The organism is Sulfitobacter noctilucae (assembly GCF_000622365.1).
Taxonomy (GTDB): domain Bacteria; phylum Pseudomonadota; class Alphaproteobacteria; order Rhodobacterales; family Rhodobacteraceae; genus Sulfitobacter; species Sulfitobacter noctilucae.
In genome coordinates, this window is record NZ_JASC01000007.1 from 1 (window position 1) to 56,160 (window position 56,160).

Annotated in this window: 61 protein-coding genes; 28 read left to right on the plus strand and 33 right to left on the minus strand. The window is 55.2% G+C overall.

Annotated features, from left to right (window positions below; all coding sequences use genetic code 11):
• The 4 genes from Z945_RS0105680 to lspA form a co-directional block, all read left to right on the plus strand.
• Positions 1–499, plus strand: a 499-nt coding sequence (locus tag Z945_RS0105680; RefSeq protein WP_025051147.1) for a M23 family metallopeptidase, incomplete at its 5' end; no start/stop codon positions are given.
• Between the two features lie 3 nt (positions 500–502).
• On the plus strand, positions 503–952 hold the full coding sequence (locus Z945_RS0105685; protein ID WP_025051148.1) for a DUF411 domain-containing protein: 450 nt from the start codon (positions 503–505) through the stop codon (positions 950–952).
• A 26-nt stretch (positions 953–978) separates the two neighbouring features.
• Positions 979–1,761, plus strand: coding sequence for a ZIP family metal transporter (locus Z945_RS0105690; RefSeq protein ID WP_025051149.1), 783 nt, complete (start codon positions 979–981; stop codon positions 1,759–1,761).
• Positions 1,762–1,786: 25 nt separating this feature from the next.
• Positions 1,787–2,239, plus strand: a complete 453-nt coding sequence (lspA, locus tag Z945_RS0105695; RefSeq protein WP_025051150.1) for a signal peptidase II — start codon at positions 1,787–1,789, stop codon at positions 2,237–2,239.
• On the opposite strand, the gene Z945_RS0105700 is transcribed toward lspA, so the two are convergent.
• Positions 2,230–2,739 carry a L,D-transpeptidase family protein gene (locus Z945_RS0105700; protein ID WP_037970676.1) on the minus strand — a complete coding sequence of 170 codons (510 nt, stop codon included), beginning with the start codon at positions 2,737–2,739 and terminating at the stop codon, positions 2,230–2,232. The genes lspA and Z945_RS0105700 overlap by 10 nt on opposite strands.
• A 66-nt stretch (positions 2,740–2,805) precedes the next feature.
• Complete coding sequence (locus Z945_RS0105705) at positions 2,806–5,136, minus strand: heavy metal translocating P-type ATPase (RefSeq protein WP_025051152.1); 2,331 nt, start codon at positions 5,134–5,136, stop codon at positions 2,806–2,808.
• A 248-nt stretch (positions 5,137–5,384) separates the two neighbouring features.
• On the opposite strand from Z945_RS0105705, the gene Z945_RS20820 reads away from it, so the two are divergent.
• Entirely contained in the window at positions 5,385–5,654 is a 270-nt protein-coding gene (locus Z945_RS20820; RefSeq protein ID WP_081780957.1) for a hypothetical protein, read from the plus strand.
• A 39-nt stretch (positions 5,655–5,693) separates the two neighbouring features.
• Here Z945_RS20820 and Z945_RS0105710 read toward each other — a convergent pair whose 3' ends face one another.
• The gene (locus Z945_RS0105710) at positions 5,694–6,356 is read right to left on the minus strand and encodes a L,D-transpeptidase (RefSeq protein WP_025051153.1); all 663 of its coding nucleotides are present in this window, start codon (positions 6,354–6,356) and stop codon (positions 5,694–5,696) included.
• 521 nt (positions 6,357–6,877) lie between these two features.
• Between Z945_RS0105710 and Z945_RS19400 the strand changes: the two genes are divergently transcribed.
• Positions 6,878–7,471: a hypothetical protein gene (locus Z945_RS19400; RefSeq protein WP_052862614.1), complete on the plus strand. Its 594-nt coding sequence runs from the start codon at positions 6,878–6,880 to the stop codon at positions 7,469–7,471.
• A gap of 855 nt (positions 7,472–8,326) precedes the next feature.
• Positions 8,327–9,520 carry a replication initiation protein RepC gene (gene repC, locus Z945_RS0105720; RefSeq protein WP_025051155.1) on the plus strand — a complete coding sequence of 398 codons (1,194 nt, stop codon included), beginning with the start codon at positions 8,327–8,329 and terminating at the stop codon, positions 9,518–9,520.
• Positions 9,521–9,648: 128 nt separating this feature from the next.
• Here the strand turns inward: repC and Z945_RS0105725 are convergent, their stop codons facing one another.
• Together Z945_RS0105725 and Z945_RS0105730 are read right to left on the minus strand one after the other, a co-directional pair.
• Positions 9,649–10,269, minus strand: coding sequence for an RES family NAD+ phosphorylase (locus Z945_RS0105725; RefSeq protein ID WP_025051156.1), 621 nt, complete (start codon positions 10,267–10,269; stop codon positions 9,649–9,651).
• 17 nt (positions 10,270–10,286) lie between these two features.
• Positions 10,287–11,105 (minus strand): hypothetical protein, encoded by an 819-nt coding sequence (locus tag Z945_RS0105730; RefSeq protein WP_025051157.1) that lies wholly within the window; start codon positions 11,103–11,105, stop codon positions 10,287–10,289.
• Between the two features lie 230 nt (positions 11,106–11,335).
• Between Z945_RS0105730 and Z945_RS0105735 the strand changes: the two genes are divergently transcribed.
• The 3 genes from Z945_RS0105735 (at position 11,336) to Z945_RS20590 (ending at position 15,455) form a co-directional block, all read left to right on the plus strand.
• A complete protein-coding gene (locus Z945_RS0105735; RefSeq protein ID WP_025051158.1) occupies positions 11,336–12,322 on the plus strand; it encodes an AAA family ATPase in 987 nt (328 codons plus the stop codon).
• Between the two features lie 8 nt (positions 12,323–12,330).
• Positions 12,331–14,673, plus strand: coding sequence for a S8 family peptidase (locus Z945_RS20280; RefSeq protein WP_037970678.1), 2,343 nt, complete (start codon positions 12,331–12,333; stop codon positions 14,671–14,673).
• Positions 14,674–15,296: 623 nt separating this feature from the next.
• Complete coding sequence (locus tag Z945_RS20590) at positions 15,297–15,455, plus strand: hypothetical protein (RefSeq protein WP_161634077.1); 159 nt, start codon at positions 15,297–15,299, stop codon at positions 15,453–15,455.
• Between the two features lie 104 nt (positions 15,456–15,559).
• Here Z945_RS20590 and Z945_RS0105755 read toward each other — a convergent pair whose 3' ends face one another.
• Positions 15,560–15,820 carry a hypothetical protein gene (locus Z945_RS0105755; RefSeq protein WP_025051160.1) on the minus strand — a complete coding sequence of 87 codons (261 nt, stop codon included), beginning with the start codon at positions 15,818–15,820 and terminating at the stop codon, positions 15,560–15,562.
• Between the two features lie 242 nt (positions 15,821–16,062).
• Here Z945_RS0105755 and Z945_RS0105760 point away from each other — a divergent pair, with 242 nt between their 5' ends.
• Positions 16,063–16,689 carry a hypothetical protein gene (locus tag Z945_RS0105760; protein WP_025051161.1) on the plus strand — a complete coding sequence of 209 codons (627 nt, stop codon included), beginning with the start codon at positions 16,063–16,065 and terminating at the stop codon, positions 16,687–16,689.
• Between the two features lie 13 nt (positions 16,690–16,702).
• Here the strand turns inward: Z945_RS0105760 and Z945_RS0105765 are convergent, their stop codons facing one another.
• The 4 genes from Z945_RS0105765 to Z945_RS0105780 all read right to left on the minus strand — a co-directional run bounded on the left by Z945_RS0105765 (position 16,703) and on the right by Z945_RS0105780 (position 22,118).
• On the minus strand, positions 16,703–18,985 hold the full coding sequence (locus tag Z945_RS0105765; protein WP_025051162.1) for a ThiF family adenylyltransferase: 2,283 nt from the start codon (positions 18,983–18,985) through the stop codon (positions 16,703–16,705).
• Between the two features lie 3 nt (positions 18,986–18,988).
• Positions 18,989–20,104 carry a ComEC/Rec2 family competence protein gene (locus tag Z945_RS0105770; RefSeq protein WP_025051163.1) on the minus strand — a complete coding sequence of 372 codons (1,116 nt, stop codon included), beginning with the start codon at positions 20,102–20,104 and terminating at the stop codon, positions 18,989–18,991.
• A 168-nt stretch (positions 20,105–20,272) separates the two neighbouring features.
• Positions 20,273–21,328 carry a replication initiator protein A gene (locus Z945_RS0105775; RefSeq protein WP_081780958.1) on the minus strand — a complete coding sequence of 352 codons (1,056 nt, stop codon included), beginning with the start codon at positions 21,326–21,328 and terminating at the stop codon, positions 20,273–20,275.
• A gap of 589 nt (positions 21,329–21,917) precedes the next feature.
• Positions 21,918–22,118: a hypothetical protein gene (locus tag Z945_RS0105780; RefSeq protein ID WP_025051165.1), complete on the minus strand. Its 201-nt coding sequence runs from the start codon at positions 22,116–22,118 to the stop codon at positions 21,918–21,920.
• A gap of 608 nt (positions 22,119–22,726) precedes the next feature.
• On the opposite strand from Z945_RS0105780, the gene Z945_RS0105785 reads away from it, so the two are divergent.
• From Z945_RS0105785 to Z945_RS0105810, 5 genes are all read left to right on the plus strand, one after another.
• Positions 22,727–23,086: a DUF3768 domain-containing protein gene (locus Z945_RS0105785; RefSeq protein ID WP_025051166.1), complete on the plus strand. Its 360-nt coding sequence runs from the start codon at positions 22,727–22,729 to the stop codon at positions 23,084–23,086.
• Positions 23,087–23,369: 283 nt separating this feature from the next.
• On the plus strand, positions 23,370–25,220 hold the full coding sequence (locus Z945_RS0105795) for a ParB/RepB/Spo0J family partition protein (RefSeq protein ID WP_025051167.1): 1,851 nt from the start codon (positions 23,370–23,372) through the stop codon (positions 25,218–25,220).
• A gap of 53 nt (positions 25,221–25,273) precedes the next feature.
• Positions 25,274–25,567 carry a hypothetical protein gene (locus tag Z945_RS0105800; protein WP_025051168.1) on the plus strand — a complete coding sequence of 98 codons (294 nt, stop codon included), beginning with the start codon at positions 25,274–25,276 and terminating at the stop codon, positions 25,565–25,567.
• A 59-nt stretch (positions 25,568–25,626) separates the two neighbouring features.
• The gene (locus Z945_RS19410; protein WP_025051169.1) at positions 25,627–26,259 is read left to right on the plus strand and encodes a hypothetical protein; all 633 of its coding nucleotides are present in this window, start codon (positions 25,627–25,629) and stop codon (positions 26,257–26,259) included.
• The gene (locus Z945_RS0105810) at positions 26,252–26,479 is read left to right on the plus strand and encodes a hypothetical protein (protein ID WP_025051170.1); all 228 of its coding nucleotides are present in this window, start codon (positions 26,252–26,254) and stop codon (positions 26,477–26,479) included. Before Z945_RS19410 ends, Z945_RS0105810 begins: the two co-directional genes overlap by 8 nt.
• 186 nt (positions 26,480–26,665) lie before the next feature.
• Here Z945_RS0105810 and Z945_RS20825 read toward each other — a convergent pair whose 3' ends face one another.
• Positions 26,666–26,890, minus strand: coding sequence for a GDCCVxC domain-containing (seleno)protein (locus Z945_RS20825; protein ID WP_081780959.1), 225 nt, complete (start codon positions 26,888–26,890; stop codon positions 26,666–26,668).
• Positions 26,866–27,219: a mercury resistance system transport protein MerF gene (gene merF, locus Z945_RS20830; RefSeq protein WP_241434467.1), complete on the minus strand. Its 354-nt coding sequence runs from the start codon at positions 27,217–27,219 to the stop codon at positions 26,866–26,868. The genes Z945_RS20825 and merF overlap by 25 nt, the downstream gene beginning before the upstream one ends.
• 281 nt (positions 27,220–27,500) lie before the next feature.
• On the opposite strand from merF, the gene Z945_RS0105820 reads away from it, so the two are divergent.
• Positions 27,501–27,911, plus strand: coding sequence for a MerR family transcriptional regulator (locus Z945_RS0105820; protein WP_025051171.1), 411 nt, complete (start codon positions 27,501–27,503; stop codon positions 27,909–27,911).
• A 102-nt stretch (positions 27,912–28,013) separates the two neighbouring features.
• On the opposite strand, the gene Z945_RS19420 is transcribed toward Z945_RS0105820, so the two are convergent.
• The gene (locus tag Z945_RS19420; RefSeq protein WP_161634078.1) at positions 28,014–28,418 is read right to left on the minus strand and encodes a thermonuclease family protein; all 405 of its coding nucleotides are present in this window, start codon (positions 28,416–28,418) and stop codon (positions 28,014–28,016) included.
• 614 nt (positions 28,419–29,032) lie between these two features.
• On the opposite strand from Z945_RS19420, the gene Z945_RS0105830 reads away from it, so the two are divergent.
• From Z945_RS0105830 to Z945_RS20015, 6 genes are all read left to right on the plus strand, one after another.
• Entirely contained in the window at positions 29,033–29,353 is a 321-nt protein-coding gene (locus Z945_RS0105830) for a DUF736 domain-containing protein (RefSeq protein ID WP_025051173.1), read from the plus strand.
• A 153-nt stretch (positions 29,354–29,506) separates the two neighbouring features.
• Positions 29,507–29,632 carry a hypothetical protein gene (locus Z945_RS20935; protein WP_277618914.1) on the plus strand — a complete coding sequence of 42 codons (126 nt, stop codon included), beginning with the start codon at positions 29,507–29,509 and terminating at the stop codon, positions 29,630–29,632.
• Positions 29,633–29,706: 74 nt separating this feature from the next.
• On the plus strand, positions 29,707–30,663 hold the full coding sequence (locus Z945_RS0105840) for a hypothetical protein (protein ID WP_025051175.1): 957 nt from the start codon (positions 29,707–29,709) through the stop codon (positions 30,661–30,663).
• Between the two features lie 770 nt (positions 30,664–31,433).
• Complete coding sequence (locus Z945_RS0105850) at positions 31,434–31,841, plus strand: hypothetical protein (protein WP_025051177.1); 408 nt, start codon at positions 31,434–31,436, stop codon at positions 31,839–31,841.
• Positions 31,842–31,844: 3 nt separating this feature from the next.
• Positions 31,845–32,441 carry a hypothetical protein gene (locus Z945_RS0105855; RefSeq protein ID WP_025051178.1) on the plus strand — a complete coding sequence of 199 codons (597 nt, stop codon included), beginning with the start codon at positions 31,845–31,847 and terminating at the stop codon, positions 32,439–32,441.
• 161 nt (positions 32,442–32,602) lie between these two features.
• Positions 32,603–33,190, plus strand: a complete 588-nt coding sequence (locus tag Z945_RS20015; protein WP_161634079.1) for an N-6 DNA methylase — start codon at positions 32,603–32,605, stop codon at positions 33,188–33,190.
• Between the two features lie 480 nt (positions 33,191–33,670).
• Here the strand turns inward: Z945_RS20015 and Z945_RS20595 are convergent, their stop codons facing one another.
• The gene (locus tag Z945_RS20595) at positions 33,671–33,814 is read right to left on the minus strand and encodes a hypothetical protein (RefSeq protein WP_161634080.1); all 144 of its coding nucleotides are present in this window, start codon (positions 33,812–33,814) and stop codon (positions 33,671–33,673) included.
• A gap of 119 nt (positions 33,815–33,933) precedes the next feature.
• Between Z945_RS20595 and Z945_RS0105865 the strand changes: the two genes are divergently transcribed.
• Entirely contained in the window at positions 33,934–34,833 is a 900-nt protein-coding gene (locus tag Z945_RS0105865) for an ArdC family protein (protein WP_025051180.1), read from the plus strand.
• A 241-nt stretch (positions 34,834–35,074) separates the two neighbouring features.
• On the opposite strand, the gene Z945_RS0105875 is transcribed toward Z945_RS0105865, so the two are convergent.
• The 5 genes from Z945_RS0105875 to Z945_RS0105900 form a co-directional block, all read right to left on the minus strand.
• Positions 35,075–35,284 (minus strand): hypothetical protein, encoded by a 210-nt coding sequence (locus Z945_RS0105875; protein ID WP_025051182.1) that lies wholly within the window; start codon positions 35,282–35,284, stop codon positions 35,075–35,077.
• Positions 35,285–35,337: 53 nt separating this feature from the next.
• Positions 35,338–35,556 carry a hypothetical protein gene (locus Z945_RS0105880; RefSeq protein WP_025051183.1) on the minus strand — a complete coding sequence of 73 codons (219 nt, stop codon included), beginning with the start codon at positions 35,554–35,556 and terminating at the stop codon, positions 35,338–35,340.
• Positions 35,549–35,710, minus strand: coding sequence for a hypothetical protein (locus Z945_RS20600; RefSeq protein ID WP_161634081.1), 162 nt, complete (start codon positions 35,708–35,710; stop codon positions 35,549–35,551). The genes Z945_RS0105880 and Z945_RS20600 overlap by 8 nt, the downstream gene beginning before the upstream one ends.
• A 401-nt stretch (positions 35,711–36,111) precedes the next feature.
• The gene (locus tag Z945_RS20460; protein WP_152541079.1) at positions 36,112–36,768 is read right to left on the minus strand and encodes a hypothetical protein; all 657 of its coding nucleotides are present in this window, start codon (positions 36,766–36,768) and stop codon (positions 36,112–36,114) included.
• The gene (locus tag Z945_RS0105900; protein WP_081780961.1) at positions 36,768–37,481 is read right to left on the minus strand and encodes an AAA family ATPase; all 714 of its coding nucleotides are present in this window, start codon (positions 37,479–37,481) and stop codon (positions 36,768–36,770) included. The genes Z945_RS20460 and Z945_RS0105900 overlap by 1 nt, the downstream gene beginning before the upstream one ends.
• Positions 37,482–38,126: 645 nt before the next feature.
• Here Z945_RS0105900 and Z945_RS0105905 point away from each other — a divergent pair.
• Genes Z945_RS0105905 through Z945_RS0105915 form a run of 3 tightly spaced genes read left to right on the plus strand, consistent with a single transcriptional unit; the run spans position 38,127 to position 43,675 of the window.
• Positions 38,127–38,702 carry a helix-turn-helix domain containing protein gene (locus Z945_RS0105905; RefSeq protein ID WP_025051186.1) on the plus strand — a complete coding sequence of 192 codons (576 nt, stop codon included), beginning with the start codon at positions 38,127–38,129 and terminating at the stop codon, positions 38,700–38,702.
• On the plus strand, positions 38,689–41,595 hold the full coding sequence (locus Z945_RS19430; RefSeq protein ID WP_025051187.1) for a relaxase/mobilization nuclease domain-containing protein: 2,907 nt from the start codon (positions 38,689–38,691) through the stop codon (positions 41,593–41,595). Before Z945_RS0105905 ends, Z945_RS19430 begins: the two co-directional genes overlap by 14 nt.
• Positions 41,588–43,675 (plus strand): type IV secretory system conjugative DNA transfer family protein, encoded by a 2,088-nt coding sequence (locus tag Z945_RS0105915; protein WP_025051188.1) that lies wholly within the window; start codon positions 41,588–41,590, stop codon positions 43,673–43,675. Before Z945_RS19430 ends, Z945_RS0105915 begins: the two co-directional genes overlap by 8 nt.
• Before the next feature lie 361 nt (positions 43,676–44,036).
• On the opposite strand, the gene Z945_RS0105925 is transcribed toward Z945_RS0105915, so the two are convergent.
• From Z945_RS0105925 to Z945_RS0105995, 14 genes are all read right to left on the minus strand, one after another.
• Positions 44,037–45,131 carry a TrbL/VirB6 family protein gene (locus Z945_RS0105925; RefSeq protein WP_025051190.1) on the minus strand — a complete coding sequence of 365 codons (1,095 nt, stop codon included), beginning with the start codon at positions 45,129–45,131 and terminating at the stop codon, positions 44,037–44,039.
• Positions 45,132–45,145: 14 nt separating this feature from the next.
• Positions 45,146–45,547, minus strand: coding sequence for a hypothetical protein (locus tag Z945_RS0105930; protein ID WP_025051191.1), 402 nt, complete (start codon positions 45,545–45,547; stop codon positions 45,146–45,148).
• Positions 45,544–45,756, minus strand: a complete 213-nt coding sequence (locus Z945_RS0105935) for a hypothetical protein (protein ID WP_025051192.1) — start codon at positions 45,754–45,756, stop codon at positions 45,544–45,546. The genes Z945_RS0105930 and Z945_RS0105935 overlap by 4 nt, the downstream gene beginning before the upstream one ends.
• Positions 45,753–46,742, minus strand: coding sequence for an ATPase, T2SS/T4P/T4SS family (locus Z945_RS0105940; protein WP_025051193.1), 990 nt, complete (start codon positions 46,740–46,742; stop codon positions 45,753–45,755). The genes Z945_RS0105935 and Z945_RS0105940 overlap by 4 nt, the downstream gene beginning before the upstream one ends.
• Before the next feature lie 4 nt (positions 46,743–46,746).
• Positions 46,747–48,144: a TraB/TrbI/VirB10 family type IV secretion system protein gene (locus Z945_RS0105945; RefSeq protein WP_025051194.1), complete on the minus strand. Its 1,398-nt coding sequence runs from the start codon at positions 48,142–48,144 to the stop codon at positions 46,747–46,749.
• The gene (locus tag Z945_RS0105950) at positions 48,141–48,839 is read right to left on the minus strand and encodes a TrbG/VirB9 family P-type conjugative transfer protein (RefSeq protein ID WP_025051195.1); all 699 of its coding nucleotides are present in this window, start codon (positions 48,837–48,839) and stop codon (positions 48,141–48,143) included. The genes Z945_RS0105945 and Z945_RS0105950 overlap by 4 nt, the downstream gene beginning before the upstream one ends.
• Position 48,840: 1 nt before the next feature.
• Positions 48,841–49,494 carry a VirB8 family type IV secretion system protein gene (locus Z945_RS0105955; RefSeq protein WP_025051196.1) on the minus strand — a complete coding sequence of 218 codons (654 nt, stop codon included), beginning with the start codon at positions 49,492–49,494 and terminating at the stop codon, positions 48,841–48,843.
• A 17-nt stretch (positions 49,495–49,511) separates the two neighbouring features.
• Complete coding sequence (locus Z945_RS0105960; protein WP_241434470.1) at positions 49,512–50,258, minus strand: type IV secretion system protein; 747 nt, start codon at positions 50,256–50,258, stop codon at positions 49,512–49,514.
• Positions 50,259–50,356: 98 nt separating this feature from the next.
• Positions 50,357–51,451, minus strand: coding sequence for a transglycosylase SLT domain-containing protein (locus Z945_RS0105965; protein WP_025051198.1), 1,095 nt, complete (start codon positions 51,449–51,451; stop codon positions 50,357–50,359).
• A gap of 225 nt (positions 51,452–51,676) precedes the next feature.
• Positions 51,677–54,037 carry a VirB4 family type IV secretion/conjugal transfer ATPase gene (locus Z945_RS0105975; RefSeq protein WP_025051199.1) on the minus strand — a complete coding sequence of 787 codons (2,361 nt, stop codon included), beginning with the start codon at positions 54,035–54,037 and terminating at the stop codon, positions 51,677–51,679.
• Positions 54,027–54,305, minus strand: a complete 279-nt coding sequence (locus tag Z945_RS0105980; RefSeq protein WP_025051200.1) for a VirB3 family type IV secretion system protein — start codon at positions 54,303–54,305, stop codon at positions 54,027–54,029. The genes Z945_RS0105975 and Z945_RS0105980 overlap by 11 nt, the downstream gene beginning before the upstream one ends.
• 11 nt (positions 54,306–54,316) lie before the next feature.
• Entirely contained in the window at positions 54,317–54,601 is a 285-nt protein-coding gene (locus Z945_RS0105985) for a TrbC/VirB2 family type IV secretion system protein (protein ID WP_025051201.1), read from the minus strand.
• A complete protein-coding gene (locus tag Z945_RS0105990) occupies positions 54,598–55,242 on the minus strand; it encodes a lytic transglycosylase domain-containing protein (RefSeq protein WP_025051202.1) in 645 nt (214 codons plus the stop codon). The genes Z945_RS0105985 and Z945_RS0105990 overlap by 4 nt, the downstream gene beginning before the upstream one ends.
• Positions 55,243–55,285: 43 nt before the next feature.
• Positions 55,286–55,642 carry a hypothetical protein gene (locus Z945_RS0105995; RefSeq protein ID WP_025051203.1) on the minus strand — a complete coding sequence of 119 codons (357 nt, stop codon included), beginning with the start codon at positions 55,640–55,642 and terminating at the stop codon, positions 55,286–55,288.
• 178 nt (positions 55,643–55,820) lie between these two features.
• Here Z945_RS0105995 and Z945_RS19435 point away from each other — a divergent pair, with 178 nt between their 5' ends.
• Positions 55,821–56,108, plus strand: coding sequence for a hypothetical protein (locus Z945_RS19435; RefSeq protein WP_037970687.1), 288 nt, complete (start codon positions 55,821–55,823; stop codon positions 56,106–56,108).
• The last annotated feature ends 52 nt before the right edge of the window (positions 56,109–56,160 follow it).

The window sequence follows — 56,160 nt, forward strand, 5'->3', positions numbered from 1 at the left end:
GGTAAAGGGCGCACGCTTAAGTTCGGTTTACGGCAATCGCAGGCATCCTGTGTTTGGAGACGTGCGCATGCACACAGGGGTAGATTTCGCGGCTCCGCATGGGACGCCGGTTTATGCAACTGCGCCAGGCCGCATCTCCTTTATCGGGCGACGCGGTGGTTACGGTCGCGTAATCGAGATAGCCCATGGCTCGGACACCCTAACGCGCTATGCGCATCTGAGTTCTGTGCCTGAAGGTCTCGCAGTCGGGGATCGGGTTGCCGCTGGTGACAGTATCGGCCGCGTTGGTGCTACAGGAACTGCGACCGGTCCAAATCTGCACTATGAAGTGCGCGTGGATGGGCGACCGACGGATCCGATGTCGGAAGAACGGCTTGCCGAAGCGGCAAGCGAAGCAGGGACCGACACCGGCGTTTTGGTGCGCCTCCAAGACAGCCGCGCACAGTTTTCAATATTGCAAGATCAAGGCGACGCTACCGTGACGTCAGAAAGGCTCTAGATCGTGAGACAACTTACACTCGCAACTGCTTTCTTACTCGGTGTCGTTACACAGGCGTTGGCCCAAGCGACGCCAATCAATGTCAAAAAGACGAATGGCTGCGGGTGCTGCCTTGCATGGATGGAGCACCTTGAAGAGAACGGTTTTGCCCCTTCCGGTGAGGACATGTTTGCCAGACTTCTCGTCCGCTTCAAACTAGACAACGGTGTCCCGCAACGCATGGTGTCTTGTCACACGGGCCTCATCGAGGGGTACGTGATCGAGGGCCATGTGCCAGCGGCTGATATTCGCAGATTATTGAGCGAAAGTCCGGACGCTGTCGGCCTCGCTGTCCCGGGAATGCCGCTCGGCTCTCCCGGTATGGATCAAAGCCGTTGGCGTGATGCCTATGACGTATTTCTCATAAACAACGATGGATCGACGGAAGTGTTTTCCAGCTATCCCGGCAACTGAAACGATTAATTACGAAAGAATCAAAATTGGACACTATCTCCCCCATCATGCTCGGGTTTCTGGGCAGTCTGGCCGCTGGATCACTGACAGCCGTTGGCGCCATACCCGTGCTCTTTGGGCGGATTCCTTCACGCGCAACGCGTGACCTGTCACTTGGATTTGCGGCGGGAGTGATGCTGGCAGCGTCATTCTTTTCTTTGATCATTCCCGCACTTGATGCGGCTGAGTTGCGGTATGTGAGCGAGGCAGCTCCGGCAGCCATTGTTTGCGTGGCCATTCTTCTCGGAATGGGTGCAGTAGCATTGATGAACGAGAAACTGCCACATGAGCATTTCAGCTCTGGTCGTGAAGGACCTGAAGCAGCGTCGCTGCGACGCGTCTGGTTGTTCATCATTGCCATCACGATCCACAATTTCCCCGAAGGACTCGCGGTCGGCGTCGGCTTTGGTGCGGAAGGCATTTCTGGTGGTTTGCCGCTTGCCATCGGCATTGGCTTGCAAAACGCCCCAGAAGGTTTGGCCGTGGCGGTATCTCTTCTCGGCGAAGGATATTCCAAAGGCCGCGCGTGGGGCATTGCCGCGCTAACGGGTATGGTAGAGCCTATCGGTGGATTGCTTGGTGCGGGAATTATCACTTTTTCACAGCCACTTCTTCCTTGGGGCCTCGCGTTTGCCGCTGGTGCCATGCTTTATGTCATCAGCCATGAAATCATCCCCGAAACGCACCGAAGTGGCCACCAGAACAAGGCCACGCTTGGCCTTGCGATCGGCTTAGTCATCATGCTGTTTTTGGACGTCTGGCTTGGTTGAGGCGGTGAAGATGATACGGACCAATATGGTCGGAATCTTAAGTGCCTTAGTCGCACTTCTGGCAGATCAGGTCACAAAGATAATCGTGATAGGGAACGGTTCGGCGCTCGCCCAGGGGATTGAGGTCTTTCCCGGGTTTGACCTCGTTTTTGTTCGAAATGATGGCGTGAGCTTTGGGATGCTTGCGGGTGTCCCGTGGTGGGGACTGACGCTACTTGCGTTTAGCATATGCTGCTGGTTGGTGGTGTTGCTATTGCGAACGAACAGTCAGCATGAGGCCCTTGCTTACGGGGTGATCATCGGTGGTGCGCTTGGAAATGTCATGGACCGCATACGGTTTCGGGCGGTGACAGACTTTTTGGATTTTTACATCGGGGACCTACATTGGCCAGCGTTCAATCTGGCGGATGTCTTTGTCGTCAGTGGTGTCGCAATTCTGCTTTTGGCCCCGATTTTGCAATCACTCCGTCAAGCGTAAATGTCGATGGGCGTGCCGTCGCGCACCATCGCGTAGACGTCTTCGATTTGCCGATCTGTTACCGAGATACACCCAGCTGTCCAATCGCGCTTGTCCAACGGGTCAATTCCCTGTCGCGGACCGCCATGAATGAAGATATCGCCTCCCGGGGATAGGCCCCGCGCTGCGGCAAAAGCACGATCTGCGTCATTCGGATAAGAGATGCCGATGGACAGGTGAAATAGACTGTCAGGATTTCGACGGTCGATAGTGTAAGCACCCTCGGGCGTGCGCCCATCCCCTTCAAACTGCTTGTGTCCTGTTGGCGCGAAGCCAAGCCCGACCGGATAGGTGCGCAACACACCCTCTACGCCATCGAGTACCAACAGTCTTTCCGACTTGTAGAGGCGAAGTCGTGTGACCTCTGGCCCACTATATGAGCGGAATTTGTTCGCACACCCGGAAAGAAAAGCGGCCATGCCGCTCAAACAAAAGATCCGTCTCGAAAATTTTTCAATCATTACTGCTCAGTGCCCCTTTGTTCGAGGTCTGCTACAATATGTTGTTACCGTATCAAAAGTGCTCGATCAATGTTCGTGCGCCAACGCCTTATTCGCAATTTTGCCCCCCATCCGCTCCCCGGCAGGCTCGTCTCGCGCCTGTAGCAACCTCAAAGCATTGGCCACGACAAGCAGTGACACCCCGACGTCAGCGGCGATTGCACCCCACATTGAAGCCATGCCAAAGGCGGTTGCCACAACGAAGACGGCCTTGGTCGCAAGCGATAGACCGATGTTCTGCTTAATGATTGACATGGTCCGGCGGGAATGACCGATCAGCCATGGCACTTTGCCGATGTCGTCAGTCATGAGCGCGATGTCAGCCGTCTCAATAGCCGCATCCGATCCGACCGCCCCCATGGCGATGCCGTAATGCGCGCGCGCCATTGCAGGAGCGTCGTTAACGCCATCCCCTATCATCGCGACGGTGGCGTATTGCGCGACCAATTCCTCGATTGCAGTAACCTTGTCTTCGGGCAGGAGTTCGGCGCGCACTTCGTCTATACCCACTTCGGTAGCCACAGCCTTTGCCGTTGCCGCATTATCGCCGGTTAGCATGACGATCTTCTTGATTCCTTGTGCGTGCAGGCGGGCTACAATGCTCTTTGCGTCGGGCCGGATCCTATCCCGCAGTTCCAGAACACCGTTAACCCCATGGTCGTCGCCGATGGCCACAAGCGTGTTGCCCGCTCCTTCAATGCGATCACGCAATTCTGCTGAGATTGCCCTGCCGAAACCTTTCTCCTCGGCGAAGCGGTCAGATCCCAGCCAGATAACCTGACCCTGCAACTCTCCCTCAAGCCCGCGACCTGGGACTGTGCGGGTGTTGTCAGCGGCTACAAAGGAGAGGCTGTCTTGCTTGGCACGGCTGAGTATTGCCCGGGCAAGCGGGTGTGACGATCGCGCTTCCAGCGCAGCTGCTCGCATCAAGAGATCGCGCTCCGATGTTTCGCTAATGGGGTAGACCTTAGCGACTTCAGGTTCCCCCATAGTGATCGTGCCGGTCTTATCCATTGCCAGCGCAGTCGTGCGCCCGGGCGCCTCTACATAGGCACCGCCTTTGATCAGCACGCCGTTACGCGCCGATGCGGCAAGGGCCGCAACGATGGAGACCGGTGTTGAGATAACGAGTGCGCAAGGACAGGCTATCACCAGTAGAACCAGCGCGTTGTAGAACCAGAAACCCCAATCGCCGCCCGCGACAAGCGGGGGGACCAAAGCAATGATAATAGCGCCTGCCATAACAACCGGCGTGTAAACACGGGCGAACTTTGTCACCCATTGCTCTACTTCTGCCCGGCGCGAATGAGCATCGCCCACCATGCGAATAATCTTGGACAAGACTGTGTCGGAGGCGGCTTTCGTTGCCTGCACAGTTAAAGTGCCCTCACCATTGATCGTGCCAGCATACACATCATCGCCAGCTTCCTTTGGTACAAGAGCACTTTCGCCCGTAATGGGGGCCTGATCTACGGCCCCTGCCCCTTCGACAACTTCCCCGTCGAGTGGAATACGATCCCCACCGCGCACGATGAATTTCGCACCAACAGCCACAGCCGCTGCTGGAACGTCGTCCTCAGAGCCATCGTCATAGAGTATCCGGGCTGTCGGAGGTGCGAGATCGAGAAGCGCTGAGACAGCATTGCGCGCCCGCCCAACGCTCCAGCTTTCAAGATACAGCGAGAGTGAGAAGAAGAAGGCCACCGTTGCGGCCTCAAAGAATTCCCCAAGCGCGATGGCACCAGCCACAGCCACTACCATCAACAGGTTCATGTCCGGCGAAAACCGGCGCGCAGAGGACCACGCCTTGGGGGCAACCAACCAAACGCCGAATAGTATTGCGCCAGCAAAAAGAGCGACTTCGACCGGAGGCATCGCGGACTCGCGATGACCAGCGAAAATACCAATGGCACCACCGATCCCAGTCTCGACGATGTGGTACAAAAAGCCTGCGCCCCAAAGTCCACCACTCAACGCAGTGAAGAGCTTTTGAGTTTTCAAATGCGCGGCCTGATCCGCGCTGGCGTCTTCGGCATCCCAGAGTTTTGCTGTCATTCCGGTGGTCGCAACGGCATCAATGATCTGATCCGAAGACGGGTTTTTCCCGCCTTCCAAAACGGTCATTCGCGCATTGATTACGTCAAAGGCCAGATACTCCGCGCCGCCGACCTCCGGTCCCACGACCCGGTTCAGAATTGAAACTTCCTCAGCACAATCCAAACCGCTGACGTGAAAACTTCTACCATCTGAGACCTGTACCTGTGTTGGCTCAACGGTTTTCCCGCTGCAGCAACTCCCAGACCTAACCTGTGAATCAGGTGAGTGCTGGTGAGCGTCGTGAACACCGTCATGTGCCATGGATTATCCTCGGATTCGCTGTTGTGCGAAAGGCATACGCCCTACAGCAACTAGAGGTTCAAGAGAAAAAATCCGGGCATGAGACAGGAAAGTTCGACATCACTCGATTGTGCCCGGTTTGAGCTGAAACCATTGACTTTTGGCAACTTTTCTCAGGAAGTCTCATACGCGCATTGCAGCATTTATCGTCAGATGCGAAATAGGCCCAAGAGACACCAAAATAATCTAAAAATCAGGACTGGCAGTTTATGTATACGCGAAGCGCAATTCTTCTTTCTATCGGTTTGGCGCTTGGGGCCTGTTCAGAATCTCTCTCGAACTCACAAGGTTCGGCATCACTTCCGCCGGTCCCGGAACAAGTTGTAGCACTTGCTGCACCGAACCAAGACATCACAACCGCACGCCTGCGCCCAGAAGACAATTGCTATTGGTACATGCATTCCGGTCCCGTGGAGACGACACTTTTGCCGCTCAGAACTGCTCGCGGCAATCCGATTTGCATCCAACCGGCGGCGTAGCTCTTCAGCTTCTAAGCAGAAGTTATCCTTAATTCAGGCTTAGCTGCGTGTTGTCACGCTCTCTTCCGCAGAATACAAAAACGCGGTGGAGCCAATCTCGACCCTGGGATAAAGCTCGTTGATATGCGCCATGACCATTCGGACACATCCCGAACTGGCACGTCCGCCAATTGACCTGGCTTGCGGTGTGCCGTGGATGCGTAAATATGTGTCCCGCTGACCTATAAAGAGATAGAGTGCGCGTGATCCAAGCGCGTTCCTTGGTCCTGGCTCCTGACCATTTTCAAACTCGGCGTATTCGGGATTGCGCTCGATCATCGAGGCGGTTGGCGTCCAGTGCGGCCATTCAACCTTGCGGCGGATCGTATATGTCCCCGGCTCATAGAGGTTGCCACGGGCAATTGCGACGCCATAACGCATCGCCGTGCCACCGTTTTCGATGTGGTAAAGGTATCGTGCCACTGCATCGACGTGAATGTCACCGGGCGTCAAACCAGCATTGGCTTCGACCCGTCGGGGCAGGAACCGAGGCTGCACGCCCCAGGGATTGGAAGTCTCAAGGTCGAAATTCGCGGGCGTTACTTGCGCATCCCAAGCCGCCTTTTGCGACGCAGTGGGCCAAGTATTGGCAAAGACAGGGTTTGAAATGGGCGCTGAAAACAGGGCCGCGCCGGTCGCGATGAAATGCCGTCTTGTCAACATATTAAACTCGTCTCCGTGGTAGTAATCATGAGGCAGGCACAAAGGCACCTTTAGGAACTAGATTGTACAACCTACACCTACTAGAGGTTCAAGGCAAAAATACCGGCACACGAGTATGTGTATGGAGCCCAGTTCACTGTGCAAAATTCGATAACCCCGCCGCATCGGCAGAGCAGGCGTGCGACACGTCACCTATCTTCAAATAAAGAAATTGCCAATACCGTATTAATTTGCCAATAATGCAGTATTGTATCGCGCTTTTCACCGTGCTCACCCAAGGAGGCCACATGATGAAAACACTCAGAAATACAGCATTAACCGTGGCAGCGTTGGCAGCAGCAACCTTCGCCGCCACACCGCAACGCGCCGAGGCTCAGTCATACCAGATCGACTGCGCAATCCTACTTTGTCTCTCAGGCGGTTGGCCCGCATCTGTGCCATGCGCCAGAGCGCGAGCCGAATTTATCCGCCGCATCACTCCCTGGCCCGTTGAGCCGCCGCTACAGATCTGGCGGTGCCCCATGGGTGCAGCTTACACGGTTGACCCCGACACACTGACCAGCGAGCGGATATATGAAATCCTTCTCGAATTGAATCAGTCCGCACCGCTGCAATCCTTCCCCATTGATGACGCGAGCAACCCGATCACCGGGCTTGATGGTCGGATGGCCGCTGCGCCCGCTCCGACCTTTCAAGCGCCACCACTCACGGACGCAATGGAGCCGCAACCCGCAGTCGTTCGGCTGACTGGTGGCAATGCGGCTCCACTGCCCGAGGGCTTCACGATGCGACTTGTGCAAGATCGAGCGGATATCGACATCAGTGGGTCCGAGTTCAACTTTGTTCGCTCGATCCGTGTCTTCGATGCCACCTACGTGCGGCAGCATGAATCCGGTCGCGACGGTGATTGCAACCGAACACAGAATATTCGGCTAGGCACCTATGGAACCCAAGGCGACTTTCGCTGGACCAGAAGCTCCGTTGCCGCCCTGCCCGATGCCCATGTGGGCACAGCAGGGTTCGGCAGCACCTGTCCGAGAATTTTCCATCGGTCGGTGTTCGTTGAGTGGCGCGACTACGAGGGCAACTACGGCTTCGAGCAGGTGAACTACTAGATGTGGTGACTCACACGCGCGACAAAACCGTATTTACGGCGGGCACCTATAAATAGTATGCCTGTGGGACAAAATAAGAATCGAAAGGGGGCGGCAAGCGAGCAGCTAAAAAAGCAAACCCCCGCAAGGCGGCAACCTAGCGGGGGGTTTGATAAGACCTAGGGACGGCAATCCCGAAGAGGCTCTGTAACTCAAGTCCGGTTTTATCACCCAAGACATCGATACGGCAAGCAAAAAACGCATTTGTGCGATCGCTGCCTTTGCATCTCGGCCTAACTCTTGATGAAACCACAAGAATTAGCCCCAGACGCAAGACCTAGACAAACCTCTGCCGCAGAGGTCGAGGTGTTGTATGCTGAGACAAGACTGAAACAGATTCGAAGGAGGTTCGAGACATCCAGAAAGCGAAACCCCCGCAAGGCGGAGGCCTTAACGGGGGGGGGTCAAGAACCAGGAAGCGCCAACTTCCCAAACAATCCGATATCTGATTGCGGTTTTAGCACCTCCCAAACAGTTCGATCAAGAAAAAACGCATTCGTGCGAACAGGTGAAGTGCATCTTGGATTGGCCCACCGAAACCACGTTGGACCAACCCTGGGTGCAAACCCAAACAACCCGGCAGCATCTTTCTGCCGATACTTCGAAGGAGAAACTGAACCCTAGAAAAGCAAAACCCCGCAAGGCGGTGACCTTCCGGGGAGCTATGATCACAGAGCGCCAACTCTGACATCGCAATCTACACGATAGATCATAGTCCCCTTGAATCATGCAGGCAAGAAAAAACGCATTTATGCGAACAGAGAAGATTTGCCTGCCGCCGCCTTGTCAATCGAGCAGAGACAAGGAGTGACAACAATGAGGACAGAACCTCACCCCGCCCTTCCACAGGGCTATTCCCGGCGTGACGTGATCGCGCTGATTGCTGACGTGGGCCGTGACATCGGCCTCAGCACCCGACTGACAGATATTCTCACGCGTATGGTTGGCAGCACCGATCAGGACGCTTGGGTCGATCCAGAAAAAGAACCCATTTTCTATGGGCGCCAGGAGACCTTCGCGCAACGCTTGAGGATCTCGACCCGCCAATTGCGGTCGCACGAGAAGACCTTGCAGAAGCACGGGCTCATTCAGCGTCGCACGCTTGCCAACGGCAGTCGTTACGGCAGTGCCGGCCTCGGTCTTGTCCTGACACCGCTCATCGAGCGTTTCACGGAGTTCCTGGACATCCGAGAAGCAAGGAAGGCCCAGTTTGAGCGCATGAAACAGCTCAAGGCCATGCGAAGTGTACGTCTCGCAACCTTCCGCGACGAGCTTGCCCGGCTCTCAGAGAACGATCAATTCTCGGACGATATCCAAGCGATGATCCATGAGCGAGCCACCTGGCCCCGCACAGACACGCTTCTCTCACTGGGCGAAGCGAAGCTCTCGCAGCACCTCGAAGAGGCCACTGATCTGTGCACAAGACTTATGGATTGGATAGAAAACCATAGTGATTCCTCCTGTGAACCGGAAGAAACCTTCCGGTCCTATATACAAGAAGACATTCACCAGATTCATTCTGAAGAGTGTAACGCAAGCGAGAATAAGCGGAGCGCGGGCAAGCCCGCGCACTCTGATTCAAATCTGTCGGAACCTAACGGCCCCGACAATTACAAAGAAAAAGAGTTTCAGGCGGAAACCGAAGCACTTCAAGGACTTTTCTCGGGATACTACGGACTGTCGCACGCTGTCTCTTTGGCAAGCGCCGAATTCCAAATGGAAATGGAAGCGCGAAGTGGCGAGCGACCGGAATACGCGCTTGTTGAGGCAGCGGCTGCCAGGGTTCCACATCTTGGGATCAATATCACAGCTTGGGCTGCGGCCTGCGATAGGATGGGACGGACCAAAGCTGCCATCTGCATCCTCTTACTTGATGCGAACCGCGATCACCCGACCAGCCCGGTCCATAATCCCGGAGGTGCGCTGCGCGGCATGATCAAAGCACACAACCGCGGCAAGTTGAACATCATCGGCAGCTTGATCGGTTTGCATCGGAGGCGTGGGCTGTGATCCCTGACGGCATCAAATCCGCTGCTTTTGGCCAAAATCTGGGCCTCTCTCGTCGCGCTGGTGACCGAAAGCATGTGTTGCGGGCAATCAGATCGGCGTCAGAACTCCTGATTTGGCCTCGGATTGGCTTATTTCGAGATGAACCAGCTGCCCCGGCCGCCAGCACTTTCCAAATCGTCAAGCGCCGTCGGATCTGTGCGTACGCAGCGGGACGATATCACCGCGAGCTCCTCGCTTTGCAATCGGTCACCAAAGAGCAGCATCGCATGAGCGCCGCTGTCCTGAACCGACGACCAGATGAGCCCATCCGCCGTTGGATTGTCTCGCCAGCATTGGAAGGCAAGGACTCGGCAGAAATCGTAGACGTCCTTATGCGGCGCAAATACCTCGGCTTGGTTGAGGTTCCAAGCCTTCAACTCTGGCGTAAACAGCGGCACCAACTGCAAGGATCGTTGGAGCTGAACGATGCTGATCATGCGATCATCAAGCAATTGCCTTGGCACAGCTTGGTACTTGTCTGGGATCCCCCGAAAGACCGTTTCAAAAGCCGCTCCGTCAAGGGTTGTGGCCGCATAAGACGTCGGGATGCAGTCGCCATTTTCGGCATGCAGATGCGTGAATCGTGTCGCATCGCCCATGCAGGGATTGAAGCTGTTCCCGTCGAACCGCTCATCATGCACACGATAGAGACGTGTGTCTTCCAGGCAAACATGGAGCTTGTTAGCAATCGTGGTCTTCGGCAGGTCCATTCTCGTGCAGGCTTTCTTTATCCTGCCACAAGTTCGCCGGCGACGCGTGCCGTCTCGACGACCCGGTCATCCCCTGCCCTCACCGCTTCCGCCGGTGTCTTCCCGTCAAGCGTTTCCTTGGGACTGACAAACCAAAATGCACGCTGCCACGCTGTGAACGATGCCGGCAAGGCACCCAGAACGGGTTCCATCAGTGCCAATGGCTGACCATCGGCATCAAACTGAAACCTCGGGTAAGCATTCTTACCCTGGACCAAAATGCCGAGGATCCGCCCCTTTTGCCGCCATGTGTTTACTGTTTGCGACGTGTTCGTGCCTTTCAAACCCGCCAACTTATGCACGCCAGTGCTATCGAGAACCGGGAAATCGTGTAGAAACTCTGCCCGAAGCTCGGCATTCTTTGCATCGATCCTCGCCTCAATAGGTTCAAACGGATGGACATCTATCATCACATCCAAGAGCGATTGGATACGATCTTCGCTCAGCTCAGCTGCCCGTTCAGATAGTTTCATCGGAAGGTCAGGCATCACCGACAGGAAGTGAATCCAACTGTCAAATCCGCCACTCTCGTGCAACTTTTGCTGCGCGGCATATTTGCAGACGACGCCGTCGCTGAACAAAAGCACGTGGTCCTTCATCTCGTGGCTTGGTACAATTACATAATGTGCACCAGGTTCATGCCAAAGAGTGCGGCTTGCATCATGGGCTGCAGCGTTACGCCACGCTTGGATGGCCTGGAAAAGTGCCTTGCGCAAAGCATCATCATGTTCGATGGCCGGGAGTGGACGCACCCTGCCTCCGTCCATGACTGCGAAATGTGGCTCGCTCTTCACCATGCAGTTTCTCCATCACAAGTCGAACCGGACCACCATATAGCACATATAGTGTTTGTGGCTATATGTAATATATGTCGGTTAATCTGAGATGAAAGCCCTGGCCGTCTCCAACACAACCATGTAGCACCGCGTGCAAGATGCCACAGACCCCATAACGTACCGGTAAAATCGCGATATTTGGTGGTCGGATCAGCTCAACCACGCTACACTCAGTCCCAGGAGGTCGCCGAATGGCACGTGGTGAATTGATGAAAAAACTATTGCTCAACTACGGACGCGACGATGAGTTTCGCGCCGTCGTAGAACAGATCATCAAAGAAGAAGAAAACAAGAACAACCGCGTGCTTGCCAAAGGGTTGCGCAAAGCTCTGGACGGTTTGTCCAGCGACGTTGGGCCCAAAGAGCTCAGCCGATTGGTGCCCTTCCCAGATGACGCCAACGAGTTCATCCAGCGGGTTGAGCCGCGCTTTAGCCCCGAAGACATCCAGCTCAACATCGAAAACGTGAGCCTGTTCACAGGCCTGATCGATGAGTATCGCAAGAGTGACATGATCAAACGGAACGGCTTGCCAGTGCGATCCAAGCTCCTTTTTTGCGGTCCGCCAGGTACTGGAAAAACTCTCTGCGCCGAGATCTTTGCAGGACAGCTGGGGCTACCCTTTTTTCACGTCAAGCTGGACCGTCTGATCTCTTCGTTCCTAGGTGAGACCGCGACTAACATCCGCAAGACCTTCGAATTCGCCAGACGTCAGCCGTGTGTCCTCTTCTTTGACGAGTTCGACGCTCTTGCCAGCTCGCGCGCAGAAGGAAACGACCACAGCGAGTTGCGACGCGTCGTCAATTCCCTGCTCATCTTCATCGATCAGATCCAACCCAGCGGTTTTCTTATTGCGGCCACGAACCTCGATGACCAACTTGACCCTGCAATTTGGCGGCGGTTTGACGAAGTTGTCTGGTTTGACCATCCCGATGAAACCATGACCCGGAAGTACCTCGTCAATGCGATGAAGAACGCCAAGTTGGACTTCGATATCGAAGATATGGTCCAGAGCACAACTGACTACTCCTACGCAGAGCTCGAAAAAATCTGCAATCAGGCCAAAAAGCTTGCGGTGCTGGCCCGCCGCAAAACGATTTCAAAAAAGCATTTTAGGGAAGCCATTCGATATGCCGATCGACGTCGCATGCGCATCCGGAAACTAACCCGTAAAGCGTGAGATGATCTTTGCCCCAACATCAGCACCTGCCTTTGGTGCGCCTTCCTGAAAGTTTTGACCGTCGCAAGCATGGCATGGTGCCCGCCGCTCCTGGCCGCGGCGGCGGGCATGGTGGACGTGTTCGTCAAGAAATTGATCGTGCCGTTCAGGAGCAACGCGCGCAACAACGCCCGCCGCGTTTTGTAGACCCCGCGCTCATCCTGCGCGTCGAAATGAGTGGGGCAACGATGGAGGAGGATTGGGAAGGTCTTGGACTGACAGTTCTGTCAACAGATGATGACAATACTCTTGTTCTTTTCGCGTCCACTGACGATCTGCAGGACTTTCGCTACCGGCTGAACGAATACGAGGGGCCTATTCCCAACGGACAGCTCAATCGGCGATATGCCGGATTTATCGACCGGATTGGCGATATCGCAACCGTCGCTCCACGCGACAGGATTGGTGTTCGCGCGCGTGAAGACGGGTTCGTCGAGGCAGGAGATTTTCAGGATGATACCGAATATGTCGTCGACATTGAGCTCTGGGAATTTGGTCCGCCACAAGCCCGCCGCAACTTCGGCGAAGAGATCGTGGGTTGGGTCGAAGAACAGAATGGTGAGCTTTACGACCTTTACTCCGGTCCATCGATCACGCTTCTGCGTGTGCGGGCTCGAGGCCAAACAATCCGTCCTATCCTTGCGATCCCCCAAGTTGCTTTTGTCGATTTTCCACCGCAACCGGACATCGTTGCTGAAGCCCCTGAGGACTTCGCACTTGGAGATTTGCCACCCGTCGCCGAAGAAGTTGACGATTTGCCCATCATTGGCATTCTCGACAGCGGCGTGAATGACAATCCGCTTCTTGTAGACGGTATTGTAGCCCAAGAAGGGTTTCCCGAGGACGCGCTTGGAACGGCCGATGTTTACGGCCACGGAACCCCGGTCGCCGGCATGGCCCGGTTCGGCGATCTGCGTCAGCAACTGGACCTGCCCGCGCTGCAGCCCGCCGCCCGTATTGTTTCAGCAAAGGTGGTCACCGATCAGGGTCAATTCTATGACCGCCGAACACTGCCAACGCAGATGCGGATCACAATTGAGCGTTTGCGCAATACCTACGGATGTCGGCTCTTTGTTATATCTTTGGGCGATGTGCGTGCCAGGTTCGAACGCGGCCGGGTCGGGCCATGGGCCACGACCCTTGATGAATTGGCCCGTGAGCTTGATGTTGTAATCTTCGTTTCCGCTGGAAACCGAGATCCCCGTGGCGGCAACACGCTTGAACAGGGCGTTACCCAGTATCCGCGTTACCTTCTTGAAACTGCAAATCGGGTTTGTGAGCCAGCGGGCGCTGTGAACGCCGTTACCGTCGGATCTATTGCGAACTCCAACGGGCTTGGTCCGCAACACGAGTTTGATGCGCATACTCAAAACATCACCGAGGCAGACGAACCCTCGCCATTTTCCCGCGCGGGACCTGGCGGCGGTGGGATTAAGAAACCGGATTTTGTCGACTATGGCGGCACGTTGGTCTTTGATGCTGTGGGGCGGCGTTTGCAACGCGCCCCTGCCCTTCCCAATGCTGGTGTCCTAACCACCAATGGAGATTTCCAGCGACAGCTCCTCGTCAGCAAGACCGGCACGTCTTTCGCAGGACCCCATCTCGCCCACAAGGCTGCCCAAATCCTAAGAACCTTACCCGATGCATCCGCTAACCTCGTGAAAGCACTGATGGCAGGGTCCGCCCATGTGCCTGAAGCAACGCTGCAGCGCCTCAATGGAATCGCAGATGTCGAACGCGAACAGATCTTTGGAAATGGTCTCGTGAATGCGGCCAAAGCCAGTTATTCTGACGATCATCGGGTCGTCCTTTACGCTGAAGACAGGCTTGGGATGGATCAGTTTGCCGTTTATCAAGTGCCGATCCCCGGCGATTTTCAAGGCAACGGCCCGCGCCGACTACATGTGTCCATGGCATTCGATCCGCCTGTGAAACGTACGCGGGCCGAGTATATAGGCACGCGGATGAACTATCGTCTGATCCGAGGGTGCCCGGCCGATCAGGTCTTCGAACATTTCCGGTCGCATACCGGTGCGGATACTGAGCCGCCAGAGATCGAAGGACGGTACAATTGTAAGCTAGAGCCTGGGCCCAAGCGGCGTGATCGCAACACGATCCAGACTTCAAGCGTCAAATTCACCCAAGACACCGCCCAATACGGCAATGATTACTTTCTGGTGGTGCGCTGCGTCGGTGGATGGGCTTCCGATGAAGAAGTCCGTCAAAACTACGCGATTGTTGTCGAGCTAGAACACGAAGCTCAAGTTGCGCTTTATGCTCGTCTGCAACAGCGGGCCCGCGTGCAGGTCTGAGCCATATCTCTTACTGGGTGTATGGGGGCGTCGCCTGCGGCGATCAGCTCTAGTCGGCCAAGCCGACCGGAGTCATAAGGTCTCCGCCCATACGGGTCACGATCTTCGCCCGAGCGGCCTCGCGGTCGCATCAGTTACGATCAAGCCTCTTCCTGATTTCAGCCAGGACTTCTGAACGGCTCAGTTTGCGACCATATCTTTTGATCTGGTCTTTTTCGATCATCAACCTGATCTGTTCACGGCTCAGGCGAGGCCTGCCTGTTTGCTCTAATGCAGCTTCAAGTTTATCCCTGATTTCAGCATGAGATCTGGGCCCAGGCCTCTTTAATGACAAGAAAATGAAGCGCCAGCTTATCCCTGCTTTGCGTCACGATATCTCTCCATGCTTGTAGTATCGAACCTCGCCTTGGTCAGCCAGCTCCACAGCCCAAACTCATCTTCGCTTCCGTCCTGATGTGCCGCTCTTTGGAATTCGGCCAATCCCTAGCCCGAACCGTGACAAACCGTTGCGTCGCCGCAAGGGCGCTGCCCTTCTCCACTTTGTTGCGCCGCTGCAGGTGCGGCGCCTCTCCTCGGTACTTCATTGGGGCTGCGTCATTACCCGTACCCAAAAGGAGATCAACATGACCAAACTTTTGAAGAAAATCCGCTCTGTTCTTCGGAACATGGCGCACAAGGCAAAAGTGAAACTCAGTGTTGCCTTATCCATTCCGGGCTTCCTGAAGGTCGAAGTCGAGTACGAAAAAACACTCACACCGCCCGGCAAGCCCGATGAGGCATAAACTGCGGGGCCCGCGCTAAGGCGAGGGCCTTTTGCGGCTCAGCTGAACAGTAAGGTGATCCAACTTTTCATGTCCTGGACACCGCAGTAGTCTTCGATTTAACCTCACCCAGAGGTCGATCGCAGCGTGTTGCAGGCGTACATGCCGATCTCTCCGTCCTGACCCCCGTACGCGATCATTGTCCCTTCAAGCATTTCCTGCCCTTCGGCAATCGCCATTGCGCGTATTTCGACAGCGTCATCAATTTCCTGAAAAGACGCGAAAGCTGATGCATGGCAATCGGCTTCAGCCGCAAAATCGAGGTTTGTGTGCAGTTCCGAACCCGTTTCGAAATTGAACACGACGATGATCAAAAGAACCTTCATAGATCGCCTTCTTTAATGCGAAAACCGGAGCCCTGTAGCCCCGGCTTTCAAGTGAAACTTGCGTTTTCACCTTGCAGGACCATCGGCATCCCTGCCTGTATCCTGAATTTACAATACCGTATTATCGTAAGAATACCAACATGTTTCACACTCCGAATTGAAACCTTCCATGGTGCTGAAAAAAAGGCACAATCTGTCCGACATCCGTTATAGTGTTCCTAAGTGTAGCGGAGGTCGCGAAAATGAAATTCGATCCATACGAGTATATTGGCGTCGTCGTGCCGGGTAGCGTTTTGGTGCTTGCGATCGCATTGATTTTTCCCGATCTGGTGCCAAGCATTACGTCGTCCCTCTCTTTGGGAGATCTGGGTCTCATGGTCATTTTGGCATTTGTCGCAGGCCACTTCGTGCAAGCTGGTGGAAACCTTTGGGAGACCATTGTCTGGAAACTTCTTGGCGGAATGCCTTCCAGCTCTGTCTTCAAACCGAATTCTAGATTGCTTTCCCCGGGCCAGCAGGAACGGTTAAAGTCCAAGTTGACTGACGATTTCGGACCTGACGCACGAGAGGGACTTGCGGTTGGACGTGGTGCGATGAGGGAGCTGTTCGTCAAAGTACGGCAAAGTGGCAGTATTGATCGGATAGAGAAATTCAACCGCAATTATGGCCTTATGCGCGGAACTGCGGTTTCCTTCTTGGTTTCCGCAGCACTGGTCTTGGTTTTTGACCCAGATCACACCGAGATCGCGTTGCTTTTGCTTGGTGTCGCTGGAGTATTCACATACCGAATGGTTCGTTTCGGAAAGCATTATGCACGCGAAGCGTTTGCCGAATATCTGCGAATTTCTTCTGCCAAAGATACCGACTGAATCTCACCTGACACTATTCCATTGCCGCAATACATGTCTCTTTTTCCCCAACAATGACCATCACGGCTGGACGGCTTTCGGAAGCCAGATCCAGCGCAAGTTCATTGATTTGCACATGATCGACAAGGCTCGGTGTTGCTGATGCGCCCTTTGGATGGCTGTGCCACTCTCCAACATAAGTTAGCTGATGCATGACGCGCGCTGAGACCTGATCAATAGCATCTCTGAGCCCACTTACGCCCCTCACGAACTCGGTTGCTGCAAACGAGCTATCGGCCGGAGGCGGCAGCATATGTGCTATTTCAACTCGTTTTCGTCTGTGATCAACTATGCCCAAAAGGACGCCTCCTGTCTCGCATGGAAGACCCTGGTCGCGCGCAGACCTAAGTCTTGCCTCGACGGCGGCGGACATCCTGATTGTCCAACCGTCGATTTCGACCATAATGGAGCCCGCGGAGACTTTGATGTGCCTATTCTGCAAAGACCCATCGTAACCAATCGTTCCGACAGTGATTGATGCCGACGGCTCGCTGACGACCTTCCTAATGGATTTTGTTGCAGCTGCCGACAGCAGTGCCGCATCAGATGCGCATAGTCGGTTGCTAACCGACCTGCACTGCCCGCTTGAAACTACAACACGATTGGGATCGGAAAGGTGGTCTGCAAAGTCGTCGATTTGAGCAACCTGAGCATAATATTCTGCTTCCAAACATGCGAGATCACAGTGACCAGCCTCATCTTCGGCCAACACAACATAGGCGTTTCCCAACGGGTTGAAAAATGCGGAAACCGCTCGGCCTCGGCTTAGGCAATCCGACAAATCGCGGCTTGCCCCGACAGACGCCGTAAAGTCAAATACGATCGAGGAGCTTGAAAGCGCTTGTTGAACCTCTTTGTCAGACTCTGAAGAGTCCAATTTCGATCCCAGAGCTTTGACAACAAAATCAGCTGAAATGTCTTTGATATGCTTTGCAATCTCAGATGATTTGAGATGGCTGATAGATGACGATGTTAGAGTATGTCGCGCAAGATTGTGAGGCAAAAGTCTATCGTTATCGATCAACGTAATGCGTTCGAACGCACCTTCTCGTACTAGATTGATTGTGATTTGGCTCCCGATAGAACCAACACCGAGAATCGTTGCATGTTCTGCAATGAGTTCCAGTCCTGACATTGCTCTTGCGAGATGGTTTTCAAAGGAGCCGAACGAGTTGGCTGACATGAAGCCAACCTTGGCGAGCGCGTCTGCATCTAGTTCCCCACGCGTAAGCCTCAGAACATAATCACTGCCGACGTCTGGGTCAGGTGGCAGCAGTATGCCTAGACCTACTGCAATGTCTGCCACGCTTTCACGCGCCATAAGCCAATAGCTCTCATATCTATCTAACTCTGCGTTCCTGATCGCAATGTGGATGAGCAGATTGGCTGTCTTCAACTTGTCGTGCTCAGCACCTTCTAACGAAGCCCAAAAACTAGAGAGTGTGTCTCTCAGCTGCGTCAGTAGTTCGTTGTCGGTGCTTGAGACTGACTGACTAAGCTGCCCAAGATTGCTTGGAGGGCGCCACATCGCACCTGTGTTGTTTGCTACACGTGCAAGCGAAACAACGAGAAATGGCGTCCAAATCTTACCTTCGTCCGGAGGTGGCGCATCATCGTACGCATGACCAAAATACGTATTGGATCCTTCGTCCCCTTGAACAATTGCAAGGAACAACGGATGCGACTCTTGTTCCAGAATTTGTTTTTCTATGGTTGTTCCCACAACGATTGAAGCCGGTGAAGGCAGGAACACTGGGTCTTGGAATTGGAGCTCATCATCCATGTTTCCTGTGATTGCTCGTCTGAACCAAGACGCAATGCGCCTGACAATCTCTGCGCCATTGTAGTCACTGGAAGCATCTTCCCAAGCGCGATCATCAATGCACAACGCTACTTGCGCATCCGTGGGGGCGTCAATTTCAAGTCCGAAGGTATGCTTGGTCATGGGAAACGACGGCCGAAGCGAAGCAACTGCTGGTGCACTGCCCTTTAGGAACATTACCAAAAGAGATTCAACGGGTCGCACATCATAAGCGGGCTCTTGGTGTGTACCGGTTGGAAACTCAATCTGAACACCTTCGACGCCTTCAGAGAGGTCATAGCATCCAACCAAACCAATTTCATCATTGGCATGGTGTTCTATGAATTCCAGAAATGATCGCGCTAGATCACTAGTGATCGCCTTCGCAGCCTTCGCCTCCTTATTGATCGAATGAGCGGACGGCTCTTCGCCTTCATTCAGGCTCTCAAGCTCCACGTTTCAACCTGAGCGTACTGGTTTTGATGTTGAACCTGAACCAGCCACAGCAGGAGACGATAGCGCTAGGCTCACGCCAAAAGCAGTAATGCTGATTTTCGCTGGTTTCTTCGGTTTGTCCATTGTCACGACGAAATCACCCTTACGTTTGGCTTGAATAGGGCGGTAGTAGGCTGCCGCTTGGCGATGGGGTGGTTGTTTGTCGTCCTCTTTAGAACCCCTTGTTGGGATCTGCTTGCTTGAAGAAACAATGATTGAACGATCTTGCCCCTGTTCTTCAATCAGCCAAGCTACCTCGGAGACGGGTGTTGTTTTGTCCACCCCACGGTCATTAACGTTGAGCGCTTTGTACGAGCAGTGGTGGAAGAGCTTCAGCAAATCCCATTCCAATCGGTCTTCGTTACCGTGCCTTATGGTACTTTTGACAATCTGAGCAAGCGTGTCCGAGTTCACATCTGATCCCAGAAGAGCGCGAGTCTTGCGAGTGCCCTCAATAAAAGTTGCTTGAACGACAATAGAATGCTCGTTTCGGATGATTTCATCGTCATCGTCTTGAACCCAGGACAAAGGGCAATGCACAAAAAACTCGACCTTTTCTTCACCTTCGACTGAGTAGCCTGGAATGGTTTGGCCTGCGTTGACAATGCAATCCTTGCGCGACGCTAACGTGAGCCCCTTGCCCACCAGCCAGTCTTCGAGGATTTTCGGCGAAGAAAATACACGAACACCTTTGCCTTCTAAGAGTCGGTGTTTTGCCTCTTCGCGCACAAGACGCGAGTCGCGTGTCAATCCTTCTTCAAGGATCGCCGCGGCTGGCACCCAGAGCTCGTCCACCTTAATTCGGTCGTCATCCTGATATTTCTTGGCGTGTTCGAGCCAAAAGACTTCGCCAAAACCATGACAATGGTCATCGTCGACATGGGTTATACAGAGCGCCGGAAGTCTATAGGGCGCAGAACCAAGATCATTTTTGATAGCACTCTCAAGATCGAAGTCGATGTCTGAGCTATCGGATCGTCCCATATCGGCGAAATCGAAAAGAACGCGTCGCCCATCTGCAAGCGTCAATCGTGTCGTGTCTGCGTTCCCAAGCGGGAAAACTTCAATTGTTGCTGTCATTTTCCTGTCCTTGGTAACGAATTGTAAACTCTAGGTGATGTGGGAACAAAAGTAGACCATTACAAGCCCTTGTGGAAAAAACTGCCCTTAACCCATCTTGAGCGGATTTTGGACGCCCTGCAGTTGCGGCGGTATTCAGAGTCTGGAGGAATCCGAGAAATCTCAGATTTAGGGCTTCCCGCGCTTTTCGAACCAGCTCTGGCAGAACTTGATAAAATGACGCTCCGGGTGCTTCGGTTCGATCTCTTCCTTGCCGCACCATGCCCGCCATTCCTGTTCAATCATCCGTACATCCCAGCCGGGGGCGGCTGTACGGGCATCGTGGTAGGCTTCGGGATTAAGCGACCCCTCATACATTTCAACGACAGGCATCGGCACAGTACCCTTGCTGCGAAACACGACAATGTTGCCCTCGAGGGACGGGTCGTAATCCGGAAAGTGGTCGTGCTGTTCACTGTCAGCAATGATGTTGCTGATCAGCCGTTTGAATTCTTTGGCTGACGAATGCGATCCACATTTCAAGCGCAGCTTTTCAAGTCCGATCCGCCATTCCGACGATTTGCCGCAATGCTTGCGGGCAATCTCATACATCCGCCGCTCAAGCGGCTTCTTCAGTCGGAAGTAGTCCCGGCTGATGGTCAGCACCTCTTTCGCCTGAATCGCATTAAAGACCCAATCCGAAAGCGTGACCTGCACTTCCTGCAGCACGCCATCATTGTCGCGCCGGATCGTCTTCGCACTCTCAACCAGACCAAACACCTGCCACTGTCGCTCTTCTCCGGTGTGAATATTGGTCTTGATCGAAGTTCCGCGAAGCCGCTCTAAAGCATCTTCTGCACGACCGTAGGCGCTGCCACCGGCTGGCTTGCCGGTCGCCACGATGTAATCGCTGACTTTAAAGCTGACGGTCTTCGACACCTCCCTGCCCGCGTTCAGAGCCGCAATCAGTTGAGAAATGCAGAAGATCAGAATGTCCCGATCAAAGACCGTGGCCAAGCCCTTCGCAGAAGGTGAGATTTCGATGTAGTTGTCGCCGTTCTCATAGCGCCGTGTTTGATGATCAGGCTTCTTTGAAATCGAGAAAACCGGATGCTCCATACCCGCCATGTCGCTCTTTGGGGCGGCATCAAAGATATCACAAATGAACAGATCCGGTTGCTGGAACCGATCTGGCAGAAGCGGATGGGTCAAACGCTTCACTGGCTTATCACCCACCGTTGTCATGTTGCTGGCCTATCACACACCGATTCGCATCCTTACTGGCTTATCACACACTAGTGGCTTATTACCCACCACGTCAATCCATTGGCTTATTACCCACCTATTTGCTAATTTTTGCTGGCTTATCGCACACCGAACATAGAGCCAAATCTAGAAACTCAATGAATTCATGCCATTGACTTGTGACACACCGAACGATGGCTTGTGACACACCGAACGATGGCTTATTGCACACCTCTCGATGGCTTATTACCCACCGGCAGATTTGTAAGGCGTTGATATCATGAATTGAATCAGAGGTTTTTAGTCCGTAACCCCTTATTCTAACACATATATAACACCCTTGATGTGCAGAAGCACGTATCATCAGACCTGCCATTCAGAGGCAGTGAGGAGATTCTGCTAAGAATGGAATGCGCAGTTTGGACCGGGTTCGACCAAATCAGTGGATGAACTTCATCAGAGTAATCTCGATCTTTATCTGCATATTTCATCTTGCCCTAAATATCCTCGGGGGAGGCGCGGAGCGCCGGGGGCAGACAGCCCCTACCGACAAGCGAGAGAAGGGCCGCCTTGCGGCGACCCGATCTGCTTATTCGGTCACGTCGCCTTTGCTTGGCTGAAAGGCAACCAGCTCGGTGACACCAACTGGAAAATCGAGCTTGATCGTGAGGAAAGTTTCGCCGGTATCCCGTTTGGTGTTCTCGAATACAGCGCCAACGCGGCGGTATGTTGTCTTCTCGGTGCCGTTGTCGTCATACTTTACAGGAACGGTGAGCGTGTAATGTGTCATTGGGTTTCTCCTTGTTTCGATGAAGGTGAACAAACGCATTGGATGAGGGTGCGGCGCAGACTGAAAATCGGAGGCTCCCTTGGGAAACCGTTTTTCTGCTTGCCGTGGCCACGCCACGGTTACGCCAAACCCGCGATGCGTCACCTCCATCTTTCCAGAAACCAGGAGAGCAAAACCCAAGGCTCTTATACGCCGGTCTCTGCCTAAGTTTGGCATCGGCCAGTAACAGACATCGGTGATCCCGCTTGAAGCGCGGGATCGATGGCCAAACGGACGCCGTGCCCTCCGCTTCGCTCTAGGCACGTCGACATTTTTTCCAATGGTGTTGTCCGCCCAACAGACCTGGCCTGGCCGGTCAATCGGCAAGCGCCCGGCTAAAGCCAGTCGTCGCGTGGCAGGGCCGTGTCCTCGGCTCACGCCTGCGGGCCGCACCACCCCTGCCCCACGACCGTTGACAGTCCATTCCAGGCCCGTGGGTCGGGCTTACGCCCTCACCACTCTGTTTCCGTCCGAAATATGCATTTCGGCCAGAACCAAAGAGCCGAGGCGCAGCCCATCGGCGGAAAGAGGTCACAAGACCCGACCGCATCACCACAAGGAGGCCAAGGATGGCTGACACGGTTGAAGACCGGACGCGAGATTGCGCCCGTATTGCAGAACAGAATGATGCCTTCCGAAAGGAACAGATTGGCGGCGGACAAGGGAAATGGGTCTGGACCCAAGCCGTTGACGCCGAGGGGATGGACTTTGTCCTGACCTGCATTGCCGCCGTCGCGGCATATGATGATTTCACCGAAGATAACGACCCGTTCGGAACCCACGAAATGGGGTTCATGGACGTGTCCGGCAAAAAGGTCTGGTGGAAGATCGACCTTTTCGACCGCGCTTATCATGGCGGTTCACCAAATCCCACGTCGCTCGCAGATACGCGCCGCGTTCTGACGATCCTTTTTCCGAGTGACTACTGAAATTGGCCACCCCGCAGGAGGGGTGCGCCAAAGGCGCTGCCTGCGTCGGAACGGAGGTGAACACATGACCAGAGCAGTTATCGAGCAGCGCAAACGCGAAGCAATCGCGCTTGTGAGAAAGGGAGGTCTCTCCGCAAAGATCGGCCTCGCCTTTCTGAAACAACACGCCGCCTAAGCGGCCTCGCCTTTCTGAAACAACACGCCGCCTAAGCGGCCTCGCCTCACCCCAGCAGGGGTAGGGCATCCTTATCAAAATCAACGCCACAACACAAGGAATGTCCCAATGACCAAGCAATCCAAAATCACCGCAACAGAGGCCCGCTTTCCGCTGGAAAAGCTAACCCTCTCACCCATGAACCCACGCCAAGACGTGCCGGAACATGACGTTATTGAACTCGGAGAGAGCATTTGGGCCGCTGGTCTTATCCAGTCCATTGCAGGGCTGTCAGGCAAGAAAGATACCGCAGAGATTGTCGCGGGCGGACGCCGTTTGCGCGCCCTGAATTATCTGGCCGAGCGACACCCAGACTTGGCGACCAAGCGCCCCGAACTGGCAAACCCGATGGTGATGTTGGCCCCTGATGCGGAAACCGCCGAGGCATGGGCCAACATGGAGAACGTGGCCCGCCGCGATCTACACCCCGCCGAGGAAATCCGCGCCTATGGTAAAATGGAAGCCAAAGGCGGCACCGTTGGGACCATTGCTCGCGCCTTCGCAGTGAACGAAAAGCACGTCTACCGCCGCCTTGCATTGGCACACCTGCCCGATGCGGTGCTGGACGCACTTGCCGCGAACGAAATCAGCCTGTCCAACGCAGCCGCCTTCACGGTCAGCAATGACGAGAAGATGGCCCTTGAGGTCTTGGAGACGGTGCGGGGCGAAGGCTACAGCGATCATCAGATCAAACAGATGATCAAACCTGACAGTGTGCGCGGGTCTGACCGACGTGTGATCTACGTGACCGAGGCGGGCTATGACGAGGCCGGTGGCCGCAAGACCGCTGATCTTTTCAAGGAACAGACCTTCTTTGACGATGTGGCGTTGCTGGACGAACTGTTTGACGCGAAGCTGTCCGAGGCCGTTGAGACGTTGCAAACCGAGGGCTGGAAATGGATTGAAGCGATCCATGACAGCTACCTTTGCCACTATAACATGGGGCTTGAGAAGTTTGGCCGGGTCTATGCCGAAGGCGGCGATTTGGCCGAAGAAGAAGGCGAACGCTACGACGAATTGGCAGCCCTCGCCAATGGTGGCGTGCTGGACGCCGCAGGCGAAGCCGAACTGGCGGTGTTGCAAACGATCATCGACGGGGAATACACCGACGAGCAACGCGCTTATGCGGGCCTCTATGTCTATGTGGACGGCAACGGGGTCCAGTCAGTTAGCGGTGCACTGGTAAAGCCAGAGGACAAGAAGGCCGCGATTGAGGCTGGTGTCCTGCGCAAGTCGATGCATGGCAGCAGCGGCAGCGATGGTCCGAAATCGCCTATCTCGCAAAAGCTGCGCGACGACTTGAACCGCGTGACCAAAGGGGCGCAACAGCACGCGGCCCTGCGCGATCCTGACCTTTTGATCGACCTTCTGGCCTATCAGTTGAGCCATCACCTGTTCTGGAATGATCCGTTCGGGATCACGACCACCGAAGTGCCGAATTGGCCCTCTACAGAGGCCGAAGGCTACGCGCTGGACGAGCGACTGACTACAAACCCGCCCCGTAATATGATGGATTCCAAAGACATTGCCGCATCCTTCCGTGCGTTTCGCAAGAAAGGTGTAGAGCATGTTCGCGGCGAATTGGTGCGGTTCCTTGCCGCCCAATTCAGGGGCGGCGACGAGAAGCTGCAAGCGCTTGTGGCAAAGTCTACGAAGCCCAACACCCGCGAAGTCTGGACCCCGACAGCGGCGAACTTTTTCAGCCGTGTGGGCGGTCCCTACATGGTCGAGATTTGGCGCGATCTTCTAGAACTGGCGGAAGATCACCCAACCGTCACCACCTTTGCGAAGCTGAAAAAGGGCGAGAAGGCCGCGAAGCTGGAAGCCTTGTTCACGCATTCCGACCTGCGCAGTGCTCTTGGTGTCACCGAGGCGCAGGCCGCACGGATCGACGCTTGGTTGCCCGAAGGCATGGAGTGAGAGCGGCGGCAGGGCGTTCGCGCCCTGCCCCTTTCCTGACAGGAGAAAGACCGATGGCGTTCGAGAACGATACCAATACCGGCAGAGTTGCGAAAATGGTCGAGAGCTTTGCCCTGATCCAGAAATCGGCCAAGTCCAATCGAGAGGACGCAGACTCCTTGGGGGTTATGATGCGCCCGCTGATTGCAGCGCTGACAAAAGCAGGGGTGATGGGTGCGCCCGTCGATGCCCCAAAGGGGCAGGACGCGCCCACACTTGCCCTTACAGCAGGCCAGCGGGCCGCGCTGCACCTTGCCGACCGCGCGTCCTTGGCGCGACCTCACCGCCGCCCTGTTGGGACGGCTTGAGGCCCACGAGGCGCGCCTTGCCGAAGGCTGCGCGGCTTCCGATGACGGGAGCCGGTGAGATGCGGTTCAAGAAGACGCCCACATTCGAGTTTACCGATACACCGCGTAAACGGGCGGCACTCCGGCGCAAGCAGCGGCGGGAGCGCGATGCCCTGCCGCTCTTTGCCGAGCAGATCGCGGCGGAACAGCCGAGCGGGGACGAGGAAATGTCACTTCGTGCCGAGTTGTCAGACGCACAGGAAATCCGGTGGCGTTCAGATCGCGCCGCAGAGTGGCGCAAAGCCCGCCGAATGATTGACTGTCTGCCCGCCGAGGAACGCCTTGCGATCCGGCGCGTCTGGGACTGCGCCCCATACCCCGCCGACCCAAGCCGCCTCTTGAGCGTGTTGCACAGCTGCAGCCTTGGCAAGGTCGACCTGAGACGCCCGCCTTTTCCGCTTTCCGAGACAGATGCAGGCGGAGCGAGGATTGCCAACCTGTTTGCCACACCTGACCTGTTTGTCACCGTCCTGAAGGCCCGTGACATCGCTGAAGACCCTGACAGTTACCCGCTGGCCGAACGACATGCGGCCTATCACCACCTGCAAGCAGCTGCATCAAAGAACAAAGACCGCAACCGGGCCATGGCCGACCGCGTGTTGGCGTCCGACCTGTTCTTGCGGCTTGGTGAATTGGAGGACGTTCATGCCTGACCGTACATCCCGCAAACATTCAGTCCCAAACGCTCGCCGCCAGGACCAAGCCGGTGCGCGGGAGGGAATTCGAAAGATCGAGGGAAAAGCCGTCGCGCGCATTCTCGATGCCAAAACACGCGCCGTCGTTGGCCATCTCTATGAATGGAACACAGGGCAAATCGAACCGAAGTGGAAGGACGATATCGAGCGTGAGGACGTGATTTACGACTATGCCTGACTTCATCGACCATGCACCCACAGACTGACAGTTTCGTATCCTTGTGGTGAGGATCAACTTGGCCCCGCTTCGGCGGGGTCCTTTTTTGGTTCAAGCTTGCTATGATGCTGCAAGCGCTCCACACACCCCCGAAAGGGCGGCTCCCAGCCCTGACCTACCAGAGTGCTGTGGCCAGTCGAACGTCCGCTAAGCGCAGCAGGACTTGCCGTCTTGGATTGGTGGACACGGAACTGTTGCGTAAGAACAGTAGACGCAGCAATCCCCCTTAAGTGGCTTCAAGACGGTCTGACATGACTTGCATTCATAGAACCACTGGCACGCATCTGTCGACATCGTCTCGGTTTCGATGTGCCCGCAAGATGGACAAGTGAGCATAGACTCCAAGACTACTTTTGCTTCTTCTGTCGCCATATCGCGTACCCCGTCAGTATAAGAAATCCCGCCAAAACCGGCAGCAAAACAGCATCGTTGTAAACGGCACCAAGTAAGCCTGTCAGGCCAAGTGCGGTCAGTACGATCGGCAAGAGCGGCGTGAAGCAACAGAGGATTGCCAAGATCGTGCCACCCACTCCGAGCGCCAATAATTTGTTCTTCATCGGGTCGATCTCCACAAATCCCACATGAAACTCTGTGCTGACGCCTCCCAGAGCGGCGAAGATAGCGCGATCAAAAAGGCGATGGTTGCCAGTGAGGTCCAGACAATTGCGGACCGCCGACGCGCTGCACATGGCCTGCGGCAAAGCACCTGATACCAAGCCCAAACAAGCGCAATCGCTAGACCGACAAGGATGAACCCTCGGTACGCGATGAATGGCCCCAGCATGGTGAGCGATGCACCGCCGAGACCCAGAATCGAGAGACCGATAGGCAAAATACAGCATGACGCCGATAGCAGCGCCAAAAGTGATGCGAAGGGCATCACAAGTCGAGCAGCAACGCCGGATTTTGCCACCGGATGTTGATTTGCATTCATGTCCATTATGCCTTTCTAGTTCCTGTAGCCACTACAGGAGCAAGCAAAATGTTCACAATCGGCAAGGCGTCGGAACAAAGCGGCGTGAACATCGAAACGATCCGGTACTATGAGCGTGAGGGGATTGTTTCGAAGCCTGGTCGCTCAGCAGGTGGACGTCGGCTCTACTCGTCCGATGAAATTGCCAAACTCAGGTTCGTGCGGCGGTGTCGCGATCTGGGCTTCCCGATCTCGATCATACAGACCTTTTTGTCGCTCACTACGCATAGTGACCGATCCTGTGGTGAGGTGAAAGTCATGGCCGAGAACCATTTGGTTGAGATAAACGCCAAGATTGAGAACTTAGTGCGCCTCCGAGAAGCGCTTTTGAGCCTTTCCAAGAACTGCGACGATGGCACTGCGGCCTGTCCCATGTTGGACGCCTTGATGAAGGATGGCTTTGGCGACGACCTACGCTAGCAAGGCAGCCGGTAGTTTTGGATTCGCGAACTGTTACTTTGTTCCGCCTTGCGGACCTTGTCCAAACTGAATGTTAGCGGTTCGAGGCGTAGGCTTGTCCTGTTAGCACCATGATTGGCGATGTCCGCCGCTATACCTTCGGGCCAGCCCTTCCCGCACCATGACATCGGCCACGTCCTGGCCATCTAGCATTAGCTGCGCCAGATCGCGTCCGTATTGGTCGCGGCGCGGCAGATAGGCCAGTCGTGCCGATGATGCCCGGGCCAGCAATTCGCGAAGCCGTTCTGTCGCCGCGTCTCCCCGCGCACGTTCTGCGTCGCATTGCGCACGGTAGGTTTCCGGTGTGTCGAAGCCAACGAGGCGGATGGTTTCACCAGCGAGGCGCACCGTGTCACCGTCTACCACCGTCAAGCGGTTTGGATTGACGCTTTGTACCGTGGTCGTTTGTACCCGCGCCGTCGCTTGTTTGGGCGTGTCAGGATCATAAAACCACAGCCCAAGAAGCACGAGCAGTAAGCAAGGAAACAACACCCCGCGTAGCATTCGCGGTCGATGCCTTTTCCATGGTCGGAACCGGTTAGATCGCATTCTGGGCCGTCTCAGCATGGCAGGATCGCGGACCTCCTAAACGGTCTTCAGTGACAGAGTTATCGCGCATCCAATATGTCCGTTTCTGACCTTTGATCCAAGGAGTATGCCCCTCGCAGGTCTGTCCCACCGATCCTTTTAACGGCTTCGCAATCTACGGTCACATGAGTTGATCTGTCCGGGCACTCATCCTTGGCTGTGTGGGCGCGTGAAAGTAATGTCCACAAGAGAAAATAGTTCGGGCGATCCCTGTCAATTGCAATATGTCATCAGAGTGATTTTCCGATCACCATCGCTCACCCCCTTGGTTTCTCTTTTGATGGGGATGAATGGAGCGCCTGAAGAATGTTCCTTCAGCTCGTCTTCGAAGATCCGCACCTACGGTTGCGATCACGAGACCCTTTGAGCTTCAGCAAGCAGAAAAAACGCCTACGGCTCGGCTTTCACCCTGCGGGCGAACCTTCCGTTTTTCCACCTGCATCCTTCATTCCCTCCCTTCTTGTTTATCCCCATCGAAACCAAGGAGATGAACAATGGCAATCGACGGAAAAATCACACGCACTGACGACGACGCAATCACCGGCTGGATCGCTTCACTGACCTTCGACGTGGACATCACGCTCACAAAGAACCCACACAAAACCAAGGAGACGCACCCGGACTTCGAAATCACCACACGCACCCCGCGCAACCGTATCATCCGCATCGGATCGGCCTGGGAACAGACCAGCCAAGCGGGCAACGACTACCTCTCCCTCTCGGTCATGGTGAACGGCCAGCAGGTCCGCGTGAACGCTCTGCGCACCGAGGAAGACCCCGAAGGCGAATACCGCCTGGTCCCACTGGCTGGCTAAGGCCAGCCAAGGGGCGACCCAGGCCGCCCCCGACCCCAAACAAAGAGCAGCGGGTGCAAAACCCGAATGCCATTTACTGAAAACTCCGTTGCCTCCCTCCCGGGCGGCGGCTTTTTCCAGCGACAAACACGCAAAACATGCGAGGATCGCGGCATGAAGGACAAACCCGATCCACGGCACCGCCTGCCCAAGCGACGCCTGACAGAGACACGCCGCATCGAGACCCCGGAAGTCATCACTTCTGTCGGCTTGTTTTGTCGCGCCGTTTCGTTACTCTAAGGGCATCCATCGGTGGTCTTAACCACCGTCATTGGTCGAAAATCCAAAGCTCAGCTTAAATGAAAGGTCGTCCTATGTCTGATGATATGTCTCTCGATCTCCCAAATGAATATCCGTTCAAAGGCCCAACAACCGCTTCTTGCCTCATTCAGGCACTGGGGTTGTCACAAACCGACGCTGCGGTCTTCTTTTCCGTGCGCCGTGACACAATCAAAAAATGGCAAAGCGGTAAGATGAATATGCCGGAAGTCCTGCTAGAGAGAGGATTTGAACGCTTGTCGTTGTTGATGAAGCTGGCTGCTGAGATCGCCCAGGACTACGTAGAACATGCGCACAACGAAAGCATCTATGTTGCTTACATCGGCTTGCCGACAACCGAACAAATGCGACGCGGCATGTTGCCCAGCTCAAAGGGATTTTATGAGACCTTTTTCGGAATGATCATGGCACACGCGCAGTCAGGCGACGACAGCAAAGGCGGGTTAACGATGGCGATCTGTGAGCCATCCGAGGACTTAGACTCTACGAACATGTGGTTACCACGTCTTCTTGCAGAGGACATCGACTGGTCCTGTATTTCCATGGTTGACGAGGATGATCTATGCGTCAGAGCTGATCTGGATTTTTATGCCTTTCTGCGTGAACAATTGAAGGCACTGAAATTCACCGCCAAAGGCATGACCGAGCAAAATTTGGAGTGGGCGAGTGGTGGTCCCTTCATTGACATCCCATACCTGCCCGATTGGCTGCATGAGGCGCATCCTGAGCTTTCTGAACCAGAACTTGAGTTGTTGGATACCCATATTCGGCTCAGAATCCCTGGATATGCAAAGACCACCGATCAGCTTCGCGGTGACAATGAAGCAACTATATTTTTTGTAGGCCCCGACGGTATCATTCCGGTTTTTGACGCAACAGAAGGCCCAGAAGACGCCGATATGAACGCGTTGAACGCTGCCCTGGCTCAGATCATCGACGATGTGTTCGGGTCAATGGAAGCCTTGTGGCTGACCGTTCAGAAACAGGTTTAGGTTCGAGCGGTCCTTCACTCTTCTCTTGTGAGAACAGATTTAGAACATCTATAGCAAGTTGGATGCGCCGAGTTTTCGATCACCCTTACCACGTTGTGCGGTATGACCTGCTTGGGAACATGCTCGATGAGCTGGCGCAATGCGTCCACTTCGATCTTGCACGCGCGTGTCAACGAGAAGCAGCGCGCATCTGGCCTAATGATGAGGTGGCGGTGCAGCACGGAATCCGTGTGATGGTGAAAATCAAAGGCCAGGAGCAGCTTTAGGGCCCCTGCCCCGTCTTTCTGACGGGTCACCGCGCATTCAGGCTCCAGCCGGCAGACCGGCTTGCGCCCGGAACACTGTGCCCTGCCTTCCCTGCGAACTTGGGCGCCTGGCCGCGTCTCTCCGAGCCACGTCCTGTCGCGTTCACATGGTCATGCAGAACACAGCGATCCGCCCTGACGGGTTTCAATTGCATGGGGCATCGGATCTTCGATCCGGTCTCTCCGGTCCCTTGGGGTTCGGACAAGCCGAACGCCACTGCGGTACGTTCAGGGTGGAGGCACCGCCTCCCCCCTCGGAAAAGTCCCCAAATCGGGTGTCCCCAACAACGGTCCCTTCGGGCTGCGTTGCTGGGCGATCCCCCTCCCGATTTCGGGACGTTTTCTCGCCCCCCTCCGTGCTCGCCGCAAGCAGATTTGCAGGAACAGCCGCGCAAGAGCGCGGTGCCTGAAATCCGCACCAAAGGGGCGAAGACCCCAAGCGACACCACATAGGAGAGGCCGAAAATGCCAATGCCAACGCTTGTTCACACAAAACACCTGACAGAAACCAATATTCGGGAATTGAGCGTCTACTACGACAAAGGCGGGGTCAATTACTGGAACTATGACCAGAAACCCAAAGGCATCTATTTCTCAACGGGCCTTTACGAGCAGGTGCCGGGGTCAGGCATCAAGTCTTGGAAGACCGGCCAGCCCGGGGATGGGTATGTCCTTGTCACCCCATTGGAACGCTATAGCCGGAAGGCGTTACGCCTTGTGCGCGAGCGTGTCGAGGAACACGCCGACCAGATTCACGCGATGTTTGATCATGGCGGCAACGTCGAAAACCTCAAGGCGTTGTTGCGGGGCGAGGAATTTGCCCCCGTGGAGATAGACGGCGACCAAGCCCCAGCTGAACCAGCGGAGGCTTGAGAGATGGCCAAGTCAATCACAGCAACCGTCACCCTCAATTTCGATGTTCCAGAGAGCTTGAACCCAGATCAGCAGAAGGAGCGGATCGCCGAAGACATCGGGCGTCTCTATGACGCCGATTCAACGACCGGCGTTGCTTGCACAGGCTTTGAAGTTCAGGGCCTCAAACGGCCTCCGATATCCCGCATTCACTTCCTTTGTGCTGGCTGCGGATCACCAGATGTTCGGGCAGACGCCTATGCCGAATGGGACGTGGTAGCGGGCGCATGGGTCCTGCACTCAGTCTATGACGAAAAGACCTGCGAAAAGTGCAGTTCAAGCTGCAGTCTGATCGAAGTGGACGAAGCAACGGGCATGGAAATCCAAGCCTTTGCAATGGTCGATGACAAGGACGTTTCGCGACAGGCACAGGACGGTGAAACACCGGCCTTCTATGACGTCATGGTGACGACCGATCCGACACCCGACGGTGACATTCACACGCTGCACGAAATGGACGACCTGTCACACGGCCAGATGGAAAAGACCTTGGCCGTCATGCAGGACACTTACCCGTTTGCGCCTGTTACTTGCCATTTCCGCGACGTGTGGGAGTCATGAGCCGCCCTGCCGTCCAAAAGTTTGTCAAAGGCCTTTCGGGCATATGTTCTTCCAAACATGCCGATGAGGTTCTCAGGGACTTTTGCGAGCTGGTCTTTTGTGCTCTTGCGAAGAAGGCCAGCCCATGGCCGGAGCAGCAAGACCAGCTTGAGGAACAATACATGAAGGTTGTGGGTCGCTACCGCGACAAGGACCACGTTCGCGCAATGCCGGAATTTATGGCCCTTGCTCTTGGAGAGATCGGCAACGGAGGGGTTGATTTTCTGGGTGAGGTCGCAGGTGAAAAGGGCGCACTGGACGGGCGCATGGGGCAGTTCTTCACCCCCTATCCCGTGTCGCGCCTGATGGCCGAGATGAACTTTCAGGGGGTCGAAGACATCATCGAACAGAACGGGTTTGTGACGGTTCAGGAACCAGCAGCAGGCGCGGGCGGAATGCTGTTGGCCCTTGCTGATACGATTGAGCAGAAGGGGTTCGATCTGGAAACGCAGGTTTGGGTTGAGGCGACCGAGCTTTCCCGCTCAACCTTCCACATGTGCTATATCCAATGCGCTGCGCGGGGTTTGGCAGGGCGGATCATTTACGGTAATTCTCTGTCATTGGAAACCTACGGCGTTGCCTTTACGGCGGCTGCGCCTGTGTTCTTCGCCAAGAGCGGAGACCCTTTTGCAAAACAGAAAGGCGAAGCAGCAGCTAAGGCTCAGGCGGACAAGGAAGCTGAAGACAAAGCCCACGAAGACCGCGCCTAACGATTGGAAGACATGAAGACTGCTCAGCCTATCAAGGGCGAACAGTTGAGCCTGTTCTAGAAGTCAGAATTTCGCATTTCATCTTGCCAAAAATATCCTCGGGGGAGCGCCCGAAGGGCGCGGGGGCAGATAGCCCCCTCCCTACCTATACGGACCACGATACGGTTCCCCAATAAGCTGGATATGTGGACATCCCAAGATGAAGCTGGTCGCGGTGAGCAGCGAGCGGAAATAGATGCAATGTGCCTTGTTCGTTGACCACAGCGTATGGGGTTTGCTGGCATAGTTGCCGGTCCCGACATGGCGTTGCAGCCATTGCCGGGTCAACTCGTTTGTCGCGGGGTCTGCACGCACGCTGAGACGAACGGGAAACTCCCGATCCATGATTTCATAGCGGTGTGGCGATTTACTTCCCATAATGGAGAACATAAGCAGAACAGATAGCGTTGATCCAGAGGGCAATGCGATCTGCGATCACGCCTAGCCTGGTCCCTTGGGGTTCGGACAAGCCGAACGCCACTGCGAGACGTTGGCGGCAGGGATGCCGCCGGATTTAAGCGAAATAGACAGACCCGTGTTGTCGGCTGCGCCTCCTGCCCGCGCCAGTCCGTCGATTTCGCTCAATTCCTCCTAATCCTTCCTTTCATCGCATTCGAGGTTTCAGGAGCAGGCGCATTCGCGCTGTACATCAACCCCGATCCATTGGGCGACAGACCCGAGCGACACCACAAAGGAGAACCGTCATGCCGAAATTTGATGTCTATACGGAAGTCACAAATCAGATCATTGAGGCGCTGGAACAAGGTGTGAAGCCGTGGGAATGCCCGTGGCAGAAGAACGCCGCCGCCCTGCCCTTGCGGGTCACCGGAGACAGCTATCGCGGGATCAACCATGTTCTGTTGAACCTCAAAGCATGGGCGCAAGGCTATCGCAATCCAGTCTGGATGACGTTCAAGCAGGCAAAAGACTTGGGTGGAATGGTGCGCAAGGGCGAGAAATCATCTCTTGTGGTCAAATATGGCACGTTCGAAGCGAAGGACGAAGCACCGGAAGGCGGGATGGAGGCCAAGACGCGGGGGTATCTGAAAGCCTATCGCGTGTTCAATGTGCAGCAAATCGACGGGCTGGACGATCAATTCCCGACAACTGACGAGGCCGAGCCGCTGGCAACGCGGCCTATTGAGCAGCTTTCGCACATTGCCGCAAACATGATCGAGAATATGGGCGTGTGCTATGCGGAAGGTGGGGACCGGGCGTGCTATGTCCCGTCTTTGGATAAGGTTCACATGCCCGAACTGCCGAAGTTCAAGGCGGCAGAGTTGTTCTATTCAACGCTGTTTCACGAATTATCCCATGCGACAGGTCACAAGCGCCGGTGCGATCGGACGAAAGAAAAGACGGGATCCAAGTTTGGGAATGCGGTCTATGCCTTGGAAGAGCTTGTTGCCGAGATATCGTCGGCGATGATGGGTGCGCAGCTTGGTTTTCAGCCGGGCCACATCGAGGACAACGCGGCTTACGTTCAGTCGTGGTTGAAAGTGTTGCGCGATGACAAGCGTGCGATTGTCAAAGCAGCAGCGGCGGCGCAGCGATCTGCGGATTATCTCATGGAGAAAGCTGGAGAGATTGCAGAGGTCGCTTAGGCCCCTGCTCTACCGTTGCAGCGGAGGTTTGTTTTTCAGATGCAAGTGAAGGCTGGCGCGTCGCCCAGGTTCATAGCCCGGGTTGTGTCCCCTATGGTTAACTCAACACGTTGAGTGTTGCGCAGGCCCTCAAGGATCGGATGCCAGACGTTTTCAGCCAGGTCACGCTTTGCCAGCCGTCCATGGACAAGTGGTGCGGTGATCGTCTGACCGTCGGGAAAGGCGAGCGTGGCCATTGTGGTCAAATCGGAGTTGCCCCCAACACGATCAGAACCATGCTTTCGGTCCCGCCATAGACACGGTTGGGATCGCAGACGAGGCGGATGGTGGCCCCGTTGTCTGTGGTGGAATATACATCAAGACCGCGCGTAAAATCATGTTCCCATGCCACGGCGGGTGTCGCGGCAAGGGCAGCGATGAGCATAGAAACAAGGCGGTTTTTGAAACGCATAGGCTGACTTCCTTTCGGAGCCAGCCTAGCATTTTTTCAGGGAAACTGGAAGGTCACGCGTCGAGTTCAGCGGCGAGAACCCACTTACTTTGCCAGACATCAAAGGTGGCCAATATAGTGCCCTGCGGGTCGAGGATCTTCAACGTGCCAGAGGTCTCTTTATCCAGCATGTAAGACGCCCCAAACATCCGGAGGGTTTCGGGTGATTGCGAGTAGACAACGCCGACATCTACAGCGTCATCCTCGCTGCGCATGGAGAACATATCAGTCATAATCGTAAATCACGTCCTCCCGCACGATATCATCTTTCCATTTCGGTGTTCGCGCCCCGGTGTTCCATTCATAAAGATATCCTACGATATCGCGCGTTTTGGCATCGAGAATGCGGGCGACGGCTTTTCCTTCAATCTTCTGTTTTCGCATCATGATCAAATCCTTTCGCGATGCGGTTGGGTTTTGCGCTCCCTTCCGCCAGTGGCGAAGCCTCGGCTGAACTGACCAGCCGAATGGCCTCATGCCATTCGACTGGGCAGAGCAGAGAGGGCGCAGCCCGTCCTGCGTCCGGAAACGGATCGAAGACAGGGGGCTAGAGGGCGGAAAATTGGGGGGACCGCGCAAAGCGTGGGGGAGCCGATTTTTTGCACGGAGGCTGGCGCGTTTACGCGACATCACAACCTCTGTTGAGAGCCGGGGCCGGATGGCAGGCGGATCAAGAGTTGGAAACGTGCCGACGCGCCTAGAGCGGAGCGGAGGGCGTGTTGTCCCCCGCTCTATTCAATCTCGCGTTTTTCGCGGGATTTCATTGCCCGTAGTAATCTGTAAAACGACTAGAGGTACTTCTTGCTTAGCTCTTCTATCACTTCATCGAGCTTGTCCCAAAACAGGGTTTCGAACTGTCCTCGAACCATGGCCGGATCGGAGCGAACACGAAGAGGGTCATGTTCCTCACGCATTGCGTCTAGAATGGTACCATCGAGCCTCTTTGACGTATGGTATCCGTCTTGCATAGGAAGCCTGTGAGCTTCCGGCTTTGGAATGAAAGTGGGCGAAAGCACGAATTGCTCTGTCGCTTTGCGCCCCGCTAGCATCACAATATCGCGCTGCTCCAGGCCTTTCTTAATCAACGGCTTCATAGCTTCGCCTTGATCAACTCGAACAGCAGCATCGAGTGTCGTTTGACGACCACCCCGTGGGGCAGTTTCTGTCTTGGCTTGTGGTTCTGATCGTGCTTTTGAAGCTTTTGGTTTGTTTGGGGTTGCTGTCGCTTTCCTCGATTCCGGCTTGGTATCGGGTGTTTTTGATTTCTTGACTGGTGGCGTCGTTGGGGGCGATTGCGTTTGGCGACTGGGCTCGATTGCTTGAGCACTTTTGTCTGGGATTTTGACATCAGAGGGCATGTCGGTTTCGACTGGTCGGTAGCGCTCGAAAGTGTGCGAATACTTGGGATCGTCGCCGGTGATTTTTGGTTTGGTTCGACGTACCATCATTTATCTCCCAGAATCTCTTTGAGAATGTCGCGGGCTTCATCGACTGCTTCGTCAAAATATTTTGCATGAGTTCTGAGTAGGCCATACTTGGATTCACGTCGCCTTTCGGCGACGACGTGAAGAAAGCCCTGAGCATCTGCATCTAGGTGCTGATTGCGATGCATGAAGTAGTTATCCATGATCGGGAATAGACGAAGCGCCTCCTTTTCAATCCCCTCTTGGGCCATAGTGGGTTTCGTCGGTACGTCTGCGAATATGATCCGGAGACTTGGGAGGGCCGCAGGATCGTCTGTGCGGTCACGGAGGCCGACGTACCAGTTGAAGGTGTCCTTTGTAATCGAGAGGTCCTTCTCGGCAAGCTTCATCGGTACAACTAGATAATCACTGCTTGCCGCAAGGTCGTCAGCCCACGCTCCGGCAGCACCTTGTGTGTCTACGAAGACAAGGTCTGTGTCCCCTGCCTTCCATGCGGCTTCAATGACGTTGTCGAGGTCGCTTGAAAACTCAAGTTGTTGAACCTTTACCAATGGTTCGTCAATCTCGAGCCTGTTGAACCACCGATACAATGCTTGTTGCGGATCGGCGTCCAGTACAAGGCAGCGTTGTTTGTCTTTAACTGCGGCGCTCACAATGGCCTGCAAAAGTGTTGTTTTGCCAGCGCCACCCTTTCGCGTCATTACAGTGACGACTTTCATATCATCATTTTGCATTTCTGCTCTCTCGCGTGTTGCGTATCGCTTTTCGCGTGTCGCGTTGGTTTTTGTCTTTTTCGCGTGTTGCTTGTTCCATACCGCATGTCGCGTGTCAATTATCGCTGGTCGCGTGTAGCTTATCGCGTGTCCGTTTAGCACTACGCGTGTTGCGTGACGCGTGCTGCTAACATCACCACGCGTGTCGCTTGTTGCGTGCCGCGTGTCGCGTGACGAGGGCGGTCGACGATGAGCAATCTTACATCCCTAAGTTCGCGTGTTGTATGGCGCGTGTCGCGTGTCGCGTGCGAAAACCAAAAAGCGATGTCGGAATGGCAACCAATCGACAGTCGCGCCGACCCAAAAGCCTGTAAATGGGTCATGGCGGCGCTGAGAGCGGCCATAGGGGCGCATACGGAGGTCGCGCTAGGGTAGGGGTGCCAAAACACGTGGCGGCTCCTCTGAAGGGGAAATTTCGGCAAGCCCGCGAGACTACCGCAGGTACGCGAAGTCACTCGCATGCGGTTCGCGGGCCTCGGTTCTAAGAGCCTCGGCGGAAAATGGCATAACACCCATTTCCACAATAATACGTGATTGCACCACTTAAAGCATTATTGTAGCAATGGGTGTTATGATGATGGCAGGAAATAGGGGTTCTTTGTTCGTATGCCTAAAGGCCGAATTCTGACACCAGACGAACGCCTGGTGATTGTCCGTGAGGCAGCAAAAGGCGCTGATGTGAAAGGGCTTGCGCTGCGCTTCGGTGTCACGCGGCGGACAATCCACTACACGATCAAGCGTGAAAAAGACCGCCGACGCGATACGGGAGTTCGTACCGCCGCTGCCAGCGTGACGGTCACGCCGGATGAGATTAAGGCCTTCGATGCGGAGCTCGCGAGGCACGGTTTCGATAGTAGAGCGGATGGATTGCGCGCGCTCATGCAGGCGACAAATGGAATTTTCGTGCCGGATGAACATCTCGCCAATGAATTAGCGGGATATCGTGCCGCCCTCAATCGGGTGGGCAACAACATCACGCAGATCGCCCGACGCCTGAACGAGGCAAAGAAGCGCGGAATGCCTGCGCCCTGGTCTGACAAGCAGTATGAAGAAATTCGAGCGCTTGCTGGAATGGTCTTAGAGATGGGGGATCAGATCGACCTCTTGGTTCGGCGGCGCAACGCGACCATGACCCTGACAGTCACCAATGTGTTGAGGGAGTTTGCTCTTGGCACGCAATAGCGCAGTTGAAGCCGTCACCGGCGAAATTTTCCGTGAAGGTTGGGATCGCATTCGTGGCTCGATGCAAGGTCTCAACAGCAAGAAGCATGCGCAGCTTTATCGCGCGGCGAGGGGCCACCGTTCAGCCGTGTTCAAGGCTATCAAGAACGGCGGAACTCATAACAAGGGCCAGCTCAGCAACCAGCTGTCCTACATCACACGCGACAACAAGCTATCGCACTTCGTTGACAGTCGAGGGACGTTTGACGGAAAGACAAGGTTTGATGACAAAGACATCAAAAAGCTAACGGATCGGTTTGCCGAACGTTGGAGCGGTGATTTTCGTCCAAAGTTGGGAAACACCACCCATATGTTGATGTCTTTTCCTCACGGAACGAACGCAAATGATGTTCGTGATATCGCGTCGGACGTTTGCGAGCGCTTCTTTGAGACAGATGAAAGCCATTTTGATTATGTGATTGCTGTCCATAAGGATCGCGATCACCCGCACGCACATATCGTCCTGAACCGGCGATCGCAGGAGGGCGAGTTCTTTTATTTGGGCCGGGATCATCGGTTCAACTATGACGACATTCGCCTCGCAATGGTCGAAGAGGCAGAGAAGTACGGGGTCAAGCTAGAAGCGACGCGACGCGTAGATCGCGGTGTTGTGCATTACCCATCAAGCACCAGAGAAATCTATGCCGTGAAAGAAGACGCCAGCAATGGCGTTGTGCGTGAACCTGTTCCGCGCGAGAGGGTCGGTCGCAATCTGGCACGAACATTGGCTGAAATCGCAAGCACACGCGTTGTCTACCACTCGCTTGCATCTGAGGCCTCAGCCGACAGTCGTGAAGAAATTTCCGAAGCCCTTCTGAAAGCCGCCGAGCTTTTGGGCAAGGGATCAACCATTCAGCATGATGGAGACATTTACATGGGAGCCGCCGAGGACTTTGACAACCTGAGAGGGCAGTATGCCGAGACCGTTGAGGAGGTGCAGGCACGCATTGCCCGACTTCCGGAGGGACAAAGGGCAGACAATGAGCGGAGGTTAAATGAAATCCAAGCCAGTCTTCGGCGGATGCAACCGTTGGGATTGCGATCCGTCATGCTTGAGCAGAAGCCTTCAGAGGGCGGGATCTATTCAGAAACAAACATCAACGCAGAACTTGTTGGTCGTCTGTCGGAGGGGTCCGCCCGAGCTCAGATTGACAATGCCTTGCGCGGAACAGGCATAAACGCAGAAACAGTTGTAAATCGGATTGAGACAGGTGCGCCCAATGCTGCGCTAGAAAGCCAATGGGTGGCCGATGATCTTGCGAAGGTGGCTGAGACCGAAGGTTTGAACCTTGAACGCAAGGACGATCTTGAAGCAGCGCGTGAGCGGTTGAACCAGGTCCATGTTGAGTTAGGCACCGCGCTTGAACGAGCGGAGGTGCTGCGGGACGATGGGGTGATCGAAGAAGCGCGCGAAATACGTTTCCACTTCGACCAAGCGCAGTTTGACGACAGCGCACGAGCGATCCGGCAAGAACTGCGAGGGCAGGGGGTCAACGAGGCACAGCTTGAAGCGCGGGCGGTCGAGATTGAGAACCGCGCTTTCGACAGGATCGAGGCCGAGCAGCAGACCTATCTCGAAACGCGTCCCGAAATTGTGTCTGGCCCAGATGCTGTGTATCGCACCGATGAAGAGGGCAGGGGGCAGATCATGGATCAACAACTGGCCGACAGGTTGGACCGCGAGATTGAGGTCATCCTGGATCGTGCGCCCGCCAATCAGACGATTTCGGAGGCCGTCGCGTCCGATTTCAAGGACCGCTACCCTGACATGCCGGATCACGTCGCCCGTGGCTTGGGTGATACCTACGAGACGAGTTTCCGGTTGAACAACGCGCAAGAGTTGAGGGAGGCCGAGCAGGAGGCGGCTGGCCTAGAAACAGCGCGTGACATTGCAGCCGTCGCTTTGCGAACTGAGAACGGCGTTGTTATGGCCGAGGGTGAGCGTGTTTCTGCTGCTGATCGGCGCGAGTACGAGGCGCTTGAAGATCAATTTGCCCGCACGGACTTCAACTATCCGTATTCGGATGATCCGAATGCGCGTGAGGCTGGACGTGCGCAGACGGAACAGGCGTCAGAGGCATTCAGGTCCTTTGCGGTCAAGTCGCCGGTCCATGCGTCTATGGCGTCGCGTTCCTGGGATAAGGCGACGGACATCATGCGGCCTCCAGAAGGCTACTTGAACGAGCGTGAGTTGGTCGAGCGTGGTCAGGTGGCAAATCGTTCGACATTTACTCTGTCGTCTGCCGGTTCCGATGAAACGCGCACTTTCATGTCCGCACGTGAGGCGGGTAGGGCTTATTCAGATAGCAGAGCGGCAGATCGGCCATGTATCATCGAGCAGTTGTCCAATGGGTCGGCGCGTGTCCTGGCTTCAGCGGGGCAGGTTGGCGATGAGGTCCATACGGCGGCACCGCGTCTTGAGGACATTGAGCGGGATGTGCAGAACCCGACAGACGCGGAATTCTGGCGTGCGTATCACGAACGCGAAGGAGAGGTGACGCGCATCGAGAACGATGAAATTCGGCGCGTGGTCGAGCATGAACGATCCGATGAACTGTCTTCGCCGTTTGCGAATGACGATCAGCGTGTCAGCTATCGAGAGCAGATCGAGCAAGAGCTTGACGACGAGCAGATCGAGCGGCTGCGCGAAGGTGACAGTGACGCCTTAGAGAACGTGTCGGATGACCGAATTGATCGGCTCTACGCCGCAAAAGCCTATCTGCAATCTGACGCAGCAACCGCGAATACCGAGGTCTACCGCGAAGTCGTGAGGGAAATCGCGGACGAGGAATATGAGTTGCAGAAAGACCGACTTGTCGATTCAGAGCGCGAAGGAGGGCCGGTCCATGGGTAAGGGTCGCATCGCATTTGGCATCTTCCTACTTACGTTGGTCGCCGTTGCCATCGGCTACGTCGTTTCATCGGCTGTGTTGACCTTCAAGGATTTGGGGTTTCAGGCCGATATCGACTTTCTCTATCTGGCGGAAAACTACTTCTCCCTACGTGGCTATCGCCCGGACGACTTCCGCCTTGTGAACCTCATTATGGCCGGTTTCGGCATTGGTGGTTTGCTTATGAGCATCGCCGTGTCTGGTTCGGCGCTGACGAAGTTCGGGCTGACCCATTGGCAGAAGATGGGTGAAATGTCGAAGAACGGGTTTTTCGGCAAGCCGGGCACGGGTTTCATCCTCGGGAAGATCACGAAGCCCAAGCGCAAAGGCAAGTACCTGGTCGCCAAGAGGTTCCCTCACGCCCTCATCGTCGCTCCGACGGGGCGAGGTAAGACGTCGGGCTTCGTAATCCCTAATCTACTGACTTGGGAAGGCTCTGCCGTTGTGCTTGACGTGAAGGGAGAATGTTTTGAAGCGACCGCTCGGCATCGGCACGGGAATGGCGATAAGGTTTTCCGCTTCGCACCCACCGACTTCGAAGATCGTCGCACGCACCGCTATAACCCATTGCTGCGCATATCCGAACTGAAGGACGCTGCACAGCAACAAATGGAGTTGCAGCTTCTCGCATCGCTGTTCTTGCAGAACGAGAACGAGCGGGTTCAAGGGCTCTTAAAAGGGGGGATCGACCTGTTTGTTGCTGCTGGTTTGCTGGCCTTCCAGCGCAAGAAGCCGACGCTTGGTGAAATCTACCGCATCGCCGCGTCGGGTGGGAACAAGCAGAAAGAATACATGGAGCGGGGCGTCGAAGTCGAGAACGAGGCCGCAAAGCTGATTTTCACGCGCCTCGCATCGACAAATAACGAGACGTTGACGTCTTATGTCTCGCTCTTGATGACTTCGGGTCTGGATCAATGGCAGAATCCGGCGATCGACGCGGCGACACAGGTTTCTGACTTTGATTTTCGTAGGATCAGGAAGGAACCGTTCAGCGTTTACCTCGTCGTGCAGCCGTTGATGGTCAAACCTCTGGCACCCCTGATCCGACTCTTCTTCTCAGACCTACTTGCGTCTTTGCAGGACAAAGAACCAGGTCCAGACGAACCATGGCCGGTTATGATTATGCTCGATGAATTCAACCGCCTCGGGAAAATGCCAATTGTGGTTGAGAGCATCGAGACTTTGCGATCCTACAAAGGGCATTTGGCTATCGTTACCCAGACGATCCCGGCGTTGGATGAAATTTATGGGGAGAACACCCGCCGCGCCCTGCAGGGCAACGCGGGCGTGAAACTCTACCTCACTCCATCGGATGAAAAGACGGTCGAGGAATTGAGCAAGGCTGTCGGCAAAACGACGAAGAAAGTGGTCACACGGTCACGAGCGATTGGCAAGAACCCTTTCGAAGGTCGCAGCCAGTCAGTGCGGACGGAGGAAGTCTCCTTACTTCCTGAGGACGAAGCCAGGCGTTTGCCGCTCGAAGAAATCGTAATGGTGATCGACGCGCAGATGCCTATTCGTGCGCGTCGCATCGAGTATTTCAATGATCCATTTTTCAAGCAGATACACAGTAAGCAGTCTGGTGAATTGCCATTTCCTGAGAGAAAGGTCCCAACAAGCGTTGCAATGATTTCTGAACCTAAGAATCCGTTAAAGGATCAGGACCATGCGGCTCCAGCCGAGACGCCGGCATCTCGGCCAGAAACGCCAGTGCCTAAGCAAGAAAAGGAAGTTCCTGATCAAGGCAGATTACCGATAGATCCGGTTGATCGCCCGGCTTCACAGCGGGAGTCTGTTCTTATGGCAGTAGCGAAAAAACAGCGCAGTAGCATTCGCACAACCGATAGGAAGAAGGCTAAGGCACTGGTTGGCATGGTAGAGGATCAACAGCGCCAGGTTGAACTGGACTTGGCGACGCAGGTTAAGCTGACCCTCGATGCGCCAACCGATGCTGATGTTTCCGAACTAGAAAGCGCTATGGGCGACCTGAGAGAATTGAAAAATAGCTTGCCTGACGACGTAGAAGGTGGCGTTAGAGCCTAAAAGTGTCTTGAGTTAGTGGACGGTGCGCGGGGGCTGATCGAATAGGATAACGCCGAATCCATCCGGCGATGAAGGAGGTTCCACGAGCAGGAAAATCTCAGGCGATCCTTCTTTCTGATAAAGACAACGGAATTTCCCTTCATGTTCCCCCTCGTCAGTGATTTGATCATAGCAGCAGGAAAACCTTTGACCTTCATCTTCCCACTGAGCCAAACCGTATTTTGTGATCAGCGAGAGCGGCATGCCGTGGAGCATGATAAGGTATTGGTCGACTACGATCTGTCCTAGGTCCATGGCAGGCCTTTCTTGGAAGGAATGACGACCCACATTGCGGATCGTCGAGTGTCTTAGGCAGGCAGGATTATCGACCGATTCGTCGGTTGCGATCCATCTGGGCCTGATAGTCGGGAGCGGTGCCCGCATTCGGATTAGAAGGGCCAGGGGTATTCGCCGGTTGTTGTTGCGCCGACTGGCCGTAGCTGTTGCGAACAGGCATTGGATCAATTCCCACCATCGAGCGAGCGCGGAGCGCGGCATATTCAGCACCGCTTGCATTGCCCATTAGGTAGCGGTTTCGTGCTTGGGCGGAGCCGAAAGCAGCGCGGCCAAACGCATAGGTACCTCCAAGTCCACCAGAGATGGCGGGCATCATTATGTTGCCTGAAACGGCGCGAACAATGAACGGCGTTGCAAGGATGAATCCTTTCGCCATCAGTACCATCATGAAGAACGGCACGAGTGCGCCGATGTTGGGTGCAGCGGTGGGATCACCAAGCTCGCCGAGCAAGGAGGCGGAGACGCCCGTGATAGTCGAGAATACACCCGCAATAATGATGGGATACATTGCGAATGAGACCACAGCGGTTAGCCATCGAGCAAAGTAGTCCTTCGTCACATCAAACAGCGTCAAGAAGATCATGATTGGGGCGAGACCGAGAAGAAGTGCGATCATCAGACGGGATGCGACCATAAGGAAAGCAGCGAGCGCCCCGAGAAGCGAAAGCAGGAAGACTCCCAAGTTGGAAAGAATGGCACCGGCCATCCAGTTCAATTCTTCACCGGCTGCGTTCAAGTAATCGCCAAAGCGAGCGATCATCCTGTCAAATTCTTCGGCATAGGTACCCGAGGGCCCTGGCGCGCCGCCACCGACAGCCGTGATAAGCGATCCTGCGATGCTGTCGATGCCGCTTAGTATAGCGGTAGAGAGGGCGTTGAATTGGGTCCAGTTTTGGGCGAATATTCCGATTAAGACAATCTTTACACCTAACCAAAACGCAGCGCGACCGTCCATAGATCGGTATTGGAATACCATGTTGATGCAGACGAGGATGAGAACCAGAGTGACCGCCACTGTGGTGACTGTGCCTACGGTCGCGGCAATGGCACCAAATTGGGTTTCGGCTGCGTCATCCAGAAAGCCTTGGGCCTCATCTACAATGAAAGAAACGACGCTCATACTTTGCTCCTATGCTACCAGAGGCCCTCAGCTTCACAGATTTCTCGTGCTGTTGAACGCAACTCATTGAAACGGTCCAAGTGTTCTTCTTCCGCTTCTCTCAGCGCATTCCGATCTCCACCGAGAAAATTGTCGTTGAAGTGTTGGACCGCAGCGTCCCAAGGCGGAAAGCGTGTCTCGCAAGAACATTCCTGGGCTTCGACCACGCTTTCTAGACCCTGAGCGCGATAGATCGTCTGGATCACGAGACGCTTGTATTTCTCTCGGGACGGCAGCTCTGACATCCACTCGGGTTCGACCGGTCGATCTTGGCAAAAGTCGAACTCGCTTTCGATAGTGGGAACTAGACCCTGAGCAGATGTGATGGCGGGCGATATGGCGATGGCAGAAGCGAGAATGTACGCTCGTTTTTTCATGCTCGGTTCTCCGCGTTTTCTTGCATTTCTTGTTCAGAGAACTCGTACTGCAAAAGCACCGTATAAACGGGCTGATAACCCTGAAAGTGCGTCATGGAGATGATCTTCCAGCCATTGAGAGTGTACTTTGCAATCTGATCTTCCATATCTTGATAGCTGAATTTTTTGCTTGGTGTGAAAGTGAGGATTTTGGGTGCATAGCTTTTCATTTGTCAGCCTCCTTTCCTAGTTCTGTTCCAGGTAAATAGAATTCCGTAATCCCACGCTTTCCGTCTTCGCGGCCGGCCTGGATGATCACGTCGATTGAGCTTTCAATGTAATCTATCATATCGCGGTAAGGTATCGGGACTTCTGTCTTTAGTGCAGCGATGGCTAGGCGTTGGACCGCCAATTGGGGCGTTTCGGCGTGAAGCGTCGTCATCGAACCGCCATGGCCGGTGTTGATGGCCTCAAGGAACGTCATCGCCTCTTTTCCGCGCACCTCACCCAGGATAATGCGATCTGGCCGCATCCGTAGAGTGGCGGTCAACAAGATATCAGCAGTTTGGTGGGACGCATCCCGGTTCGAGATGAGCGTGACAGTATTTGGCTGTGTCGGAAGTAGTTCTGACGCTTCCTCAATCGTGAGGATCCTTTCTTCGTCGCTGACATTGGAAAGGATCTTCCGGGCCGCCACGGTCTTACCGGTAGATGTGCCGCCGGAGACGATCATGTTGAGCTTGTTTTCAACGCAGTGAAGGATGGCAGCGTCAATGTCGCCGCTTGCAACAACCCGTCGAAGCTGGCGGTTCTTTTCTTGCCGTAGCTCTTCCAGCTTGCGCTCTTTCCCATAAAGGAAGCCCAATTCGATTGCATCAAGCGCCAGGCTTGAGAAAAAGCGTAGACTGATCGACATGCCACGGTTCACAGCAGGCGGCGTGATGACCTGTGCCCTGATCGGCCGATCCCGATAGGTGATCGAGACCGACACGATAGGCCGGTCCTTAGAGAGGGGAGTGGAGGCGTCGGATGCGATCTGGTTTCCGAGGTCTTTGATCTGATCCTCAGTCAGAGTTTGCTCAAGGCGACGCATGAAACGGTCGCCCTGAAACTCACCCCAGCACCTGCCATCCGGGTTGATGCAGATTTCAATGACATCATCGCGTTTGGCATCTTCGAGCCGGTCAATAGATGATTGGAGGTAGCTGAGGGCCATTGCTTCAGAAAATCTCCAAGTCCCGGTCCACCATGACAGTGATCCGAGCGCCTTGATCGACATAGATCACTGGTCCGATCGAAAGGTATTCGCCTACGACGCTGTCCGTAGCGTCGGCCAAATCATCGCCAATGTCTTCAAGGACATCTTCTGCAATCTCATCCTCAGTTTGATTTGCCGCGACGCTTGGCGCAGCGGAAATGAGAGAGATGAGAGCAGCAGAACCGAAGCGCTCTGCAAAGCGCGTGTCCACAAAGCCCGTCGTTCCAGATCGGCCAAGTTCGTCAGCACCAAATGAACTGATTTGCACGGTTTGGTTGGTCGGTAAGATGATCCGGTCCCACGCGACCGTGATGCGGCTTTGCGCGACTCCCACGCCAGAACGATAACGGCCAATGAGCCGAGACCCGGCAGGGATCAGCAGCCGCGTGCCGTCAAAGCTGTAGACGTGTTCAGACGTGATTGCACGCACCTGACCCGCCAACTCGCTTGAAATGGCGGTTTCAAGCGCCGCTTGGATGACTGTCCCTTGAATAACCGTATTCGCAGGGTTCGCGATGATCTCAGATTGCGTGACGGTAGACGGCAGAGCGCCATTCAGCACGAAATCGGTTACATCACCAAAGGTGCGTTCAGCGAGTTCTGCGCCATCTCCACCGAGGCCACCCGTGGTACCGCCAAAGGCGATTGTGGGGGATTGGATACGACGCTCTTGGAACGCACGCTCTTGTTCGGCACGTTGCTGCAATTCAGCGAGCCGCCGGGCTTCTTCCTCGCGACGCAGGCGTTCTTCTTCCCGCAAGCGCAATTCTTCTTCAGTCGGGCCAGCCGGGGCAGGGGAGGGCGCTTGGGCTTCCAGACGCGCCAGATCAAGGTCCATACGAAGCTCCTGAAGCTGACGATCCCGCGCCGCCAATTCGTCAGCAAATTGTTGTTGTGCAGCTTCCGAGGCCGCTTGCAGTTGAGCAAGCTGGTCTGTCAGCGCATTCATTGCCTCAGCCGCGGCCGTGTCGTCTTCAACCACGGGTTCGGGTGCATTTTGGATAGCTTCTATCTGCGCTTGGAGCGCCGCGATCTGCGCAAGCAATTCGGCGCTTGGCTCTACAGGTGCAGGTTCGGCCTCGACAATGCGCGTTTCCGGCTCGGGTGGAACAAACGGTTCGATTGTTCCAAACCCATCACCTTCCGGTTGGAATTCATCGGGCGTTGCCGTTGGCAAGACAACTTCCTCTTCCGGCTGATTGAGAAGGTAGAAAACAGCCCCGACCAGACCGATTAGCGCGACGACAAGAAGTGCCATGAGCGGAGAGCGGCGGGTGGCCGTCACCGGGCCACCGCCATTGCCAGCTTCGAGACGTGCGAGACGTTCACTTACGTCTGCTTGATTTGGATCATTGGTCATGACGTGCCCCCTGTCGTCGGAGTGTTTTCTTCGATGCAGACAACTTCCTCACCGAGGCGCAGAACCCATTGGGCGTTGATGCCGGATACACGGATGACACCCGGTTCGGTTTGTTGCGTGTTGACTGTCCGCTCACGCCCGTTCGAGTAACGGAATATCGCGGGGATGGGCGCGTTTCGAGCAAACTGAAAGTATGTAAATGTTCCGTCATCCCAGATGCGCGTGGGTGTGATTTCTGTGCGCGAGCTGGCCCCGTAGTTGTAGTTTGGAGCTTGCGAAGCAATTGCGTTTGCTGGGCGGCGTTCGTCTTCAGGATAACGGAATTGCACCACGTAGAAGGTTGGCGAAGACACTTCCTGTACGTTGAAATAGTAGCTGCGCCGATTGGTGTAGACTGTGACGTTGGTATGAACGCCGCGCGCAAGAGGTTTAATCGCGAAGGCTTGCCCACCGGGCACGCCGTCCAGTTCGAATCCTTCAGTGTCACCGGCCAGAATCGAGCGGATCGTTTCGCCTTCGCCGAATTCCACGGTGGTGACGTGGGTGAGCGACACATTCAGGCGATAAACCTGTTGATCGATATAGGTGGCAATACGGACCCGGCTGTCATTCGGGCCGCGCCGAGGCGTGTTCTCTGCAAATGCCGTGGAAGCCACAACAAACAGACATAGCAATGCAAGTCCAAATCGACGCATCTTAATTCTCCAATCTGTCTGAACGGATCGAGTATTCGATCACGGTGAAGCCAAAGGGGTTCGTCCAAACCTGATCAATCGTCCGCGCTTCTTCGGGCCGGAACTCGAAGAGCATCGTTGCTGTGAACAGGCCTGCTTGGACGCCTTGAATGGAAGTGAGCCGCTTGCGTAGCCGGACGGTCGCGCGGTTCTCACCGATCAAGTTGACACTCAGGATTTCAACATCCAGCGTGGAGTTGCTGCCATAGACGGTTGGAGGATATTGAGCGTTCGCGCTGTTCCATTGGGCACGCACGGAGGCCTCCGCACGTCCATCGGAACGCTGCAAAACGCTGTTGATACGCACATCGTTGTCTAGCTGGTTGTAGACCTCGCGATCTGTTACATAGCGGAAGATTTCCGCTTCAATCACCGCCTGATTGGCAGTGACAGTGCTTGCGTCAACAGAGACTTCAGGCAACGCAAATCCCGTCTCGGGATCGTAGGGCACGACCACGGGGGGCGGGTCTACATCGAGGATGGCAACTGCCACGGCACCCAAGCAACCGAGCACACCAAATGCCAGCCCGGTTAGACCGAGCTTTTGCCACAACCGTTCGCGGCGCAATGCGCCGTAAACCAGTTCTTCCTCAATGATTTCTTTCTCGTCGCCCAAAATCTCTACCTCTACTGTTAGTCGCCGAGGTCCGGAATCGTGAACTCCATGAAGTTCTGTTCTTCGGCGATGGTGGCTGCGTCGATGACACCGCCGGTGCCGTCACTGACGGTCTGAACGGCTTCCAGTTGCCACATGGCAACGAGTGCAATGGCTAATTCAGCCGTCAAGCGTGTGTTCAAATCGACGCTCTCTTTGATTTCGTCCATGTCATCAATCAGGCTGACAAGGCGGTCCACACGCTCAAGCGACTGGCCTGCATCGTCGTAGCTGTTTTGCGCAGCCGCCGAGACGAGGGCGCCAGTGGTGGCTTGTGTCGCAATGCGTTCAGCGCCCGCGTTGCCGCTGGAAGCCATTTCGCTAAGCGTGTCTTCATCAAAGCCCAGGTCCGCGAGAACGCGGTCCATCTGGGTTTCAATCTGGCTCGCGCCTGATCCACTGAGACCTGAGAAGTCGCCATTGCGGATCGCCGCGATGGTGGATTGGATATCGCCAAACTCTTGATCAAGGATCCCGTTGAGTTCGTCTTCCATTTCAGTGCCGATGATTTCAGGCAGTTCGGCAAGCCGGGTCAGAGCTGCATAGGTTTCCTGAAGCTGTGCCAGTTGATCGGTGAGGGTGGTGAGCTGTTCACGAAGCTGCAACAGCTGTTCGTTCTGCAGAAGCTCGTCTTCGATCATCTGGCGAAGTTGCTGGATGTTTTGTGCAATGTTTTGCGTGTCCACCACAGGCACACCCTGCGCGAGGGCAGGGGATGCAATCATGGTGACGGGTGCAGCTACGCCGAGCGGCAGAAGCAATGCGATTGCGTAAGTCCGAAGGGTCTTGCGGACGTAGTTGGTGAGAAGCGTTGAAGTGCGCATTAATCTAAGTCCTCTATGGTGAAGTTCATGAATTCTTGTTCTTGCATCCGGGCAGCCGCCAGATGCAGTTGCTCAGCGCTAAGGGGTTGGGTCCGTGCGGCTTGCAGTCTTGTCATCGCTGCAATGAGACGGACCAGTTCAGCCCGGGCGTAGGTGTTCAACGCCATGGACTCTTGGACATCGGTGGTGGAGCCGATGCGGGTCACGATATCCCGCACACGAAGCGCTGCTTGGCGGATCGCGGTCGGGGAATTACTGCCATAGAACGCAGCCCCCGAACCCATCATCGAGAGGTTCGAGTTCGCCAGCAGGGCAGGGTCGATTGTGCCGAGCGCTTCGATCCCGCCGATCCGCGCCAGATATTCATTGTATTTCTGCGGAATGACCGTGACGTAATGCTGCGTCTCTTGGAAAGGCGGCAAGCCGCTGTACTCGATCACGCGTCCTGGTCCCGCGTTGTAGGCCGCAAGCGCGAAGATGATGTTTCCATCAAAGCGATTGAGCTGTTGCGCCAGATACCGGGCGCCACCTTCAACCTGCAGGTAAGGGCTTGTGCGGTATTCAGGGAAGATGCCCAAATCGCCTGCCGTCCCCGGCATAATCTGTGTGAGACCGTAAGCTCCGACAGGGCTTTCGGCGCGGATGACAAACCGGCTTTCCTGCCAGATCAGGGCTTGGATCAGGGCCCGCCACTGCACGACCGAAAGACGAGCCGTCGAGACGCCAGGATGATCATGGGTTTCCTGCGCCACTCGGATGATAAGCTGTTCAATGTTTTCGGCTGCGTCGCCGAACATCTGGTCGCCAGCAGGGTTAGGGTCGAGGTCAGCGGTCCCGTAGACCGCCTCTACAGACCTGTCAGCATACCCGCTGCCACCTTCAAGGTCTGAGACCATGCGCGATATCGCAACGCCGCCAGCTTCAAAGCTGGTCTGCGCGTCAAGAATTGCATCGAGAACCGCAAGCTGTTCTCGCTCAATTTCCGATATCGCCTCTTCGACCGCGAGCGTGTCACCTTGGACCGCAAGGTCTGCCTCCCGGTCCGCCGTTTCAATCAGGTCACGCGCCGTTAGCCCAGAGTCCACGACCGGCACGCCCTGGGCGAGCGCGCCGGTGGATACCCCGATCAATAATACCGCTGCGAAGGTGAGCCTATTCATTGGCAATATCCTGCAAATCAGGGGAGTCCAGTGCCTCAAAATTGCAGTCCAATGGGTCAGGATCGCGTGACACGAAGCTGAAGCAGTTGGCTCGTGGCTCTTGATAGTTCGAGCAACCTGCGATCACACACAGCAGCAGGAAACAGGTAAGTTTGCGCATTATTTGAGCCTCCAAAAGTCTGGCCGATCCCGGTAATCGGGGCCGACGAGTTTTTCACCTGCTTCCATTCCACCGAGGATGGTCAGGTTATTGCCGAGAGCGCCAAGGTCTGCGTCCACCACGACTGAGCCTTGGTCATCTCGAATGAGAGCCAAGCGTGAATTCGTGCCGGTGCTGAGAAGCGTATCCAGCTCTTTCTGGTAGAGATTGAGCATCTGATAGTCCGACGCATTGGCCCGAATGTTCGGGAGTAGAACTTGCGTCGGTACCGCCTCAACGATGGTCTTGCCGGTGCGGGTCCGTTCAAGTTGGCTGGCATATTGCGTCATCATCACGGCCACAGTGTTTTGCTTCCGCGCTGTCACCAGCCATTGCGATAGACGTTCTGCGAAATACTCGTTGTCGAGCGCCTTCCATGCCTCATCAATGATGATGATTGTGGGGCGGCGATCTTCGATCTTCCGCTCGATACGGCGGAACAAATAGCTGAGAACGGCCATCCGTTCCTTGTCGCTTTCACTGTCGAGGATTCCGGTCAGATCGAAGCCCACCAAACTGCCATCCAGCGAGAAGGTGTCTTTAAGGCTATGGCCGAAAATCCAGCCGAAGCGGCCTTTTTCAGCCCATTCGAGAACCCGCTGGTTCAGATCGCCGTCATCGTCCATCGACATGAAAAGGGACGCGAAGTTCTGCCAATCGCGCAAGCCTGGGTCTGTTGCCTGCGCATTCTGACGAACGCATTCCATGATACGATTGGTCTGGGCAGGCGTCAGCGGCTTGTCTTCGCGGTAGAGCAGGGAGCCGAACCAGTCTGCCAGCCACGCGACGCCGCGTTTGTCCACTTCGGTCCAGAGCGGATTAAGACCCGTGGGCATACCGCCCTGGATCGTCGTATAGCGGCCCTCATTGGCCCGCACGGCCATTTCCATGCCCTGCCGGTAGTCGAAGACGAACACGCGCGCACCTGCCCGCACGGCCTGTGTCATAAGGAAGGCCGAGAAGACCGACTTACCCGAGCCGGGACGTCCCATAATCAGCGTGTGACCGCTGGTGGGCTCTTTCTCTGGCGAACCGGCCTCGTGGTAGGAGAAGCGATAGGCGCTCTTTTCTGGCGTCGGGAAGATCGAGATGACCTTGCCCCATGGCACTTCGTGATCCGCCTTGCCGAGTTGTGTCCGGTGGAACGCAGCAAAGTCAGCAAAGTTGCGGTTTGTCACGGTGCTGGCCCGCAGCCGTTTGGGTTGGTTGCCAGGGTGCTGACTGAAATAATGCGTATTCGCGCCAAAGCTGTCGCTGATCATTGTGACGCCTTCCGATGCGGCAGCATTCACGATTTCTGCGCCGAGTGTTTCCAGTTCCTCACGGGTTTCAGCGAAGACCGTCACCACCATATGATGATCGCCCATGCTGGCGCGTTTCGCTTCCAGATCATCAGCGAGAAAGAGAAGGTTTTCGCGTAGAGACACTGCGGCGTCATCGGTCGCTTGCATTTGCTTCACCTGCCGTTTGATCCGCGAAATTGTCATGTTGGTGTTCACCGGCGTAAACGAGTGCGTGACGATCATATCGACCGGCAGATTGAGCTGGTCGAACATGATGCAGTTGGTCTGCTCAGAATAGTCTTTGATGCTGTAGCTTTTGCCAAAGCGTCGGCCCGCAACGCCTTCGCTTAACTCAAAATGCTCACCGAAGAATGTCGCCCGTGTGTTGGAGGCAGAAGACGCCACAAAGCCGAATTTCGACGTGTGATGCAGCGGGAGTTCCTGACCTGTATTCAAGGCACCGAGGAACCCAACCAATTCGCCTTTCTCAGCCGACAAAACAGAGGGTTTAAGATGTGCTAAGCCAGACATGTAAATGCCAACCGCTTCATTGAGACGACGCATCCGCTTGGCTGTTTCTTCCCGCAAGCGTTCTGGCGATGGTCGCCGCATGAACTTCAAGAAGCTCTTGGACGGCGGGCGATGGACGATCGTGAGCGTCAGTGTCTTGTCGCGCAATCCTCCATTCGACAATTTGCCGCGCCATTGTTGATCGACCATTGCGGCGAAAGTATCGCCTTCGATGGGCTCAACATCGACACTGATCCCTTTCGAGACCTTGTGGACGTAGTAGCTGAATTCTTCGCCAAGCTGGGCAACGATCCGGGCGAAGCTCGCTCGAATGCCATCGAGATAGTCGTCATCGATCGTGTAGCTGTTGATTCCGGTGATGCGGATGCACTGGAACAACTCGTTAACACGTGTGCGCACGGTCCGATCATCAACAAGGCTCACATAGGGAAGCATGTGCGCCAGTTGCTTTTCGTGCTGAAACCACTTGGGCATCAGCGTGCGCTCATCCAGACCATCACGGGGCATAGCTATCTCCGCCATGGATTTTCCTGTTTCTGGTCGGGGGCGTTTCTTGGAGGCTTGTTATCGCAACGTCGATGAACCGAGGGTCCCAATCCGCCGCCTTCCAAAGCACCGGATACAGAACTGCCGCTATGCCAAGCACCAGGAAGCTCTGTATCCACACAAACAGCAGCACGGAGCCGAACAGCCAGACAACGGCATACATGATCGGCAAACCAAACAGCTTTGGAGGGCGGACGAGGCCTAGGAACAAAGGTGATCTTTCAGCCACGCTACACCCCCTTAAGCAAATACTGCTGCAACGATCGTCGGCGCTGCGGCGACACCCGCAATACCAACCAGAACCCATAGGGCTTGGCGCAGGTCGATGATGTTGAAGAACCAGCTCAAAAAGACGCCGATGACGGCCAGCGTGGCAATCACGACACCAAGCGGGCCGGTCAGGGCATCAACGATGCCCTGCAAGAGGTTTTGGATAGGCGACAGGTCGATAGATTGCGCCATAGCCGGTTCGGCCATGACGACGAAGACCGTCAAGACGGTCATCAGTAGTGGTAGCGGCCTCATGAGTTTTCTCCTTCTAGCCTGTTGAACACGGCCAGCACCCGCTGAACGTGGCTTTGCGTTTCACGGTAAGGCGGGATGCCCCGGTATTGCCTGACGGCATCGGGACCGGCGTTGTAGGCAGCCAGAGCGAGCCGCGCGTCACCGAAGGTCTCAAGCTGTGCGACCAGGTATCGCGCGGAGCCGTCAAGATTTGCCCGCCAGTCAAAGGGATCGACGCCAAGGTCTTCGGCGGTTCCCGGCATGAGCTGACCAAGGCCAATCGCGCCGACATGCGACCGGGCGCTCACATTGTAGGCGCTTTCGATTTCGATGTTTGAGCGGAACAGCAACCGCCATTCAGTCACCGTGAGACCGGCGGCGCGCAAGCCTCGGTGGCTTCCATACCGCAAGGCGGTGTCATCTATTGCAGCGAGGATATCGGGGCGGGGAACGGCGACACGGGGCGCAACAGCAGCGACGCGGAATGAGCCGTCTTCGGTTGTAGATGCGTCACCTTCAGTCTCAGCAGCTTCGCCGTCGCCAAAGATGCTCAAGGGCGCGTTTGCGTCACCTTGCCCAATACCGTCATTGTAATTTCTTGCGAAACGGTCTTGAGATTGCGATGGCACAAGAGAGCCATCGGATTCCATCGTGAAGATCAATTGTGCTGTTGCGGCGTGAGGCGCAATCAGCAGTAGGAAGGCGCTAGCCGTTGCTGTCGCCGTCTTCCTCTTGAGATAGCGTAAAGGTCCAACGCTGACCTTCATAAACTGGGAACGCGATAACGGAGAAGCCGAGGTCGATGAGGAAAGAGACAAGCCCGGTGACAGTCTTGAACTTTCTGACCTTGATGTAGTCGCTGCCGGTGCGGGCACGCGCAGTGACAAGCTGTTTCTCGACGCCGTCATCGTTAACGGCGCGGAGTATCCAGATGCCATGCCATACCGAATTCTTTCGGTATGCATCTTCTTTGCAAACGACTTCGACGTGGTATCCGGACTCGATGAGCTCGCGGAAACCGGCTTCTGTAACCACATTTGGCGCTTCTTTTTCTAGATCCATGTCCACGGCTGCGCTCTTTCTGTCTTTGGGCGCACCGAGGCTATTGCTTCGATGCACCATAGTTACAATAATACGGTTATGTGCGCAAGATACGGTTTCGTGCCGTGATCGTGCCTTAACCCGCGCACAGTATTACGCACGCAGGTGCGGATTCCTCAAGCATTGAAGGAACATGGACATGATCAAAAGGGTATGCCGCCAATCCCTCATCCCCGTATTTCTGTTGGTTTCGCTTGCAGGGCAGGCACACGGTCAAACCTGCTATGCGCCGGAGAGACCATTTGTGCCGACCGATCCGCACGATGTTCAAGAGTATCGCGATCTGATTGGTCGAGACTTCGAGAACTATATCGCCGACATCCAAAGTTACTTTAGATGCCTAGAAGAAGAGAGGTCGCGGGCCTTTGAGGAAGCGCGTGAAGTCAGCCAAGAGTATGGCCGGTTTTTGGAGATCACCAACGATTGATAGGAGCGTCTGACGCATTATTCATCGTTGCAACCAAGTAGAAATGTCACCA

Bases quoted from the DNA above. Each gene is read 5' to 3' on its own strand.
- Z945_RS0105960 (WP_241434470.1), bottom strand. From the start codon at position 50,258: ATGATTGCATCCCCTGCCCTCGCGCAGGGTGTGCCTGTGGTGGACACG.
- Z945_RS0105915 (WP_025051188.1), top strand. From the start codon at position 41,588: ATGGGTAAGGGTCGCATCGCATTTGGCATCTTCCTACTTACGTTGGTC.
- Z945_RS0105700 (WP_037970676.1), bottom strand. From the start codon at position 2,739: ATGATTGAAAAATTTTCGAGACGGATCTTTTGTTTGAGCGGCATGGCC.
- Z945_RS20590 (WP_161634077.1), top strand. From the start codon at position 15,297: ATGACCAAACTTTTGAAGAAAATCCGCTCTGTTCTTCGGAACATGGCG.
- Z945_RS20820 (WP_081780957.1), top strand. From the start codon at position 5,385: ATGTATACGCGAAGCGCAATTCTTCTTTCTATCGGTTTGGCGCTTGGG.
- Z945_RS0105865 (WP_025051180.1), top strand. From the start codon at position 33,934: ATGCCGAAATTTGATGTCTATACGGAAGTCACAAATCAGATCATTGAG.
- Z945_RS0105710 (WP_025051153.1), bottom strand. From the start codon at position 6,356: ATGTTGACAAGACGGCATTTCATCGCGACCGGCGCGGCCCTGTTTTCA.
- Z945_RS0105880 (WP_025051183.1), bottom strand. From the start codon at position 35,556: ATGACTGATATGTTCTCCATGCGCAGCGAGGATGACGCTGTAGATGTC.
- Z945_RS0105830 (WP_025051173.1), top strand. From the start codon at position 29,033: ATGGCAATCGACGGAAAAATCACACGCACTGACGACGACGCAATCACC.
- repC (WP_025051155.1), top strand. From the start codon at position 8,327: ATGAGGACAGAACCTCACCCCGCCCTTCCACAGGGCTATTCCCGGCGT.
- Z945_RS0105840 (WP_025051175.1), top strand. From the start codon at position 29,707: ATGTCTGATGATATGTCTCTCGATCTCCCAAATGAATATCCGTTCAAA.
- Z945_RS0105875 (WP_025051182.1), bottom strand. From the start codon at position 35,284: ATGCGTTTCAAAAACCGCCTTGTTTCTATGCTCATCGCTGCCCTTGCC.
- Z945_RS0105985 (WP_025051201.1), bottom strand. From the start codon at position 54,601: ATGAGGCCGCTACCACTACTGATGACCGTCTTGACGGTCTTCGTCGTC.
- Z945_RS0105770 (WP_025051163.1), bottom strand. From the start codon at position 20,104: ATGACAGCAACAATTGAAGTTTTCCCGCTTGGGAACGCAGACACGACA.
- Z945_RS19435 (WP_037970687.1), top strand. From the start codon at position 55,821: ATGATCAAAAGGGTATGCCGCCAATCCCTCATCCCCGTATTTCTGTTG.
- Z945_RS0105975 (WP_025051199.1), bottom strand. From the start codon at position 54,037: ATGCCCCGTGATGGTCTGGATGAGCGCACGCTGATGCCCAAGTGGTTT.
- Z945_RS0105940 (WP_025051193.1), bottom strand. From the start codon at position 46,742: ATGGCCCTCAGCTACCTCCAATCATCTATTGACCGGCTCGAAGATGCC.
- Z945_RS0105935 (WP_025051192.1), bottom strand. From the start codon at position 45,756: ATGAAAAGCTATGCACCCAAAATCCTCACTTTCACACCAAGCAAAAAA.
- Z945_RS0105755 (WP_025051160.1), bottom strand. From the start codon at position 15,820: ATGAAGGTTCTTTTGATCATCGTCGTGTTCAATTTCGAAACGGGTTCG.
- Z945_RS0105930 (WP_025051191.1), bottom strand. From the start codon at position 45,547: ATGAAAAAACGAGCGTACATTCTCGCTTCTGCCATCGCCATATCGCCC.
- Z945_RS0105780 (WP_025051165.1), bottom strand. From the start codon at position 22,118: ATGACACATTACACGCTCACCGTTCCTGTAAAGTATGACGACAACGGC.
- Z945_RS0105820 (WP_025051171.1), top strand. From the start codon at position 27,501: ATGTTCACAATCGGCAAGGCGTCGGAACAAAGCGGCGTGAACATCGAA.
- Z945_RS0105730 (WP_025051157.1), bottom strand. From the start codon at position 11,105: ATGGTGAAGAGCGAGCCACATTTCGCAGTCATGGACGGAGGCAGGGTG.
- Z945_RS20460 (WP_152541079.1), bottom strand. From the start codon at position 36,768: ATGGTACGTCGAACCAAACCAAAAATCACCGGCGACGATCCCAAGTAT.
- Z945_RS20825 (WP_081780959.1), bottom strand. From the start codon at position 26,890: ATGGCGACAGAAGAAGCAAAAGTAGTCTTGGAGTCTATGCTCACTTGT.
- Z945_RS0105795 (WP_025051167.1), top strand. From the start codon at position 23,370: ATGACCAAGCAATCCAAAATCACCGCAACAGAGGCCCGCTTTCCGCTG.
- Z945_RS0105995 (WP_025051203.1), bottom strand. From the start codon at position 55,642: ATGGATCTAGAAAAAGAAGCGCCAAATGTGGTTACAGAAGCCGGTTTC.
- Z945_RS0105785 (WP_025051166.1), top strand. From the start codon at position 22,727: ATGGCTGACACGGTTGAAGACCGGACGCGAGATTGCGCCCGTATTGCA.
- Z945_RS0105725 (WP_025051156.1), bottom strand. From the start codon at position 10,269: ATGGACCTGCCGAAGACCACGATTGCTAACAAGCTCCATGTTTGCCTG.
- Z945_RS0105735 (WP_025051158.1), top strand. From the start codon at position 11,336: ATGGCACGTGGTGAATTGATGAAAAAACTATTGCTCAACTACGGACGC.
- Z945_RS0105855 (WP_025051178.1), top strand. From the start codon at position 31,845: ATGGCCAAGTCAATCACAGCAACCGTCACCCTCAATTTCGATGTTCCA.
- Z945_RS0105950 (WP_025051195.1), bottom strand. From the start codon at position 48,839: ATGCGTCGATTTGGACTTGCATTGCTATGTCTGTTTGTTGTGGCTTCC.
- Z945_RS0105925 (WP_025051190.1), bottom strand. From the start codon at position 45,131: ATGAGCGTCGTTTCTTTCATTGTAGATGAGGCCCAAGGCTTTCTGGAT.
- Z945_RS0105945 (WP_025051194.1), bottom strand. From the start codon at position 48,144: ATGACCAATGATCCAAATCAAGCAGACGTAAGTGAACGTCTCGCACGT.
- Z945_RS0105775 (WP_081780958.1), bottom strand. From the start codon at position 21,328: ATGACAACGGTGGGTGATAAGCCAGTGAAGCGTTTGACCCATCCGCTT.
- Z945_RS0105760 (WP_025051161.1), top strand. From the start codon at position 16,063: ATGAAATTCGATCCATACGAGTATATTGGCGTCGTCGTGCCGGGTAGC.
- lspA (WP_025051150.1), top strand. From the start codon at position 1,787: ATGGTCGGAATCTTAAGTGCCTTAGTCGCACTTCTGGCAGATCAGGTC.
- Z945_RS20600 (WP_161634081.1), bottom strand. From the start codon at position 35,710: ATGATGCGAAAACAGAAGATTGAAGGAAAAGCCGTCGCCCGCATTCTC.
- Z945_RS19400 (WP_052862614.1), top strand. From the start codon at position 6,878: ATGGGTGCAGCTTACACGGTTGACCCCGACACACTGACCAGCGAGCGG.
- Z945_RS20015 (WP_161634079.1), top strand. From the start codon at position 32,603: ATGAAGGTTGTGGGTCGCTACCGCGACAAGGACCACGTTCGCGCAATG.
- Z945_RS0105905 (WP_025051186.1), top strand. From the start codon at position 38,127: ATGCCTAAAGGCCGAATTCTGACACCAGACGAACGCCTGGTGATTGTC.
- Z945_RS19410 (WP_025051169.1), top strand. From the start codon at position 25,627: ATGCGGTTCAAGAAGACGCCCACATTCGAGTTTACCGATACACCGCGT.
- Z945_RS0105900 (WP_081780961.1), bottom strand. From the start codon at position 37,481: ATGCAAAATGATGATATGAAAGTCGTCACTGTAATGACGCGAAAGGGT.
- Z945_RS0105810 (WP_025051170.1), top strand. From the start codon at position 26,252: ATGCCTGACCGTACATCCCGCAAACATTCAGTCCCAAACGCTCGCCGC.
- Z945_RS0105850 (WP_025051177.1), top strand. From the start codon at position 31,434: ATGCCAATGCCAACGCTTGTTCACACAAAACACCTGACAGAAACCAAT.
- Z945_RS20935 (WP_277618914.1), top strand. From the start codon at position 29,507: ATGAAGGACAAACCCGATCCACGGCACCGCCTGCCCAAGCGACGCCTG.
- Z945_RS0105800 (WP_025051168.1), top strand. From the start codon at position 25,274: ATGGCGTTCGAGAACGATACCAATACCGGCAGAGTTGCGAAAATGGTC.
- Z945_RS0105705 (WP_025051152.1), bottom strand. From the start codon at position 5,136: ATGGCACATGACGGTGTTCACGACGCTCACCAGCACTCACCTGATTCA.